At 58.7% G+C, this 57,671-nt stretch carries 48 protein-coding genes and 7 pseudogenes (1 of these 55 running past the window's edge); 31 read left to right on the top strand and 24 right to left on the bottom strand.

Annotated features, from left to right (window positions below; all coding sequences use genetic code 11):
• Nucleotides 1-593: the 5' portion of an outer membrane protein gene (locus WN73_RS16625; RefSeq protein WP_271553822.1), read on the bottom strand. It extends 133 nt beyond the left edge of the window; 593 of the gene's 726 nt are visible here — the first part of the coding sequence; it begins with the start codon at nt 591-593; the stop codon falls past the left edge of the window.
• 521 nt (nt 594-1,114) lie between these two features.
• Between WN73_RS16625 and istA the strand changes: the two genes are divergently transcribed.
• The gene (istA, locus tag WN73_RS16620; protein WP_442870110.1) at nt 1,115-2,629 is read left to right on the top strand and encodes an IS21-like element ISBj11 family transposase; all 1,515 of its coding nucleotides are present in this window, start codon (nt 1,115-1,117) and stop codon (nt 2,627-2,629) included.
• Nucleotides 2,626-3,435, top strand: a complete 810-nt coding sequence (istB, locus tag WN73_RS16615) for an IS21-like element ISBj11 family helper ATPase IstB (protein WP_271553817.1) — start codon at nt 2,626-2,628, stop codon at nt 3,433-3,435. Before istA ends, istB begins: the two co-directional genes overlap by 4 nt.
• A gap of 681 nt (nt 3,436-4,116) precedes the next feature.
• On the opposite strand, the gene WN73_RS16610 is transcribed toward istB, so the two are convergent.
• Nucleotides 4,117-4,362, bottom strand: coding sequence for a hypothetical protein (locus WN73_RS16610; protein WP_097668612.1), 246 nt, complete (start codon nt 4,360-4,362; stop codon nt 4,117-4,119).
• A 378-nt stretch (nt 4,363-4,740) separates the two neighbouring features.
• A pseudogene (locus tag WN73_RS16605) lies at nt 4,741-5,452 on the bottom strand (IS630 family transposase); the annotation flags it as partial.
• 153 nt (nt 5,453-5,605) lie between these two features.
• On the opposite strand from WN73_RS16605, the gene WN73_RS44685 reads away from it, so the two are divergent.
• The 4 genes and pseudogenes from WN73_RS44685 to WN73_RS16590 all read left to right on the top strand — a co-directional run.
• On the top strand, nt 5,606-5,878 hold the full coding sequence (locus WN73_RS44685; RefSeq protein WP_442870109.1) for a transposase: 273 nt from the start codon (nt 5,606-5,608) through the stop codon (nt 5,876-5,878).
• An 89-nt stretch (nt 5,879-5,967) separates the two neighbouring features.
• The gene (tnpB, locus tag WN73_RS16600) at nt 5,968-6,222 is read left to right on the top strand and encodes an IS66 family insertion sequence element accessory protein TnpB (protein ID WP_202633234.1); all 255 of its coding nucleotides are present in this window, start codon (nt 5,968-5,970) and stop codon (nt 6,220-6,222) included.
• Nucleotides 6,223-6,531: 309 nt separating this feature from the next.
• Nucleotides 6,532-6,642: a transposase gene (locus tag WN73_RS16595; RefSeq protein ID WP_271553816.1), complete on the top strand. Its 111-nt coding sequence runs from the start codon at nt 6,532-6,534 to the stop codon at nt 6,640-6,642.
• Nucleotides 6,643-6,768: 126 nt separating this feature from the next.
• A pseudogene (locus tag WN73_RS16590) lies at nt 6,769-6,891 on the top strand (IS66 family transposase); the annotation flags it as partial.
• Between the two features lie 179 nt (nt 6,892-7,070).
• Here the strand turns inward: WN73_RS16590 and WN73_RS16585 are convergent.
• The 8 genes from WN73_RS16585 to nodD1 form a co-directional block, all read right to left on the bottom strand.
• A complete protein-coding gene (locus tag WN73_RS16585; protein ID WP_271553815.1) occupies nt 7,071-7,805 on the bottom strand; it encodes a hypothetical protein in 735 nt (244 codons plus the stop codon).
• Nucleotides 7,806-8,690: 885 nt separating this feature from the next.
• Nucleotides 8,691-9,068 carry a NolY gene (locus WN73_RS16580; protein ID WP_097668512.1) on the bottom strand — a complete coding sequence of 126 codons (378 nt, stop codon included), beginning with the start codon at nt 9,066-9,068 and terminating at the stop codon, nt 8,691-8,693.
• 2,015 nt (nt 9,069-11,083) lie between these two features.
• On the bottom strand, nt 11,084-12,115 hold the full coding sequence (locus WN73_RS16575) for an LLM class flavin-dependent oxidoreductase (RefSeq protein WP_271553812.1): 1,032 nt from the start codon (nt 12,113-12,115) through the stop codon (nt 11,084-11,086).
• Between the two features lie 576 nt (nt 12,116-12,691).
• The gene (locus WN73_RS16570; RefSeq protein WP_271553829.1) at nt 12,692-13,267 is read right to left on the bottom strand and encodes an ABC transporter; all 576 of its coding nucleotides are present in this window, start codon (nt 13,265-13,267) and stop codon (nt 12,692-12,694) included.
• Nucleotides 13,168-13,617, bottom strand: coding sequence for an ABC transporter substrate-binding protein (locus WN73_RS16565; protein ID WP_271553826.1), 450 nt, complete (start codon nt 13,615-13,617; stop codon nt 13,168-13,170). The genes WN73_RS16570 and WN73_RS16565 overlap by 100 nt, the downstream gene beginning before the upstream one ends.
• Nucleotides 13,618-13,967: 350 nt before the next feature.
• Complete coding sequence (locus WN73_RS16560; RefSeq protein ID WP_179879918.1) at nt 13,968-14,681, bottom strand: MerR family transcriptional regulator; 714 nt, start codon at nt 14,679-14,681, stop codon at nt 13,968-13,970.
• A gap of 929 nt (nt 14,682-15,610) precedes the next feature.
• The gene (gene nodD2 / locus WN73_RS16555; protein ID WP_097668514.1) at nt 15,611-16,603 is read right to left on the bottom strand and encodes a transcriptional regulator NodD2; all 993 of its coding nucleotides are present in this window, start codon (nt 16,601-16,603) and stop codon (nt 15,611-15,613) included.
• Nucleotides 16,604-17,219: 616 nt separating this feature from the next.
• Nucleotides 17,220-18,164, bottom strand: coding sequence for a transcriptional regulator NodD1 (gene nodD1, locus WN73_RS16550; protein ID WP_097668515.1), 945 nt, complete (start codon nt 18,162-18,164; stop codon nt 17,220-17,222).
• Between the two features lie 576 nt (nt 18,165-18,740).
• On the opposite strand from nodD1, the gene WN73_RS16545 reads away from it, so the two are divergent.
• The 18 genes and pseudogenes from WN73_RS16545 to WN73_RS16460 form a co-directional block, all read left to right on the top strand.
• Complete coding sequence (locus WN73_RS16545; RefSeq protein ID WP_271553809.1) at nt 18,741-18,959, top strand: hypothetical protein; 219 nt, start codon at nt 18,741-18,743, stop codon at nt 18,957-18,959.
• Nucleotides 18,960-19,000: 41 nt separating this feature from the next.
• Entirely contained in the window at nt 19,001-19,633 is a 633-nt protein-coding gene (locus WN73_RS16540; RefSeq protein WP_097668516.1) for a NodA family N-acyltransferase, read from the top strand.
• Nucleotides 19,630-20,289 carry a chitooligosaccharide deacetylase NodB gene (gene nodB, locus WN73_RS16535; protein WP_271553807.1) on the top strand — a complete coding sequence of 220 codons (660 nt, stop codon included), beginning with the start codon at nt 19,630-19,632 and terminating at the stop codon, nt 20,287-20,289. Before WN73_RS16540 ends, nodB begins: the two co-directional genes overlap by 4 nt.
• Before the next feature lie 17 nt (nt 20,290-20,306).
• The gene (nodC, locus tag WN73_RS16530) at nt 20,307-21,683 is read left to right on the top strand and encodes a chitooligosaccharide synthase NodC (protein ID WP_143279285.1); all 1,377 of its coding nucleotides are present in this window, start codon (nt 20,307-20,309) and stop codon (nt 21,681-21,683) included.
• 11 nt (nt 21,684-21,694) lie between these two features.
• Nucleotides 21,695-22,324, top strand: a complete 630-nt coding sequence (nodS, locus tag WN73_RS16525) for a nodulation methyltransferase NodS (RefSeq protein WP_097668518.1) — start codon at nt 21,695-21,697, stop codon at nt 22,322-22,324.
• 12 nt (nt 22,325-22,336) lie between these two features.
• Nucleotides 22,337-24,046, top strand: coding sequence for a nodulation protein NodU (gene nodU / locus WN73_RS16520; RefSeq protein ID WP_271553804.1), 1,710 nt, complete (start codon nt 22,337-22,339; stop codon nt 24,044-24,046).
• A gap of 2 nt (nt 24,047-24,048) precedes the next feature.
• A complete protein-coding gene (gene nodI, locus WN73_RS16515; RefSeq protein ID WP_245448754.1) occupies nt 24,049-24,969 on the top strand; it encodes a nodulation factor ABC transporter ATP-binding protein NodI in 921 nt (306 codons plus the stop codon).
• Nucleotides 24,970-24,972: 3 nt separating this feature from the next.
• Entirely contained in the window at nt 24,973-25,761 is a 789-nt protein-coding gene (locus WN73_RS16510; RefSeq protein ID WP_271553802.1) for an ABC transporter permease, read from the top strand.
• Between the two features lie 326 nt (nt 25,762-26,087).
• Nucleotides 26,088-28,127: a carbamoyltransferase family protein gene (locus WN73_RS16505; RefSeq protein WP_161536460.1), complete on the top strand. Its 2,040-nt coding sequence runs from the start codon at nt 26,088-26,090 to the stop codon at nt 28,125-28,127.
• Nucleotides 28,128-28,284: 157 nt separating this feature from the next.
• Complete coding sequence (locus tag WN73_RS16500) at nt 28,285-29,397, top strand: nodulation protein NodZ (RefSeq protein WP_097668522.1); 1,113 nt, start codon at nt 28,285-28,287, stop codon at nt 29,395-29,397.
• Entirely contained in the window at nt 29,394-29,573 is a 180-nt protein-coding gene (locus WN73_RS16495) for a hypothetical protein (RefSeq protein WP_143279286.1), read from the top strand. The genes WN73_RS16500 and WN73_RS16495 overlap by 4 nt, the downstream gene beginning before the upstream one ends.
• A gap of 627 nt (nt 29,574-30,200) precedes the next feature.
• A complete protein-coding gene (locus WN73_RS16490) occupies nt 30,201-31,037 on the top strand; it encodes an SDR family NAD(P)-dependent oxidoreductase (RefSeq protein ID WP_097668524.1) in 837 nt (278 codons plus the stop codon).
• 182 nt (nt 31,038-31,219) lie between these two features.
• Nucleotides 31,220-33,043 carry a nif-specific transcriptional activator NifA gene (gene nifA, locus WN73_RS16485; protein ID WP_271553799.1) on the top strand — a complete coding sequence of 608 codons (1,824 nt, stop codon included), beginning with the start codon at nt 31,220-31,222 and terminating at the stop codon, nt 33,041-33,043.
• A gap of 585 nt (nt 33,044-33,628) precedes the next feature.
• Entirely contained in the window at nt 33,629-34,471 is an 843-nt protein-coding gene (locus tag WN73_RS16480; RefSeq protein ID WP_097668526.1) for an electron transfer flavoprotein subunit beta/FixA family protein, read from the top strand.
• 1,296 nt (nt 34,472-35,767) lie between these two features.
• On the top strand, nt 35,768-36,856 hold the full coding sequence (locus WN73_RS16475) for a GFA family protein (protein ID WP_271553797.1): 1,089 nt from the start codon (nt 35,768-35,770) through the stop codon (nt 36,854-36,856).
• 6 nt (nt 36,857-36,862) lie between these two features.
• Nucleotides 36,863-37,540, top strand: a complete 678-nt coding sequence (locus WN73_RS16470) for a 2OG-Fe(II) oxygenase (RefSeq protein ID WP_271553795.1) — start codon at nt 36,863-36,865, stop codon at nt 37,538-37,540.
• Nucleotides 37,541-37,968: 428 nt separating this feature from the next.
• Nucleotides 37,969-38,430 carry an IS66-like element accessory protein TnpA gene (gene tnpA, locus WN73_RS16465; RefSeq protein WP_097668604.1) on the top strand — a complete coding sequence of 154 codons (462 nt, stop codon included), beginning with the start codon at nt 37,969-37,971 and terminating at the stop codon, nt 38,428-38,430.
• Nucleotides 38,355-38,630, top strand: a pseudogene (locus tag WN73_RS16460) (IS66 family transposase); the annotation flags it as partial. The gene tnpA (WN73_RS16465) and the pseudogene WN73_RS16460, both read left to right, overlap by 76 nt.
• Here the strand turns inward: WN73_RS16460 and WN73_RS44390 are convergent.
• Together WN73_RS44390 and WN73_RS44385 are read right to left on the bottom strand one after the other, a co-directional pair.
• Complete coding sequence (locus tag WN73_RS44390) at nt 38,563-38,838, bottom strand: ATP-dependent DNA ligase (protein WP_333924391.1); 276 nt, start codon at nt 38,836-38,838, stop codon at nt 38,563-38,565. The pseudogene WN73_RS16460 and the gene WN73_RS44390 sit on opposite strands and share 68 nt — an antisense overlap.
• Nucleotides 38,813-39,031: a hypothetical protein gene (locus tag WN73_RS44385; RefSeq protein WP_333924392.1), complete on the bottom strand. Its 219-nt coding sequence runs from the start codon at nt 39,029-39,031 to the stop codon at nt 38,813-38,815. Before WN73_RS44385 ends, WN73_RS44390 begins: the two co-directional genes overlap by 26 nt.
• Here WN73_RS44385 and WN73_RS16450 point away from each other — a divergent pair.
• Nucleotides 39,030-39,170, top strand: a complete 141-nt coding sequence (locus WN73_RS16450; RefSeq protein ID WP_179879907.1) for a hypothetical protein — start codon at nt 39,030-39,032, stop codon at nt 39,168-39,170. The genes WN73_RS44385 and WN73_RS16450 overlap by 2 nt on opposite strands.
• Before the next feature lie 234 nt (nt 39,171-39,404).
• On the opposite strand, the pseudogene WN73_RS16445 reads toward WN73_RS16450, so the two are convergent.
• Both WN73_RS16445 and WN73_RS16440 read right to left on the bottom strand, forming a co-directional pair.
• A pseudogene (locus tag WN73_RS16445) lies at nt 39,405-39,874 on the bottom strand (IS630 family transposase).
• An 89-nt stretch (nt 39,875-39,963) separates the two neighbouring features.
• Nucleotides 39,964-40,347: an IS630 transposase-related protein gene (locus tag WN73_RS16440; protein ID WP_161536456.1), complete on the bottom strand. Its 384-nt coding sequence runs from the start codon at nt 40,345-40,347 to the stop codon at nt 39,964-39,966.
• Nucleotides 40,348-40,520: 173 nt separating this feature from the next.
• Here WN73_RS16440 and WN73_RS16435 point away from each other — a divergent pair.
• A pseudogene (locus WN73_RS16435) lies at nt 40,521-40,746 on the top strand (AMP-binding protein); the annotation flags it as partial.
• Between the two features lie 329 nt (nt 40,747-41,075).
• Here the strand turns inward: WN73_RS16435 and WN73_RS16430 are convergent.
• The 5 genes from WN73_RS16430 to WN73_RS16405 form a co-directional block, all read right to left on the bottom strand.
• A complete protein-coding gene (locus tag WN73_RS16430; RefSeq protein ID WP_143279287.1) occupies nt 41,076-41,339 on the bottom strand; it encodes a hypothetical protein in 264 nt (87 codons plus the stop codon).
• Nucleotides 41,340-42,149: 810 nt separating this feature from the next.
• Entirely contained in the window at nt 42,150-42,335 is a 186-nt protein-coding gene (locus WN73_RS16425; RefSeq protein WP_097668530.1) for a hypothetical protein, read from the bottom strand.
• 256 nt (nt 42,336-42,591) lie between these two features.
• Nucleotides 42,592-43,605 carry an anthranilate phosphoribosyltransferase gene (trpD, locus tag WN73_RS16420; protein ID WP_271553789.1) on the bottom strand — a complete coding sequence of 338 codons (1,014 nt, stop codon included), beginning with the start codon at nt 43,603-43,605 and terminating at the stop codon, nt 42,592-42,594.
• Between the two features lie 748 nt (nt 43,606-44,353).
• Entirely contained in the window at nt 44,354-44,662 is a 309-nt protein-coding gene (locus tag WN73_RS16410; RefSeq protein ID WP_271553787.1) for an ATP-binding protein, read from the bottom strand.
• Nucleotides 44,663-44,672: 10 nt separating this feature from the next.
• A complete protein-coding gene (locus WN73_RS16405) occupies nt 44,673-45,224 on the bottom strand; it encodes a biotin carboxylase N-terminal domain-containing protein (protein ID WP_245448760.1) in 552 nt (183 codons plus the stop codon).
• A gap of 1,301 nt (nt 45,225-46,525) precedes the next feature.
• On the opposite strand from WN73_RS16405, the gene WN73_RS16400 reads away from it, so the two are divergent.
• Nucleotides 46,526-46,858, top strand: coding sequence for a hypothetical protein (locus WN73_RS16400; RefSeq protein WP_271553786.1), 333 nt, complete (start codon nt 46,526-46,528; stop codon nt 46,856-46,858).
• Nucleotides 46,859-48,959: 2,101 nt separating this feature from the next.
• Nucleotides 48,960-49,379: a DUF7694 domain-containing protein gene (locus tag WN73_RS44680; RefSeq protein WP_097668532.1), complete on the top strand. Its 420-nt coding sequence runs from the start codon at nt 48,960-48,962 to the stop codon at nt 49,377-49,379.
• A gap of 1,038 nt (nt 49,380-50,417) precedes the next feature.
• Here the strand turns inward: WN73_RS44680 and WN73_RS16395 are convergent.
• From WN73_RS16395 to WN73_RS16380, 4 genes and pseudogenes are all read right to left on the bottom strand, one after another.
• A complete protein-coding gene (locus WN73_RS16395; protein WP_271553784.1) occupies nt 50,418-50,717 on the bottom strand; it encodes a hypothetical protein in 300 nt (99 codons plus the stop codon).
• A 16-nt stretch (nt 50,718-50,733) separates the two neighbouring features.
• The gene (locus WN73_RS16390; RefSeq protein ID WP_430649828.1) at nt 50,734-53,100 is read right to left on the bottom strand and encodes an LPS-assembly protein LptD; all 2,367 of its coding nucleotides are present in this window, start codon (nt 53,098-53,100) and stop codon (nt 50,734-50,736) included.
• A 938-nt stretch (nt 53,101-54,038) separates the two neighbouring features.
• Nucleotides 54,039-54,908: a hypothetical protein gene (locus WN73_RS16385; protein ID WP_245448764.1), complete on the bottom strand. Its 870-nt coding sequence runs from the start codon at nt 54,906-54,908 to the stop codon at nt 54,039-54,041.
• 916 nt (nt 54,909-55,824) lie between these two features.
• Nucleotides 55,825-55,980, bottom strand: a pseudogene (locus WN73_RS16380) (transposase domain-containing protein); the annotation flags it as partial.
• 81 nt (nt 55,981-56,061) lie between these two features.
• Here WN73_RS16380 and tnpA (WN73_RS16375) point away from each other — a divergent pair.
• From tnpA (WN73_RS16375) to WN73_RS16365, 3 genes and pseudogenes are all read left to right on the top strand, one after another.
• Nucleotides 56,062-56,463, top strand: coding sequence for an IS66-like element accessory protein TnpA (tnpA, locus tag WN73_RS16375; RefSeq protein ID WP_271553780.1), 402 nt, complete (start codon nt 56,062-56,064; stop codon nt 56,461-56,463).
• Nucleotides 56,460-56,807: an IS66 family insertion sequence element accessory protein TnpB gene (gene tnpB / locus WN73_RS16370; protein ID WP_271553779.1), complete on the top strand. Its 348-nt coding sequence runs from the start codon at nt 56,460-56,462 to the stop codon at nt 56,805-56,807. The genes tnpA (WN73_RS16375) and tnpB (WN73_RS16370) overlap by 4 nt, the downstream gene beginning before the upstream one ends.
• 46 nt (nt 56,808-56,853) lie before the next feature.
• A pseudogene (locus WN73_RS16365) lies at nt 56,854-57,612 on the top strand (IS66 family transposase zinc-finger binding domain-containing protein); the annotation flags it as partial.
• Between the last annotated feature and the right edge of the window lie 59 nt (nt 57,613-57,671).

Below are 57,671 nucleotides of genomic sequence, written 5' to 3'. Positions count from 1 at the left end.
TCGACGCCAGCTGACCAGTCCGGCGTGAGGCTGACTTCGGCACCGGCGCCCAGCGCGCCACCCCAACGCACATCATTGTTTTTGGCAATCTCGGTGCCAGTAGCCACCGAGTTGACGTGATAGGTGTTGCTGGTCACCGCAGCACCGCCCTTGGCGTAAAGCATCACAGCATTGAACGCGTAGCCGATATGGCCGGTGAGCAGACCGAACGCATCTGTCTTGGTGCCAATAGTATCTGCTGGGAAGGCGGTGCTGACATTGGAGCCGCTGAAGTCGGCCCAGTTGCCCTGGCCTTCGATGCCGTAGACCATTTTGAAGATGTGCCAACGATAGCCAATCTGCCCGCCAATGGTGCCGCCAGTCGAATTATGGCAACCCTCGGGAGTGACGCCATTGAAATCCCAGCAATTGCGGCTCGTTCCCCAGCCGCCATTGACACCGATATAGGAGCCGGACCAATCGATAATCGGGACTGCGACCGGCAGCGGGGGCGCCTTGATCTTGACGGGCTGGCCGGCGAAGTCCGCGCCGAATGCGGGAGCGGCCGCACTGAGTGCGCCGATGCTTGCGGTCAGAATCAGAAAAGTCTTCATTCGAGTGTCGTTCCTTTCGATGCCCCCCGGCGCCGTGCGTTTAACAATATGATCGCGAATTGCTGTAACTGCGGCACAACATGTCTTCGAAAGAAATGGGGCCAATCGCACGCCGCGTCAGATTGTGAGCCGCGCAACTTGCCATGCACTGCCTTGACCGAAATGCTGCGGCCTGACAGTGGTCGCTTAGCGCAGGTCCTTCTTTGAATGCGATCCGTTCGTGATGGCCTGTGATGCGACAAAATGCTGCGAGGTGTTTGGCGAGGCCAGTAAAGTGGAATCTAGAGCAAGTCGGCGACGAGGCTGCACAGCCGCGCTATTATTCTGCCGCGCGGCGAACAGGATGGAAGTGGAGCGTCGACCAGGATGAGAGGGCTACGCCGGGCTCGTGACGCAGGGAGGGCGTAGCCCGACCGGAGTTACGAGCCCGGCGTCGGCGCGATCCACAGCGGACCGCGCCGACTGGTGATCGCGACCGGCTGGTTATGCAAGTGGTTCTTCCGCCAAGAGGAATCACTCGCGTGCCAGGCCGACACATTACCGATCACCAAATGAGGCTCTACATGAAGTACCGTCAGACCGATAGCCCACCCGTGGCCGCCGCCAAGGCGTCGTTCAGCACCTCGACCGCTTACCGGATCGAGAAGGATCGACGCCTTCCGTCGCAGAAGAAGGCTCCCCGCGGCCGTCGCCGGCCAGATCCCTTGGCCCGCGTATTTGAGACAGAGATCATGCCGATGCTGAAGGCCGCCCCCGGTGTGCGGCCGGTCACGATCTTCGAGGAGTTGCTCCGACGCCATCCCGAGCTCGGCGCCGGCATCCGTCGCACGCTGGAGCGCCGGATCCGGGCCTGGCGGGCGATCCACGGCGAGGAGCAGGAGGTCATCTTCCGCCAGACCCACGAACCCGGTCAGCGCGGCCTGTCCGACTTCACCGACATGGGCGAATTGGGTGTCACGATCGCGGGCGTACCGCTCGACCATCGTCTCTATCACTTCCGGCTGGCCTATTCCGGGTTTGAGCACGCCCATGTCGTGCTCGGCGGTGAGAGCTTCGTCGCTCTGGCCGAAGGCCTGCAGAATGCCTTGTGGTCACTCGGTGGGGCGCCACGGGAGCATCGCACCGACAGCCTGTCGGCCGCCTTTTGCAATCTTGACCGCGACGCCAAAGACGATCTGACGCGGCGATACCAAGACCTCTGTGCCCATTACGGCACGCGGCCTTCCCGCAACAATCGTGGCATCGCCCACGAGAACGGGGCGATCGAGAGTTCGCATGGTCATCTCAAGCGAGCGATCGGCGACGCGCTGTTGCTGCGTGGCACCGCCGACTTCGACGATCTGGCTGCCTATCGTGGCTTCATCGATGAGATCGCCAGCCGCCGCAATGCCCGCAACGCCAAGCGGATCGACAGTGAACGTAGCGCACTTCAGGATCTGCCGGACCGCCGCACGTCGGACTATGAAGAGGTGATCGTCCACGTGACATCGTCCGGCGGCTTCACCTTGCGCAAGGTGTTCTACACGGTGCCGTCGCGCTTGATCGGCCATCGGCTGCGGGTGCGCCTGTATGACGATCACCTCGACGTGTTTGTCGGCGGCACGCATCTCCTCACCTTGCCGCGCGGGCGGCCGCATCCCAATGGCAAGCACGATCAGGTCGTCGATTATCGGCACGTGATCCATTCCTTGCGGCGCAAGCCGATGGCGCTCCTCAACCTGGTCTACCGCGACCAGCTGTTCCCCCGGGAAGCTTACCGCCGAGCCTTCGACGTCTTGCGCAAACGCTTGCCGGACAAGAAGGCCTGCCGGATCATGGTCGATCTCCTCGCACTCGCCCATGAGCGCGGTTGCGAGGCCGAACTCGCCAATCAGCTCACGGCCGACCTGAACGCCGGCCGGCTGCCCGACCTCAACCGGCTACGTACGCACTTCGCCCCGGATCCCGCCCAGGTGCCGAACGTCGTGGTGCGCCTCGCACCGCTCGCCGCCTATGAATGCCTCATCGGTACCGCCGAGATCGGAGGCGCCGCATGAGCACAACTAACGTAGTCGACACCGCGCGCCTCAATCTGTTGCTCAACGAGCTGCGGCTGCCCGCCATCAAGGCGCTGTGGCCGCAATTTGCCGAGCAATCCGATAAAGAAGGCTGGCCGGCGGCGCGCTTCCTCGCCACCATTGCCGAGCACGAGATCGCTGAGCGCGGCCGCCGCCGGATCGAGCGCCATCTCGTCGAGGCGCGGCTGCCTACCGGAAAGACCTTTGACAGCTTCGACTTCGAGGCCGTGCCGATGATCTCCAAGGCGCAAATGACCGCGCTCGCCGCCGGCGACGGCTGGCTCGGCAAGGGCGCCAATCTGCTGCTGTTTGGTCCGCCCGGTGGAGGCAAGAGCCACTTGGCGGCAGCAATCGGCTTGGCCCTCATCGAGAACGGATGGCGCGTCCTGTTCACCCGCACCACCGATCTCGTGCAGAAGCTCCAGGTGGCTCGCCGCGAGCTCAACCTCGAGGGCGCCATCAACCGCCTCGATCGCTTCGATCTCGTCATCTTGGACGATCTTGCCTATGTCACCAAGGACCAGGCCGAGACCAGTGTGCTGTTCGAGCTCATCAGCGCACGCTACGAGCGACGCTCTTTGCTGATCACCGCCAATCAGCCCTTTGGAGAATGGAACAAGGTCTTTCCGGACGCAGCTATGACCCTCGCGGCGATCGATCGCCTTGTTCACCACGCCACCATCGTCGAGATGAACGTCGAGAGCTATCGCAGGCGCACTGCCCTCGAGCGAAAGCGTGGTCCAGGGCGGCCACCGGAGCACGCGACACCAAAAACGCTCGCTTGATCGACGCTCCGCGACAACCAGAGCCAACAAAACGCTTGCGCGCGACAATCATCGCGGCGATCATCATCGCGCCGCGACACTGACTCGCCATCCTGATCGCCGCGCTCTTCCGACCCAGATCGTCGCGCTATAATTATTCCCTGGCGCCAGGAAAGGCATACCGTTTTCTCTCCTGACCTTGGGCTCGGCACGAGCTTGCGCAACTTCAAGGAAGAGCCTCGTCAAGCGCAGCCGCATCGGCTTCTTGACGCCCCTCGATCGAAGTAGAGATTGAGGAACATCGTGCTACACTTGTAGTAGGTCCGGAGCTACAAGCGATCGAGGTCTGTGATCGACCATCACCGCATCGCTCATGAGCTTCCTGCCGGAAGGATGAGCCTCAGCGCCCGAGACGCGTCCTCGATCAGCGGTCATTTGCCGAACTCTCTGAACCGCGAACATGCACGGAACAGGTTGGCCCAGCCTGGCTTTGGCGCTAGCTAGTTAGCGACAGAAGGAGCGGGTCGCCAGAAAAGCTGCACAGCCAACAGTCGTCCCGAACGTGCTCGTCTCCAGCGGGGCAGAACATGAGTGGAGGAAGGTCAGCTGGACCACGCTCTGACCCGGTTGTTTTCCTGCCGCATAAGATTCCCAAGAGCCTTAACGAAGCCAAACCCACCTGGCAGTAGAGGTGCAAGCGCCTTATTGCTCGCTCGACGGCGCCAGTTCAGCCCGCAACTTGCGTATCGCCTCGTTTGCAAGATTCAAAGTATTCCGTTCGCCGTTCCTTATCGAACACTCAAGGAAAGTTCGCAGTCGGCTATGAAGGACCGTCTTGAGATTATGCGCCAGCAACGGATCCTTCTCGATGAAGCGCCAAGCTTTATCAAATGCGACGCTCACGATAGCATCTCGCACCTGCACTTGCTCGGATGAGAACTGATCCATCTCAACACTCCTCGATGTCCTGATACAAGGAAGTACCTTGCAAAAAGCTAACCGAGGGTCCGTGGCTTGTCCCAGCAAGTAGGACATCAGGGCCGCAGCCCGCTTGCCTATCGAGCCGCTCTCGGCGCTTCAATGAAGTTTATAGATGTTTGTTGAAGTTCCGATGACCGTCGTATTGCCAGGCGCGATTCGAATAATTCAAAGGCGCTTTAAGCGAGCACGCGTTGTTACTGGTTGTCATGCCGCTTTTGGAATCATGTGGCGTGTTCCGAACGCTACTTGTTTTCTTTCTGCCATGCGCCCGCGGCCCGTCGTCCTGTTGTTCGACCCTGCGCATGGCCTCCTGCTCTCAGTGCGGTTTGCTCCAGGTGAGGCCCACTAGAGCGTTAGCCGGTCGGGTGGCAAATATCCTGCGGCAGCGAAGTAGTTTGAGAATTCTGCGGGCGTGTAAGTGTCGATGATGCGGTCGATAGCGTCCCAGAGACCGCACGACAGTGCATTCGGCAGCCTTTCTCAGATTTGCTTTGAGCTTTGCGAAGGCGTTCTCTAGAGTTGAACGGGGCTGTAGAGCGGAAGATAAAGGAGCGTTGCGCCGGCAGCCTCGATCATCTCGCGGACACGCGGCCCTTTGTGGCTAGAGAGGTTGTCCATGATCACGATGGCATCGGTTGGAAGCTCGGGGACGAGCACCTTTTCGACATAGGTCTCGATGGCATCGCGGTTGATGGGACCATCGAGCACCCAAGGTGCGATGATGCCGCGTGTGGTTAGAGCGGCTACGCAGGTAGTTGTTCTCCAATGGCCGTGAGGAACGCTGGCCCGCAGCCGTTCGCCGCGCTGGCAACGGCTATGCGTTCGCGCCATGTTGGTCGATGCCCAGGTCTCATCAGCCGGTTCCGATTGAGCTTGTCCTGGCTCTCACGCCAGGCCTCGCGCCGCGTCAAGACATCCGGGCGATCCCGCTCTGTGGCATGGGCGATTTTTTTTTACGCGCGATCTCGTGGCGCTCGAAGAAGCGGCGGATCGTGCCATAACCAAGGGATAGGCCTTGTTTGCTCAAGCTATCGCGCAATTCCTCGATGGTGATATCGGGCGTGGCCTACAGCAGAGGTAAGCGCGAAGCCGATACCCTGGCTTCAGAGTAGAACGTATGTGCGAAGAAGCCTCCCACTTGGAACGGAGGTTTGGATGGGATTGAACAGCAAAAAAGGACGTCCATTTGGACGGCTCGTCGGCAAGGTCGGTGAGCCGGCTGGCGGTTCTTGAAGGGCCCTCGGGACGTCGCGTGCGTTCCGATGCTGAGCGAGCTCGGACCGCCGTCGAGAGTCTGTTACCGGGTGCCCAGGTGTCCGAGGTGGCACGCAAGCACGGAGCGACGCGCTGGCAGATCTACGATTGGCGACGCGGTTTCGACAGCGGGGCATGTTGCGGCCGTGCGAGGCATTGCAGTCGACATTCGCACCGCTGGTCGTGGAAAGCGCGTTGGAGGAGCGTCACGTTCCGGCGATCAGCTTGAGATCGAGATCGGCGATGTCGTGCTGCCGACGGATACGGCCAATGATGCCAAGCAGCTGTCTCGGTGATCCGCGCAGTGCGAGCGTCACGATGATCGCGGCCGGTGCCGATCTGAAGATTTACATCGCGACGCGGCCGATCGACTTCCGCTGTGGCCACGATGGGCTTGCGGCGAAGGTTCAGGAGATGCTTCGTCTCGACCCATTCAGTGGCGCAGCCTTCGTGTTCCGATCAAAACGAGCGGGCCGGATCAAGATTTTGGTCTGGGACCAAACGGGCCTGGTGTTGGTGAACAAACGCCTTGAAGGTTGCAATTCGCTTGGCCAGCGATCGCGGACGGCGTGATGCGCATGTCGCCGGCGATGTTCGCGGCCTTATTCGAGGGTCTGGATTGGAGGTTGGTCCGCCCGGAGGAAACACGACGCCAGCAAGCGGCGGGATGACTGCGACAGAATGACTCGGAAACTATTTTGAACGTGGCATGCGCGGCGACGATGTGCTCGAAATAGCGCATGAGCATCGCGGCGCTGCGCGATGAAAACGAACGCCTGAAGGCGCTTTTGGCGCAAACGCGGGCGGCCTTGAGCGAGCATCAGGGGGGCACTGGCGGCGTCGGAGGAGGCCCGGCGTCGGCTGGAGGTCATCCTCGGCGAATTGCGACGCGAAAAGTTCGGTTCGAAGTCCGAGAAGCTGCGGCCAGATCAGTACCATTTGCCGCTCGAAGACGTGGAGATCGCGCAAGGCATCCTGGACGCGGCGCAGTAAAGAGCCGAGACGGTCATCCAGGGCCGATCGCAGAGCGATCCTGATCAAGGTTCTCATCGCAATCGCGGCTGCTTGCCTGCCCATTCCGCGAGTGGAACGGATCATCGAGCCTGCGAGCACGCTCTGCTCGCCGATAACATCCGCTACGCTCAATCATTGGCGGGACTGACCCGCTTCCTCGACGACGGTCGTCTCGAGCTCGACACCAATCCGGTCGAAAACGCCATCCGGCCGATCTGCTTGTGCCGGGCATGAGGTCGGAATCGAAGACCTCATGCCGTGGCGATTCCGCAAAGCGTCAAGCCTGCGTCCATAGGGTGACGACGCCGTCCGAAAGGACGTCGCCAAATGCTCCTGCCGTCGACGACGTCCCGAAGGTCTGCTGGCAGCACGGCTATGCCCGTGCCGCGGGCTGGGCTATGGAATACCTATTCGGTGGGCGCGTCGCCGTGCGGCTGTCCAGGCCAAGCGCCTGCGTTCAGCGACGGTTTGACACTAACAAGCCCATCTTGTCGCAATTCGGCCGTGTGGGGCATACCCAGCATGGTGAAAGTTGTGGTCGGGGAGGTATTGGTAGGCAAGAGTCCGGCCCTGCTTAATATGTTGATCTGCGCATCCGAGGCCGTATGGGGCAAGAAGACCCAGAGGTCGGCTATAAAACGTTCGTTTTCTGGAATGAAATCTGTGAGTTCCAACAGCGCAGCCCCGGCGGACGAGGACGGCCCGGCTCGCGACGGCCCGGCTTGCGATGGTCCAGCCTGCGATCGGCCGGCTTCCACATGCTGCCAAATCAGCTCAGGATCGAACTCGGGGAGTTCCGCGATGGCTTGAGCAATCGGCTGCTGCGAGCCGGGTTGCGGAGAGCTTTCCCTGTCGGCCACCAATGGCCCGGGGGAGGGCGCAGCCGGCGCATATAGATCATCGTCCCAATCCAACAGTGATGGATCGGGATGCCCCGACTCCAAGTATTGCGAATAGGGATGCCCGGCGTCCAGATATGGCGAGTAGGCTTCGCCCTGCTGCACGGGAGACCCCGCAGCACGTGGCGGAGCACTACCTTCGAACTCGCTCAGCAGGTGCTCAAAGCCCGCTGGGTCCGCGGGCGGTGATGGTGAATCGGGCTGCGGGCTCGTGTTCGTTGGGCTGATTGAGTTGAAATCCATTCTGTTCCTCCTTTGAAAGGTTGGCTCGAGCCCTAGTTCGACGGAGGCCATTTGCATTGCGACCTCCAGAGAAGCGTTTCGAAGGCTCGTGTGGAGTGCAGCCTCCGAGCTGCCGGCAAAATGGCGCCAGCCACGCTTGCCGTTATTCCGAGCATCGGGTGCTCCATTACGATGGATAGGCGGCATCGCCGTCGTCTAGACATCCGCTCTCCCATGCTAAGAGAGTGAGCTTTCGAGAAGCTGACGAGCGTCAAAAGGATTGGCAATGAGCCAATGGAGACGGCATTGACCTCCGCCGAAAGCTGCCGCGCAATCTCAATTTCATCTCTGGCCTGGCGCAGGCTCGCGCACGATGCTGTCCTGACGCGGCGCGTCTGAAGAATAGGGGGCTTCCGGTCGTCCATCGCGAATGACCGTGGGTAAGCGCGAAGCCGATACCAGCAGAGTCAGGATCGTCGTCTGATGGGCATCGATCAGATCTTGTTCCCGCTCGCGCATTCGTCTGGCCGGACGGGAGGCCGGCGGGCATGGCGAAGCCGCTGTCGATGGATCTTCGCGAACGTGTACTGACCTGTATTGCAGGGGGCATTTCTGCCGGCAGGCTGCCGACGCGCTTATAAGACACCATAGCTATCAGTTGCTCGAGGAACAGCAAGGTCTAGCTGGATCGAATGTAGCTGTGGCATCTCCGGCGCGAGGTGGTTTAATAGGGGCGCCTGCTTTCGAACATGGTAGCGAGCAGTTGCGGTATGGAAAGCCAGCGGAAGCGGCGCGCTTACGGGACGGTGAGCCCAGAAACCCCGAGCCGTCGATCCCTGATGCGTACGGCCGTAGCACGACTTTCAGCCCAGCGATAAACGTTTCGAGAAAAAGCCAAATGAAATCTCAGCCCGCTGCTGCACGTGACAGAATTAGTTTGGCGATCTTCAATTGGTTGGCGGGAGTTCGCAGCACTGCCGGTAATGCCGCCACTGCCTGATCGAGAAGACGTCCCAAAACCTGAAGGTCTTCGGGGTCGTAAACGCCACGGTCTCGCGACAGTCGCGCTGTTCGCCGGTCGCCAGCGCGGCCAGCGGTTCTCGTGTCGCCGGGCTGGCCGAGCTCCAGTTCCGCCGTAATCATTTGGTTTGTGAGTGCGTTAAGCAGTCGGATCGCTTCGAGCTCGTTGCCTTCTTCGCTTATGAGGGCAGCCACGATGTCGAGTTGAAGGTCGATGCGATTCTCGAGGTCCTGTATGCGTGAATTGGAAGGGTCAAGTTCCACGGTGTTGCTCCAGAGTAGTTAAATGCAGGGCAGGCTGGGTAACGGTTGTGTCGTGCTTCCCCGTTCGCGAGACGGCAGACGCGACGCTAGAATGAATGGCTGCTGCACCAGGCATGGTGCGCACGCACGGTCGCCGAGGAGAGAGGGTGGCAGGCATGTGCCGCTGGATCGCAAAGCCGGAATCGAGGGTATAGAGCGCTGCGAACAGCGTTGTAGATGACCCGTCATTTGATTGGACCGTCGAGCCGGTCGAGCGCGTCGGGCAATGGCAGTGACTCCAACCAGCTGGGACGCCGCTGATGACGGCAAGTCGAGAAGCGGCTGCCCAAACTGCTGCGGGATTTCTTGCCGCGTGGCACAGCGATCGAGACGTAACCAGAGAGCTCGCGAGCCGGAGTGCCATACAGAGCGCTTGGCGCTGGACGAAGCTGTTGCTGAAGATGCGCCGTTAGCTGGCCCAAAACCGGACTTCTCATCATGCCAGACATTGATGGCCCAGCCCATGCCAGGCAACCCAGAACCAACATCCGCTACATACGACTGAAGTTTGTCTCCGCGATCGTTGACTGGAGATGCCTGGCATGCTGAGCGTGCGGACGGGCTCCTGGAAGCTGTGCGCGCTGAGATCCAAGACCGGCAGATCGCGCACGTCCACCACTCGGTCCGATGGTGATGCAAGGATTGCTGACAAGGCATAACCGCGTCTTGATATGTTCCAAGAGCGGCGGCGCGTAGAATGAGATAGGGGGACGTCAGTCTGTAGGAAGCGGGTGTGGGCGCCGCCCACCGACGAAAGCTGAGCACGCGAGCAGAGTGAGAATCCACGATCACACGACGTACGGGGGCGGACAGTAAGATCGCGAGGCTGGTCTCATCACACGGATCGACATCAGTGCCTCGTCCTGGCCGGAGGATATGTGTCTTGCACTTAAGGTAGTTAGATAGCTGACTGTACTGCTTTGCTTGGAGGCCGCGACAGCGGCGGATTGTCGACGCTGCCCGCCTGGTCAGGGCAACAAGTCCAGCCCGCACCGGTGTAGAGGGCAGTTCGCCTGCCCGAGTTCTATGCAGCGCACGCATTTACCCGGCCAAACAGTGTGCGTGAGAGCCGATCTTTTTGGAGACCTTTAGTATGATGGCAAAGGGGGAGGCGACAACGCGATCGATTGCGCGCCAGACGTTGCGATTGGCCATCCGCGCATTTCAAAGATTGAGCGGTGTCGTTGGGGATGTAGCCACGAGAAGCTTGAATTGGCCTGCGACTATGCTGAAAACAAAAAGGATCCATTGTCACACGACATTCGTGAAATGTGCTTTCCGGAAACCGGCGATCGACTTATGGGTATTTGGCTGAAATCTGTAAAATTGAAAGTGTCGATGGGATGCATCCAGTTCGTGGATGGCGAACGCGAGTAATCTCATCGCCTACATCGAAAGCGCGTTAGTTAGATTTTTTCCGCCGTCTTGTTCAGTGAGCTTAAGGGCTTTCAGGCAAGCCTGCTGATTCGTTGATGACCGGCCACTTCAGTATGACGTGTACCGGGCTACCCTCAACCATGAGCGCCTGTGGCTTCCCATCTGAGAAGTTGGCAGGCCAATCGAGCGTCAGGTTCCATCTGCTGTCTGCCGGTACCTACATACCGCCGGTTGGCGCATATAGGTTGACAGTCCCCTTTATGCGACCGCATTGCTCGATGTAGGTGCCCCTATGCGAAGGTTTCCAACGTCCATCGCGACAATCTTGCCGTTGCCGACGTAGACGGCACCGCCGCCAGTTCCGCCCATGCCGACAAAGTTCATTGCGCAAAGCGCGCTCACAATGAAGAATTCCCTTCGAAAGCAGAGTTTCAGTGTCGAAAAGCACAGTCAGAAAAATTGACCGCTTGATCGCTGCCATTGAGGCTGATGATCGCCTGTGCGGTAGGGCAAACGACAACCAAAATGGCAATCAGCGTTCGGATAGAACCTCAGTGCGTCGGTCTACTTGCCAAGTATATGATTCCCCAATCTAGACACTATCCGCCAAAGCTATCGAGAATTTCAGCTTTGATTGCCGTTGCGGTGTACAGGGAAATCTCCAGCGGAAGGTTTCCGAATGCAAGCTGGCAAAGCAAGTAGTTGGCACCTGCCTCTTCCATCTGGTTAAGAAGGAGCTGTCGGACGGAAGCTGGCGTTCCGACGACGCACAATTCGCTCTCAAGTGCTGCATCGAAGGTCAGCGGAAGGGCGGGCGGTGTCGGAATGGCATTCAGCTCGTAAAGAAACTTGAAGCTCTCCAGCCATCGTCGATACGCAGTTTCGGCCGCCGCATGAGCGTCCTGGTCAGACTGCGCAATCACGACCATGCGGGCCAGCCCGAGAAATGGCTCGCGGCCGTGTGGGGTTGTAATGTGGGCTCGATGGGCGCGGTAGGCATCCGTAACGTTCCGGACAACACAGGCGCGGCCTACGCACGCCAGATTGACGCCATTTGCAGCGGCCCACTGCGCCGACTCGGCCCGATTGCTCGCGATCCAGGTCGGCGGATATGGACGTTGATGAGGCCTCAAGGTTAAGGGTACTTCGCTGAGCTCAAAGTGGTGTCCCTGATAAGATAGCGTATGTCCCTTCAGCGCAATATTCAGGATTTCGCTGGCTTCAGTATAACGGCCTGGTGCGGCTTCTGCACTAATGCCGAAATAGCCCCATTCAATCGGCTGGGAGCCGCGGCCGATCCCGAGCTCGAGCCTGCCGCCGCTCAATTGGTCAAGCATGCAGATCTCTTCGAATGCGCGCAATGGATGATAAAGGTTGAGCAACAGGACGAGCGGACCGAACCGCAATCGCCGGGTACGCTGCGCGACGCTTGACAGAAACAGGTTCGGCGAGGGCCCTCTGCCATGAGGTGTGCAGTGGTGTTCGGCGAGGTGATAAGCGTAGAAGCCGAGAGAATCGCAGACCTCCGCCAGCTTGAGACGATCTTCATATTGTCGTGCGGCATCTCGGCCGTCGTCATCCAAATGGTCGAAAATTCCGCACGTTAGTCTTGAAGGAAAGCCACTCTTCACTCGATCAATCTCCGATTATGGGATAGTTGGCGAGTCCTGGTTGCTTCATGCTCTCGCTCAAAAAGGTCTCGCTCGTCATTTGGCCGCTTAGTTCGTTCTCCTTGGGTGCGTGGATCTGTGCTTGCACGATGTGATTGGGGCACGAGAATGCGCAGATGACGGTCCGGCCCTTGCTTTGATAGAAGTTGGCTAAGCGCCTCCACACCGAGCATGTGCTTGACCGGAAGCATCGGTACCTTCGCGTTCTCCTCTTCCTGGGCCTTCACCGCCTGGCCGCAGAAACGCCCATGGCGCCAAACCTGGCACAATTGAAGATCGCTTCAGAGGTCCCGTGCCTGCGAGCCAGATCAGCTCGGCACGGCTACTATTTGTCTATCATCGGCCGTAGCATCTCCTTCAGGTCGACATCGGGTAGCTGTGCGAGCGCTCCAACGAACGCGAAAAACGCTCCAAAAGCTGCAAGTATAAGAGAGGTTGCGAGTATCGCTGCTCCAACGTCCTGAGGGCGTCTCGTCATTCGTGTCACTTTGGGCTTGGGAAGGCGGCGTTGATGCCAATCAGTTCTGCTCGACAGTTTCAACATGGTCGTGGCGCCAGCGGTAAACGAGAAAACCAGGAGCCGCATTGTCTTCTTTTGTACCGAACCAGACCGGGCCAATCACGGTATCGATCGGCCGTGAACGAAGTGCACTGGCGACGCGCGCAGCATTGAAGGAGCGCCTCTGCCCATGCTTGCACGGCTGCATAGGCGTAAAGCGTGTAGCCTTCGGACAGGTTGGAAGCTTTGAGTCGGGCTACCACGCCGAGTGCATTGGCATTCCTGGCGGGGGCTGGCATGAAGGTAAACAATGTTCTATTTCCAGCCCTGCTGGTAATGGCCCAGAATTCAGAGGTCATCAACGGATCGCTCGCCATGACGATGAGTCCGCTCCTGCTTCTGATGCCTGGCGTACAAACAATCCAATTTCGGTACGATAGCCGCCGATATAGGCGACGCGCACCCGATCCTTCTTCATTCTTAAGACCAAACGCCCTGTAATCCTTTTCACCGGCTACATAGCTTTGCCGAATGACTTGTTCTCCGAATCTCTTGAGCTGTGCCTCAACCACGTCGGCGATGCCCTTGCCCGCGGTGCTCTTGTCGTCGAACACTGCGATCTTGTCGTTAGGGTAGTTCCGGTGAATGTACTCAGCGGCAACGGTGGCCTGTTGGTCGTCGCGGCCGCAGATCCGAAAGACAGAAGGCCGCGTTCTGTTAGCTGAGGATTTGACGAGCCAGGTGACACCTGCAGGATGGCTGCTTCGGCGGAGGCCGGGATCGACGAAGAGGAACAAAAATGGCCAACGACCAACCGGACTCGCTCTGTTGTGAGCTTATTCGTGACTGCGGCAGCTTGCTTCGGGGCGTAGGCATCGTCGGCGACACTCAATATCACCCTGCTATCGGGAATTAGGCCCGAAGCGTTCAATGCCTCCAACGCCGCAGCCGCACCATCGCGCATTTGCGCGCCGAACGCATCGCTGCTTCCGCTCATTGGGCCAGCCACGGCAATACTGACCTCGGAACCGAGCACAGCGGAGGCGAGGGCGCAGAAGAGAAGCGCTGCAGGCGCAGCAGAAGCGTTACGCCCATTTAACATTGTAGAGCTCCCAATGTTCACCTGAAGTGAACCGCCAGCAGCTGTGATCAGACGTGCCGGCAAGTCGAGGTTGCCTGCCAAGCTAAGCGTGCGTTAGGTCGGCCGGATTGCAACCACGGTAGAGCCTACAATTTGACGTTACGTGCGGTTCAAGCCCCCTTTTGAAGGGAGTCACCGATCGGCAATTCTATGCGGAGCTGACCATGAGGACGTCAATACGGCTGATCCTCCAACCCGCCAAGGGCGAGATCGAGATATTGCATGAGGCTGGGATCCCAACCAGCCAGACTGCGGGGGGCGCTTAATCGTGCAAGTACCTTCAGGACCATCGAAACGCGTGAATCCGCGCCGGCGATTTCGCTGATCAGCAGGCGTGCTGCAACTGCGACAGCCTTTGCCCGCTCGCCGCAAGGGTGCTCGCCCCGATCCATACAATCACGCAGGTCGTCGCGGATCCGCCGCCACCGCTCCTCGCGATCTGCAGCTAACTTGCAGGTGCATCGGGATGTCTGACTACGCGTCTCGACCCGCGACATGGCATTCAGGGTGGCAGGCAGCTCATCCACACTTACCTGGATCTCACTGTCGATGGTCATGTTGCGCAAACGATCTCGCAACAGAGTAGTTCGAGCGACTTGAAGTTCTATCCGCTCTAGATGTTTGCGCAGCAGGTCGGTGAGTGAGGTCGTGCCCTCCATAGCTTTACGGATCTCGATAAGGGAGAAGCCAAGCTCACGTAGCGCCCGAATCTGGTGAACCCGCTGCACGCTTTCGCGGTCGTACATTCGGTGACCGCCGTCAGTACGCTCTGAGGCTGCTAGGAGGCCCGTGTGTTCATAATGATGCAGCGCGCGCACCGTTACTCCGGTCGCCTCTGCAAGTTCGCCAATGCGCCATCGACGCCTTCGTGGTGTAGCTTTGCTCATGTTGTTCATTTCAAAGCCTACAACCTGACGTCACGTATGATTCAAGCTATTTCAAAGCTCTAACTGGATCGTCTTCCATTCCAGCGCGAGAGTGGTGACTATCCTCAGAATGGCGGGGGATCAACCCTGAGCGGAAAAATGGTGATCAACAAGTTCGTCAGGCATGCCAGTTGAGCCTCGCCAGCCGCTGTACGCTCCAGGATGAGTTTGGCGATTGCCGTGCGATTCTCCGGATTTCGCATCGATGGCGGTAACGCGGTGGCCGCGCCATCATAAGGGCTTCCCAGACGGAAAGCTCTTCCGGATCGAACACCCTGCTGCATTGCTCCAACGTTCAGCCCTTGTTTGTCATTGCGTCAGGGCAGCGCACGTCGTCAAGACGTTTGGCCGCGGTAGGGCCAAAAGAAGTCAGACCGGCGGCGCAGAGCGACGAAGATGCGATGTACTCCAGGGTGATGCGACAGGGCAACACACGTGCGCGATGCTTGCTTCGAGAGCGTAAGAGGTCGTGGTCATATACATGAGAGATGACCACCACGCTCACTGTGCGCGTGGTACAGCTCCGAAGAAGCGGAATCGTCTCCGCTCATTGGGAGCCGCTACTCATTCGGAGACTTGACGACGACAGCCGCGCGCCGATCCTCCCTGTATCGAGGCAGGTGCGCCCGGACGCCGGGTTGCAACGTAAAGGCCTGGCTTGGCAGCCAGCGCGTCGCTCCGTCCCTGTCTGTAAGAGGGCCGCCAGTCTGAGCCGCCGCTTGCACGACGAGCCTGATGCCAACGTGCGAAAGAGCTTCGCAACGTCGTCATGATAGCCGTCCGCTGCGAGGATCTTTATCCAGCGACAATGAGTTCGAGCGAGGCAAGCCTGAATTGCGTGCTTTGAGACATGTGTTGGGATATGAGGCTCGCAGACTTTGCGAACGTCCTTACGACAACGGCGAGACAGATCGTGCGAAATCGCCGGCAGTATCCGCTGGTTTCGAAGTGCAGATGATGGAGGGCTCTTGTGCAGTTGCCATGAGGGTAGCCTCCTGCAACAATATCTCTCGCATCCAGATGCTTTCCGGGTCGCTGTTGTGAAACACGGGCCATTGGACCGCCTCGGTGAAGGCGGGGAATGGCTGCGGAAGCTCGGCAATCCGAAGGGGCATCGTTCTTTGGAAATGCTTTACGAGCCTTAATGGCATCGTTCCTATGCGGTTCGTGCCTACCAGCAAGGGCGGGATCATGCTGAAGCTCTGCACGAGAATGTCGATGCGCCGATTGAGGCCGAGATCGAGTAAAAAGGATTCCTCGACCGGGATCTTGCGCGCACCTCCGAGCTTAACCGCAACGTGGCCCATCGACATATACCGATCCAATGTAAGCCGCCGTAGTAGTTGGCTGTTCGTGCAGCAGCCTACGCAGACGAGGCTCTCCTCGAACAGGGCCGCCCTGGGGTGCGCGCTGGACATGAATAATTCCGGCAGGATAACAAAATCGACTTCGCCGCGGCGCAGAAGCTCATCGTGCTGATCTGTGAGTGGCACCAGTTCGAAGCTGACGGCGGGTGCTTCTCGCGCGACGCGCTCCACGACATTTCGGAAGAATACGACTGTCATAAAGTCAGAAAGGCCGATCCTGAATCGCCGATTCGATCGAGCCGGGTCGAACACGTCCCGCGCGATAATGGAGAGCTCAACGTGCATTAGAGCCTCGCGAACTGGAGCTGCGAGTCCTTCCGCGCGCGCGGTCGGGACAAGTTCCCGCCCTCTCATCGCAAACAGATCATCACGGAAATAGGTGCGCAGCCGGGCAACGGCTGCGCTCATGGCCGGCTGACTCAGGTTAATCTTGCGTGCCGCTGCGGTGAGGTTGCGCTCAGTCATTAGAGCATCCAGCGCGACGAGAAGATTTAGATCCAGGCCGTTGAAACGCATGTCTTCTTATCCAGCACAAACCATCCTTGCGGTGCATACAACGAGCGGTGACGGCTCGTCTGATGCGGTCTTATTGCGTCGTCCGAATGGACATCGGTTCCATCGTGTGATCGCGAGAAGACGCTCGCGAAATGATCGCAAGAATGGCGAGCAAGGCGGTAGGCCGACCACCAGCGGCCGAAAACCGTCAGGTGCCCCGAAGCTGATCGGTCTCGCCCCTTCCGACGAGCCACGCAACAGGACCCGGTCAGTTCGTTAATGGCAGATCAACCACAGTGTCCGGCCAGCGCCCTAAGTTCGCCAAAGCGCTCCGTCGACGGGTTCCGTAGCGCAGCGTTAGTCACGGCGGCCAATCTACAACCTGACGCAGTGTGGGGTTCAAGCGATTCTATTGGGCAAGCCAAACATTTATTGTTCTGGAAGAAGCGAGCGCAATATTGCTGGGCGTCAAACCACACCTGCGAGATCACCACGCTCACCACCCGGCAAGCCTTCGCAACTGATCGCCGCCTCCCCGCGGCCTCTAGCAGCTTCGCCCCCGAGACGGTTGAGATGATAAAGTTGCCGAGCACATCGAAGGATTTAATAGCGTATTTAGAACCGGCTTATGGTGAGCCTAGCAGCGCCTTCGAGTTGGAGGCTCCTGATGCCCAGATGCCATGTTGGATGCCTCCTCCAGCAATATCCGCCTCATCCAAATGCTCGCCGGGTCGGTATTGTGGAACGCAGGCCACTGCACAGCCTCGGTGAATGTCGGCAGGGGGAGCGGTGGTTGGACGATCCGCAGCGGCATCCGCTTTTCAAAGTGTCTGGCGAGCCGTAATGGCATCGTGCCAATACGGCCCGTGTCTAACAATATCGGCGGAATCAGGCTAAAGCCCTGCACAACGACCTCAATGCGTCTCTTGAGGCCGTGCTCAAGCAAAAACCATTCTTCTAGGTTTGGTCTCAGCGCCCGTCCGAACTTGGCCGCAACGTGCCCCATCGAAATGTATTTCTCGAACGTAAGCTGCCGCGATAGCTGCTTGTTCGCGCGGCATCCCACGCACACGAGGGTCTCGTCGAACAGCGTCGCCTTAGGGTGCGCGCTCGACATGAACAATTCTGGCAGAATGAGAAAGTCGACCTCGCCCCGGCGGAGCAGCTCATCGGGTTCATCGGAAAATGGCAGCAATTCGAAGCGTACCGCGGGGGCTTCGTGTGCAATACGGTCCACGATTCTCCGAAAAAAGACGATTGTCATGAAATCGGAGAGAATGACCCTGAAGCGTCGGCTCGAGTGAGTCGGGTCGAACCCGTCCCGTGATATGATCGAGAGTTGGATGTGCAGCAGGGCCTCGCGAATCGGACCTGCAAGCGCCTCCGCGCCAGGTGTCGGGACGAGCTCGCGACCTCTCATGGTAAATAGTTCATCGCGGAAATAGGTGCGCAGCCGCCCGATCGCAGCGCTCATAGCGGGCTGGCTCAGGTTAATTTTGCGCGCCGCCGCTGTGAGGTTGCGCTCCGTCATCAGAGCATCGAGCGCAACGAGAAGATTTAGATCGAGTCCCTTGAACCGCATGTTGTGAGTCTATCCATCGTGTGGATGTGTTCTATCGAAACAATCGATTTTACCAAATCGCGAGATGTTGGATAGCAAACATCGGTTTGGAAAAGTAATCATGGCATACCACGATGGCTGTTGGTCGTTCACGCGGGCTCAGAGAAAAACTCCTGGAGGTGCGAGCACCCGCCCCATCGGTTTCGCGGGCTGCGATGGGCGCGCCGTGCGTGCCGCATCGCTTCTTCTCGGTTGCGAAGCGCGCTCGATCGGACGCCAAGCGGGTCCCGATAAACGTTGGTATGCGTACTCCATCCGTTTCCATATTGGAGGTTTACCCACGTACACTTGAGGGCGCGTTCAGCCTCATTCTAGTGTCGCGGAATAGCGGCAGGTGCAGATTGCGCATGCCAAGTATTCCCGGCGACTGTCCAAACGGCTCGCCTGTCCACCGCATTCAGGGCGAGTCGAAGATGCATAAGAACCAGTTTGATCTAATGCCACTCCGATGCGCCCTCGAAGCGGCCCCGCGCATCGATGGCATGCCCTCAGACGTCAACACGTCGACAGCGATGCTGGACGAGGCGGAAAAGCTCCATGGTGCAGACAGGTTCTGGATGGTCCAATCGCCTCGTCGGCATTTTGCGGCATATCTCGCGCGGGGCATTGGCCGGGATGACGAGCGCGAACCATGCGATCGCTTCGTCGCGAGCGAAGGCGCACGGCACGGTGCAGGCGAGGGTGCTGAGCTCCTACGACGCATGGCAGCGCATTTCAGTATTGATCAGCGGTTCGGCGAGTAGCGACATCACGTGACCATCTCCGCTCTTAATTCGACTGGCGCAAGGAAGCCCGCCATGAACATCGCCGTATGCCGGACTGCGGAAGCTCCTTCTGCGCGCGCCAAAGTGCAGTGGAGCCGTCGCTGGGAAAACGAGCTGCGGCTCGCCGATCATGCCGAGCTCGCCGAGTTCTTCCGCAAGAGTTACGGGCCGACCGGTGCGTTCAATGCGCAGCCATTTGAGGGCAACCGAAGTTGGGCCGGTGCAAGACCTGAGGTCCGCGTAATTGGTTACGACGCCCGCGGGGTAGCTGCTCACGCCGGGTTACTACGCCGCTTCATCAAGATTGGTGGGGTCGATCTCCTCGTGGCCGAACTGGGGTTATATGCGGTGCGTCCGGATCTTGAAGGGCTGGGAATCAGCCACGCGATGCGCGTGATGTATCCCATACTGCAGGAGCTTGGGGTCCCGTTCGGCTTTGGTACAGTTCGGCCTGCGCTAGAGAAACATATGACCCGACTGGTCGAAAGGCAGGGGCTCGCCACCCTCCTGTCTGGCATTCGCGTCCGCTCCACGCATCCGGATGTCTATCCCAATTTGTCGCCGATCCGGATCGAAGACGTGATCGTGGTGGTTTTCCCGGTTGGACGCTCGATGAGCGAGTGGCCGGCCGGGACGATCATCGATCGGAACGGGCCTGAGCTGTGAACGAGCTTTTCCCCCTATCTGCTGTCCGATGCGACTACGCTGACGTGAGCGGAAGTCGCCCTGTCTATTTGACCTTTGACGATGGGCCAAATCCATTTTGCACGCCAGAGGTGCTCGATGTGCTGGCGCAACATCAGGTTCCGGCGACGTTCTTCGTGATCGGCACGTATGCGGCCGACCAACCTGAACTCATTCGACGAATGATCGCAGAAGGACACGAGGTTGCGAACCACACGATGACGCATCCGGATCTATCCAGATGCGGACCTGCGGAGGTGCACGATGAAGTGTTGACGGCGAGCGAGGCGATCCGTTCGGCGTGCCCGCAGGCCTCGCCCAGGCACATGCGAGCACCTTACGGCATATGGACACAAGAGGTGCTCGCTATGTCAGCGAGCGCTGGTCTCACAGCTCTGCACTGGTCGGTCGATCCGCGAGATTGGTCCCGCCCCGGGGTTGATAGAATTGTGAATTCAGTGCTCGCGAGCGTTCGCCCGGGTGCAATTGTGCTCCTGCACGACGGATATCCTCCTGATGAGGAGAGGCTGTGCACTGATGCTACGCAGCGTGATCAGACCACGATGGCGCTGTCATATCTGATTCCGGCATTGCAACGGCGCGGGTTTGTAATTCGTCCGCTCCCTCAACTTCACTGAACAAAAACTGGCACCCTATGGACCTGCTCGCTACAACCAGTGCTGTCGCCGTTTCGTGTTATGCACTGCTCTCCACTATCTACAAGAGCGCGCAAGCGCTTTATGCCCAACCGGCGAATAACTCATCGCTGCAGGACAACCTGGGACAATCGGACGTGGTCCTTCCCAGTGTAGACGTCATCGTGCCGTGCTTCAACGAGGATCCAAACACGCTCGCCGAATGTCTGGAGTCGCTTGCGAGTCAAGACTACGCGGGAAAGTTACAGGTCTATGTGGTCGACGACGGATCTGCAAATCGCGACGTTGTCGCGCCTGTACACAAAATCTATGCGAACGATCCGAGATTCAGCATCATCTTGCTGGCAAACAACGTTGGAAAGCGCAAGGCGCAGATCGCTGCAATACGCAGCTCATCCGGGGACCTGGTGCTCAACGTCGACTCGGATACGATACTTGCTGCTGACGTTGTCACGAAGCTTGTAGTGAAGATGCATGACCCAGAAATCGGTGCGGCCATGGGTCAGTTGATAGCGAGCAATCGCAGCGAAACCTGGCTGACCAGGCTGATCGATATGGAATACTGGTTGGCATGCAACGAAGAGCGTGCGGCACAGGCTCGTTTCGGTGCCGTCATGTGCTGCTGCGGCCCATGTGCGATGTATCGTCGCTCCGCGCTCGCTTTGCTGCTTGATCAATACGAAGCGCAATTCTTTCGCGGGAAGCCGAGCGATTTCGGCGAGGATCGCCATCTAACGATCCTCATGCTCAAGGCGGGGTTTCGAACCGAATATGTCCCGGACGCGATCGCAGCAACAGTAGTTCCGGACAGCCTTGGGCCATATCTGCGTCAGCAGCTCCGCTGGGCGCGCAGTACCTTTCGGGACACGTTTCTTGCATTACGTCTGCTGCCAGAGCTCGATGGCTATCTGACGCTAGACGTTATTGGGCAAAATCTCGGCCCGTTGCTTCTCGCCCTTTCATCACTGGCTGCGCTCGCGCAGCTTGTAATCGGCGGCTCGGTACCCTGGTGGACGGGATTGACGATTGTAGCAATGACGATGGTCCGGTGCAGTGTTGCAGCGCTTCGTGCTCGCGAAGTGCGGTTTCTCGGCTTCTCGCTCCACACACCGATCAATATCTTTCTCTTACTTCCTTTGAAGGCCTATGCACTTTGTACATTGAGCAACAGCGATTGGCTATCGCGCAAGGTCGCCAACGTGCCGGCCGAAGGGGAAAAACAGTGCGTCATCCTGCACCCGAACGCTGGACGAAGTCCTGCAAGTATAGGGGGAATGTCCGGCACAATTCATAAGGCGGGGCTTTCGCACCCTTCATCGAACCTGGCGGCGACGGAGAGTGTTTGCGCTCGCGATCGTTCGACCGCTTTCAAATAGGTGGTTGGCTCATGATCTCGGACAAAAACCATCAGCTATTAGAGCGAGAGTTGGCTGTCGACGATCCATGGCGCCTCGACAGTAGTTCGTTCGAGCAGGAGCGATACGCGCAAATGCTCCGGATGTCGCGTTGCGGTGGAGATGTTGCGTATGCCCTCGAAGTAGGATGTGCAGCCGGTGCATTCACGGACAGGCTGGCGCCGCTTTGCGAGCGACTCACGGTGGTCGATGTCATGCCGCAGGCGATCGAGCGAGCGCGACTACGGACCAGGAAGTGGTCACATATCACGTGGGTGACCTGCGACATTCAACGGTTCTCGACCACTGAGCAGTTCGATTTGATTGTCGTGGCCGAAGTTCTCTACTACCTCAAGGACATTGTCGAGATGCATGCGGCTATCCGCAACCTGGTGAGTATGCTTGCACCAAATGGAGCTCTGATTTTCGGGTCCGCACGTGATGCCACGTGTCAACGCTGGGGTCATACAGCTGGTGCCGAGACGGTGATCGGTCTCTTTAACGAGAGTCTATCGGAGGTCGAGCGTCTGCACTGCCACACCGGGTCGGTCAACGAAGACTGCTTGATCGTCCGGTTCCGGAAGCAGGGTCACCCGTCAGAACAATCAAACGTCAGTCACTAGGCAGGGGGTCGTATGCGCATCTGCGGCATCAAGTTAACACATGACGGCGCAGTTGCTGTCGTCGAGGACGGGCGGCTTCTCTTTTGCACCGAGCAAGAGAAGCGCGGCAACAGTCCACGCTATCAATCCGTCGAGAATCTCGATGCAGTCGTGCTCGCATTGGCGGAGCATGGCCTGGATCCGCGAGATATCGATCAGTTCGTCATCGACGGCTGGGATGGGGAGATCGAGTCGCATTTCCAGGTCCTCAGTGGAGCTGTGCCGATCGCGCTGAAAGGGGCGCCATACGTCGAGCGCCATGCTGAGGGGCTTCTTGATTCCGTCGACGGCTTTGGCCTGATCCTCGGCGGCAAGGTGTTTCCATATAAGAGCTACCCGCACGTCACGGGCCACGTCGCGTCAGCATATAGCACCAGTCCCTTTGCCAGCGCGGGAGAACCGGCGTTGTGTCTGGTATGGGACGGCTGCATCTTTCCACGTCTTTACTATGTCGAACCTCGGGGGGCGCGGCTCATTGGATCCCTGTTTCCGATGATCGGCCACGCCTATGCTGCCGCGGGCCTTCACTTCGGGCCTTACAGGCAGCCGAACCGCTCCAGTTGGGATTTGGGCATCGCCGGCAAGCTGATGGCATACATCGCGCTTGGCGCTGTCGACGAAAGCATCGTGGCAGTGTTTCAGGAGCTCTATGAAAAGCGCTTCGCGGCCGACACCGAGCAGGCTCGTCGCTACCGCGCGGACATAAACAATGCGGAATCGTCTCTCGCAGCTATACACGAGTTCTTTGAGGCAAGCGCATTGCGCCTGACGGCCAAGCGAGCGGAGGACGTTCTTGCGTCGTTTCATGTGTTCCTGGAACGTCTTCTTGTCAGGGAAATCGCGATGGTTCTGCTGCGGCACTCGTCGCTTCCGGGGGCGCGAAATCTATGTGTCGCCGGAGGTTGCGGTCTCAATATCAAGTGGAACAGTGCGCTTCGTATGACGGGACTGTTCGATGATGTCTGGGTGCCGCCGTTTCCGAATGACAGCGGCTCGGCAATCGGCGCTGCTTGCGGTGCGATGGCGGCGCAAAATGGCTTCGGGCCAGTGGAATGGTCAGTCTACAGTGGGCCGGCCCTGCAGGACAGCGAGCTTCCGTCGGACTGGGAGGCCGCGCCGTGCACTCTGCGGGAACTTGCGGCGATTCTCGCCGACAACAAGCCGATCATCTTCCTTTCCGGGCGCGCCGAGCTTGGGCCGCGGGCGTTGGGCGGCAGAAGCATTCTTGCAGCCCCGACCTCGCCAGCAATGAAAGATCATCTCAACGACATTAAGCGTCGCGAGCACTTCCGACCGGTGGCGCCGATTTGTCTGGAGGATCGGGCCCCAGAGATTTTCAACCCAGGTACGCCAGATCCTTACATGCTGTTCGATCACCAGACCCGCGCGGAATGGCGCGACAAGGTTCCCGCTGTCGTCCATCTGGACGGTTCGGCGCGGCTGCAGACAATCTCCCGCAACTCTCCGCACAAAATCGCCGAGCTTCTCGTCGAATTTGAACAACTCACAGGCGTTCCGCTGCTCTGCAATACGAGTGCCAACCTCCACGGACGTGGATTCTTTCCGGATGCTGCCGCGGCCTGCGAGTGGGGACGGGTTGAGCATGTGTGGTGCGACGGCCTGCTCTGGACCAAGACGGTCGTAAGGAAGTCATCATCGGCCGAACGACTTCTGTCAGCCTAAGAGTGAGCATGTCCACCGTAGCAATCGACCTTGCCGGCGTGAAAAAATCATTTGGCGACAAGATCATCGTCAATGATCTGTCGTTCTCGGTCGCGCGGGGAGAATGCTTTGGCCTTCTCGGGCCGAATGGAGCTGGCAAGAGCACGATCGCGCGCATGCTGCTTGGCATGATCTCGCCGGACGGAGGAAAGATTACGGTGCTCAATGAGCCTGTACCTGCACGCGCTCGTGTCGCACGTGTGCGTATCGGCGTGGTGCCGCAATTCGATAATCTTGAACTCGAGTTCACCGTACGAGAGAATCTGCTGGTGTTTGGCCGCTACTTCGGCATGAGCGCTCGCAAGATCGAGGCGGTCGCCCCCTCGCTGCTCGAGTTTGCACGCCTCGAAAGCAAGGCGGACACGCGCGTTGCCGAGCTGTCCGGTGGCATGAAACGGCGGCTGACGCTGGCGCGTGCGCTAATCAATGACCCGCATCTGCTCGTGATGGACGAGCCGACGACTGGTTTGGATCCGCACGCCCGCCACCTGATTTGGGAACGTCTGCGAGTTCTGCTTGCGCGGGGCAAGACGATTCTCTTGACCACTCACTTCATGGAAGAGGCCGAACGCCTGTGCGATCGGCTGTGTGTCCTCGAGGGTGGACGCAAGATCGCCGAGGGCAAGCCAGACGGCCTGATCGATGAGCATATCGGCTGTAACGTGATCGAAATCTATGGGGGTGATCCGCACCAGCTCTGCGAGCTGATTAGGCCGTATGCGCGGCACATCGAAGTGAGTGGAGAGACGCTCTTTTGTTATGCGCCATATCCGGAGCAGGTACGCGTGCAACTGCGCGGGCGAGCGGGCCTTCGTATTCTGCAGCGCCCCCCGAATCTCGAAGACGTGTTTTTGCGGCTGACCGGGCGCGAGATGGAGAAGTGAGCGATGGGTGAAAGTTATGCGGCGGTGATGCCCGCTAACGCGTACAACTGGATCGCGGTATGGCGTCGGAACTTCCTGGCATGGAAGAAAGTCGCACTTGCATCGATTCTTGGCAACCTCGCAGATCCTCTAACCAATCTGTTTGGCCTCGGCTTTGGCCTTGGACTGATCGTGGGGCGCGTTGAGGGGACGTCGTACATCGCGTTCCTGGCGGCAGGCATGGTCGCGACCAGCGCCATGACGTCCGCGACCTTTGAAACCATGTATGCAGCCTTTGCACGCATGGACGCCAGCCGCACCTGGGAAGCAATCCTCTCTACTCAGCTCACGCTTGGCGATATCGTTCTGGGTGAACTGGTGTGGGCGGCCAGTAAGTCCGTTCTGGCCGGAACAGCGATCGGGATCGTCGCTGCTACGCTGGGTTATGCATCATGGCCATCCATTTTGTATGCGATGCCAACAATCGCTCTCACTGGCCTTGTCTTCGCCAGCCTGGCGATGCTCGTCATATCTCTTGCGCCAAGTTACGATTACTTCGTGTTTTACCAGACGCTTGTCCTCACTCCTATGGTGTTTTTGTGTGGCGTGGTCTTTCCGACGAGCCAGCTGCCCGACTCGTTTCAGCACTTCGCCGGCTTGTTGCCGCTCGCACATTCGGTCGACCTTATTCGCCCAGCGATGCTTGAGCGCGGCGCCGACAGTGCTGCGCTGCACGTCGGTGCGCTCTGCGTTTACGCGGTCTTGCCCTTTTTCGCGTCGACGGCACTATTTCGGCGCCGCCTGCTGCGTTGATGTGAGTTGAGCGAAAACGGAGAATGTCAAATCGATTCAGTGTCACGATGCTTTCTGCGGTAGCTCGGGAGTGACCTGGTCTGTCACAGCAGATGCTGCAATGGCCTTAAGAGGTCGCGATCGAGTTAGGTCTACGGCCGCCTGTTCGGTCGATCGGTGTCGGACGCCAGCACCGTTATTTCTGAGCGCCTGTCGCTAGGCGCCGTGACGGACTTTGCAAAGTTGTGTTGTGCTGTCTGGCCCGCGCACCCGACGGAGCGTGACTGTACAGATTAAGTAGGTGGGACGGCAGTTGGCCTTGCCGTCATGATCAAATGGAGAACGGGATGTTGTGCCTGGGAGTGAGTGGCGGTCTTGACAGAATCTATGAAAGCTCGCCGGAGCTGCCGAATACATTTCTTCACGATGGGGCTGCGGTTCTTGTGCAGGATGGCCGCGTGATCGCTGCTGTCGAAGAGGAGCGCCTCAACCGCGTCAAGCACTCCAACAAGTTCCCGAGCAATTCGATCCGATACTGCCTTTCTACCGCAGGAGTTGAGCTCGGAGAGATCGACCGTATCGCGTTCTACGCGACTGAAGCCTACTGCAATACTATGCTCGAGCGCCTTTCTGTTTCTCAGCCCATTCCGTTGGACGCCAAACTGTTGCTGCGGCAGCTGCTGACACGGGAGTTCGGCGCCGAGATCGATCCGTCCCGAGTTTCCTTCGTGAATCACCACGAAGCGCATGCTGTGAGCGCGTTTGCCATGTCCGGGTTCGAGCAAAGTCTTGTTTTTGCGATCGACGGCGGTGGCGATTTTCTCTCCGGCTTATTGGCGGTGGGGTCTGGCACCGAAATTACGCAACTTGAAAGCTTCCCGGAACATAACTCCCTGGGGCTGTTCTATCTCGAGACGATCCGATATCTCGGCTACGGGTTGTTCGACGAGTACAAAGTGATGGGGCTTGCCCCGTATGGTGATCCCGCTCCCTATCGCGAGCTCTTCGCGCAGTTCTACGAGTTGTTGGACAACGGTGGCTATCGCGTTTACCTGGATCGAATCGGTCCGGCCCTGGTCCGCAACATCGAGGTTCGGCGAAAAGGAATGCCATTCACCCAACAGCATCGAGATGTCAGCGCTTCGCTGCAGGAAGCGCTGGAGCGGATCGTGTTTCACATCCTGCGGCACCATCGTGAAGCGACGGGCATGACACGCTTGTGCCTGGCTGGCGGGGTAGCGCATAATTGCACGCTGAACGGTAAACTGCTTTATTCCGGGCTATTTGACGACATCTTTGTTCAACCCGCGGCGCACGACGCCGGTTGCGCACTCGGCGCTGCATTGATGGTATCGAACGAGCTGGGCAGGCCAGCACCACGCGAGCGACTGCCGGACGTTTATTGGGGGCCCGATCTCGGGAGCGACCAAGCCGTAGAGCATGAGCTCAACGCATGGTCAGGCCACCTCGACATTCAACGAAGTGATGACATAGCATCCAGTGCGGCAGACTGGATGGCAAATGGCGCTGTAATCGGCTGGGTTCAGGGCCGCTCTGAGTTCGGCCCCCGTGCGCTTGGTAACCGCAGCATTCTTGCGGACCCGCGGCCTGCGGAAAACAAGGACCGCATCAACGCGATGGTCAAGAAGCGGGAGGGCTATCGCCCGTTTGCGCCATCTGTACTGGAGGAGGATGCGAGCGAGTTCTTTGAGCTCCCGGACGGCACGCAGCAGCTCCCCTTCATGAACTTCGTAGTTCGTGTGCGTGAAACCAAGTGTAACGTGCTCGGTGCGATCACGCACGTTGATGGGACCGCTCGGCTGCAGACAGTATCGCGCAAGACAAACCCCACCTATTGGGATGTAATTAATGCGTTCAAGAGGCGAACGGGCATCCCGGTTCTTTTAAATACGTCATTTAACAACAATGCCGAGCCGATCGTGGAGTCCGTGTCAGATGCGATCACCACGTTCTTGACGACTGACCTGGACGGACTTGTTGTTGGGCCTTTCCTCGTCAGGAAGCGGCCAGCATCACTGCAGGATTGGAGTGCACTGGGCGTTTCATTGCCGCCGTATGCATCCCTTCATCGTGTTCGCTCCCACACAGCGCCAGATCGTCAGGAAACGGTCTGCGAGATCCGCAAGGGACATTCCGCCCACGATAGTATGCGTATCTCACATGAGCTTTTCGAGATCTTGATGCGGATCGAGGGCGAGGCGTCGCTCGGCTGGCTTCTCGACACAACCATGCTGAGCCAGGCCCAGCGTGAAGATCTCGTGAAGGAATTGCGGCTCGTGTGGGAGCTGCGGGGCGTTCGCCTGCATCCGCCGCGCGCGGCTTGCGGCCACAATGAAGTGAAAAATAGACATAGCCGGGACTCATGAGCATGGCCATGCCTATACCTGCATGTGAGGGGGCCAGGCCATCCGACGCACACGGGGTTATCGGCCATCCGACTGAAATCGGGCACGTGGACGCGACACCGCTGAAGAAAAGACGGAAAGTGTTGAGAGAACGCGGCCCATCAAGGATAGCGCTGTTATGAAGTTCTACCGACGCAGCTCGCCGGCACTGCGATTTCAGACCATGACGTCGGACAAGATGATACGTGAGATGTCTGCAATGACGTCTCTTGTCCAACCAGGAGCCCGGGAAGAGGCGATGCAGATGCTTAGCGGTTCGAGGAAGGAGCGGTTCGTAGTTTCCCGGCGACGTACGGGGTTCGGCGACTGCCTGTGGTCACTGGCCGCTGCCTGGCGTTTTGCAAAGCAGACAGGACGGACGCTAGCCATTGATTGGCGGGGATCTTGTTATCTCGATGAGCCATTCACCAACGCCTTTCCAGTCTTCTTCGAACCGGTTCAAGACATTGCCGGCGTGCGGGTGATCTGCGACGACAGGATCAATCAGTGCTCATTTCCGGGACCATTCTTCCCGACATGGTGGAACAAGCCATCCATCGATTGCGTCTATCGTCCGGACGAGCAGATTTTCCGGGAACGCGACGAACTCGATCAATTGTTGCGAAGTCAGAAAGATAGTGACGCTAACACGGTCGTGTGTGACGCGTGCCTGATGTGGCGCTGCGATCAGGAGGCCGAACGAGAAATCTTTCGGAGCATCAAGCCACGACCTGAAATTCAGGCTCGGATTGATGCTGTCTACCGTGAGCACTTTGAGCCGTACAGCGTAATCGGCATTCATGTCCGGCATGGCAACGGCGAAGATATTATGGGGCATACTCCCTACTGGGCCGACCCGGAGCGCGCCTTGCGACAGGTCTTTGATGCCATTGATAAGGCCCGGGGGTTACCCCACGCAAAACCCGTGAGAGCTTTCCTGTGCACGGACAGCGCGCTCGTCCTTGAGAAAGTTTCGACTAGATTTCCCGATGTGTTCACGATCCCCAAACGGTTTCAGGCGCCTCAGGCCGGCCCATTGCACAACGCCGCGCTAGGAGCCGAGGGCGGCTTTTCCGCCCTGATTGATATGTATCTTCTTGCGCGCTGCGACACCGTGATCCGTTTTCCCCCGACGAGCGCCTTCACGCGCTATGCGCGTCTCCACGCACCACGCGTTATTGAATTCGATTTGAACGATCCGAGCCGCTTGGTCCTGATTGAAGAAACCTCGCAAGAGCTCGTTGCTTCATGAAAGTCGTTGCCCGCTTGATCGATCTGATTGCCGCCCGTTGCATCCAGCAGTGCTGGCACTTTTTTTCGGGGCGGCATTTGTCGCAAAGTAATGCTCTGTCGCACAACTCCACCGAATGCCTCCCGCCGAAGCTCGACGTCGACAACGATGGCCCTAACGTGCTGCCGCCACGTTAAACAGGTGGAACACGTCTTCGCCTTGCGCGGACCGCGAGTGGAAGCTAATCGGTGGTCGGTCGCGGACGAACATATCGAAAGGGTCTCCGTAGAGCCGGTGAGTTCCGTAGTTGCGGTCGGGCACGCGCTGGTGCGGAGCGGCGGTCTCGAGAGCCACTATGTTGGGCTGAACATCCAGTAAGCCAGGTCGTGGTCCAGGACCAATCCGGCGAAGTGCCAGTGCCGGACACTGCAGAGCAGAGCGCGATAAAGTCAGCATCAGTTGCCGACAAATCTGACGCACGAAGCTGGTAACGTCAGTTTTCGAGTTGACGCGGCTACTGGCCGCGGGCCGCTATCCTGATCGATCGTTGCTCCAACGAGAGGCGGTGCCCATCGGCTGGCTCCTCGGTTGCGCGATCAGGAAAGAGAGCGCGGCTGCACCCTCGTCTTGACGCAGGCGAGTGTGCTCGTGACATTACGTAGGTAATGCACCATCGTTGTCGCAGAGCACACGCACGGTGTCTTGAACCCACCAAGCATTCCGCGTGCGCGACATTAGGACGCAAAAACGGAGTTGATTTGCGTGCATCGCAGTGGCGCAAATTCTGCTACGCGTGCGCCGACGCAATAGGAGAGGAGGCGGGCGTGGGTCTCGATCTGCCGAATGACGATCTGATCAGAGGTCAGCTGCCCGAAACACACCTGGGTTGCCTCTTTCACGCCGATAATGCCCGTATTCATCGCGGAGAACAGAAGGCGATGTTGCTGACCGGGGCATCGCGCGGAATTGGCCATGCCACTGCCAAGCTGTTTTCGGAGGCGGGCTGGCGCATCATTTCTTGCGCGCGCCAACCGTTCGACAGCAAGCGATGCCCCTGGGAGGCAGGGAACGAGGATCATGTCCAGATCGACCTGAGCAATCATCGAATGCTGCCGCGCGCGATCAGCGAGGTCAAGAAGCGCTTGGCAGGTGCTCCTTTGCACGCGCTGGTGAATAATGCTGGTGTCTCGCCGAAAACGCCCACTGGCGATCGGATGACGTCGTTGACGACTTCAACCGAGACCTGGATGAGCGTGTTCCATCTCAATCTGGTGGCCCCGATCATGCTGGCGCAGGGTTTGTTTGACGAGCTAAGAGCCGCGTCAGGATCGATCGTGAATGTGACTTCGATCGCGGGCTCGCGGGTGCACCCGTTTGCCGGCAGTGCCTATGCGACCTCAAAAGCTGCGCTTGCAAGCCTCACACGCGAAATGGCCCATGATTATGCGCCGCATGGCATTCGCGTGAATGCGATCGCGCCCGGCGAAATCAGGACGGACATGTTATCGCCCGACACAGAAGCGCGTCTCGTGCCAAACATCCCCTTGCGCAGAGTGGGAACCCCGGATGAAGTTGCCAAGGTCATCTTCTTCCTGTGCTCGGATGCGGCGAGCTATGTCACGGGGGCCGAGGTGCCGATCGATGGTGGGCAACATCTGTGAATTGGCCAAGCCTTGGCGCCGCAGTGACTTGAGCTGCAGCAGCGGTACTTATGCTCTCCGCTGACGACGCGCACACATTCCGCAAAAGGAAAAAGGCACACTGTGAGTTTACCGTCGTGCCATGAAAAGGTGTTACGGTTCTGTGTCATCTCGTCAACACTTGGAACTAGATCGAGAGTGACATGCAAAACGAACCTCGCAAACCCGAACAAGGTGCTACGGAGGATCATCAAGACAACGGAGGCCGCCTCATGCTGGATATCCCTTCCTCACTCGAAAGACCTGCCTCGCAACTTGAGCCGGAGCATAAGCTCTCGGGGGAGCCGTTGCGTGAGAGTGCGTTGGCCGGCATCTTCGAAATATCGAAAATACTCACGGCTCCTTGTCCGCTCGAAGTCACATTGGCAAACGTTGTTGATCTTCTGCAATCGTTTGTGCAGATGCGACACGGCATCGTCTCACTGTTCGACGATGACGGCATGCCGGACATTACAGTGGGCGCCGGCTGGAGCGAAGGCAGCGACGAACGTTACCGGATGCGCCTGCCACGGAAGGCAATCGATCAGATCGTCGCGACAGACAGGCCTCTTGTCGCCGAGGACGTGGCCGCCGAGCCGGCATTCAGCGCTGACGACCGGGAAGTGCTCGGCGCCTCCGATAATATGCCAGTGTCGTTCATCGGGGTTCCGATTCGCATTGGTCCGAAGGTTGTGGGTACTCTGACGATCGACCGTATCCGCGACGATAGGTCAAGCCTCCGCATCGATTACGATGCGCGGCTGCTCGCCATGATCGCCAACCTCGTGGGACAAACAGTGAAGTTAGACCGCGTGTTCGCCTGCGATCGCGAACCACTGGTGGCGGAGAAAGACCGTCTACAAAAGCAGATATTTGACCTCAGGCAGCCCGCTCGAGAGCGCAAGAAGCTACACGCCCATGGGATCATCGGCGACAGCCCGGCGCTGCGCGGGCTGCTCGAGAAGATTGCGGTTGTAGCCAAATCGAAAAGCACGGTTCTGTTGCGTGGCGAATCCGGTACCGGGAAGGAACTCGTAGCCAAGGCCATTCACGAATCGTCGTCCCGCGCCAAGCGGCCGTTCGTTAAGCTGAATTGCGCGGCGCTTCCTGAGACCGTCCTGGAATCGGAATTATTTGGCCATGAGAAAGGTGCCTTTACCGGTGCGTTCAGTTCGCGCAAGGGACGCTTCGAACTTGCTGACAAAGGAACGCTATTTCTTGACGAGATCGGCGAGATTTCAGCTCCGTTCCAAGCGAAGTTGCTGCGCGTCCTGCAAGAGCAGGAGTTCGAGCGCGTCGGCAGCAACCAGACGATTAAGGTCGATGTTCGAGTCATAGCTGCGACCAACAGGAACCTTGAAGAGGCCGTGGCACGGAGTGAGTTCCGCGCGGACCTTTACTATCGCATCAGCGTAGTTCCCTTGCTGTTGCCACCGCTGCGCGAAAGAAGCAGTGATATTCCGCTGCTTGCCAGCGAGTTCCTCAGAAAGTTCAACAACGAGAACGGCCGTACGCTGACCTTGGAGGCGAGTGCGATCGATGTACTGATGAAGTGCGGCTTTCCGGGAAATGTCCGCGAACTCGAAAACTGCATCGAGCGGACAGCGACGCTGTGCGCCGGATCATCGATCGTAAGAACTGACTTTGCATGCCACCAGGCCCAGTGCCTTTCCGCGATGCTGTGGAAAAGTACATCGGACGGGAGGCCAGACCAGCCGGCACCCATCCCGCCGGTGCCCGGAAAGTCCATCATTCCGCTAGCTGAAGCGACCCCGCCGGTCCCGTCCGTCGGCAGCGAACTGACCTCACTGGCTCCTCCCGGCACAGTTCTCGTAAGCGGCGCGAAGATGGCCGATCGCGAACGGGTCATTGCGGCCATGGAAAAATCTGGCTGGGTGCAGGCAAAGGCAGCGCGCCTGCTCGGACTAACGCCACGCCAGATCGGCTACGCGCTGAGGAAATACGGAATCGAAATAAAGCGGTTCTGAACGACAAAATCGGCCGGAACCTTTACTATCACAGTTGAGCCAAATAGCTATGTGAGGACGATCTCCGGTGGCCAATCTCATTGCAATCTTAAAGGAACGGGTCCGCCCTCGGCGGCGACTTGGCCACGACCGAAACCGCTCCGCTCGCTTCCGAGACTGCTGTCGCAAGCAAACTCACCTGGTTCGGTGAGAGATGGATTTGCGCGCCACGACATACAGAGCGTCACCTTCGGTCTGCAAGCGCGAACCGTCAATTGCTCGACATCAGACGAGCTATCACGCGTATTCGTCCATCAAGCCGGACTAGCGGCAATTCTCATTGACCGTCAACCGGTCCGCCGCCCGCTCGTGATTAGCGGCGGTAGTCTGTCGCAAGCCGTCCTGGCGTCACTCGGCTGGCGTGCCCTGCGGAACAGCGCTGTCGCAGCCCCGACTTGTGTCAGCATTCGTTCGTCAGGAAGAGCGGGCTAGAGGGGCGCATTACCCGCTCTAGCCACTGTGATGGCAAGCCGATTTCAAAAGGATGGCGATGGTACAACACTTGCTGTTCTCTTCGCAGCTGTCGCAACTTTTTGGAGCAACTCCGTGCACAATGTCGTTTGCATCAAACAGGTTCCGGACTCGGCGCAGATCCGCGTGCACCCCGTGACCAATACGATCATGCGTCAGGGAGTGCCGACCATCATCAATCCATATGACCTCTTCGCACTCGAGGCCGCGCTGGAGCTTCGCGATCGGTTCGGCGGCGAAATTACCGTGCTTACAATGGGGCCGCCATCGGCGGAAGATTCCTTGCGAAAGGCGCTGACTTATGGCGCCGATCGCGCCGTACTCCTCACCGATCGCTGTTTTGCGGGCTCCGACACCCTGGCCACAACGTATGCACTTGCAACAGCCATCCGAAAAATTGGTAAGGAATACGGCCCGACCAACCTTATCTTCACGGGAAAGCAGACCATCGACGGCGATACCGCGCAGGTTGGGCCCGGCATCGCAAAGCGGCTTGGCGTACTGCAGCTAACCTACGTTGCCAAGGTCAGATCCTTAGATCTCGCCGCCCATACAATTGAAGCGGAACGACGCTCGGAAGGTGGTGTCCAGGTGCTGCACACGAGGCTGCCCTGTCTCATCACCATGCTGGAGGCAACGAATCAGATTCGGCGCGGCGCGATGGCGGATGCCTTGCGTGCCGCGCGTGCCCAAATCGTGAAATGGAGCGCGCACGATGCCGGTGTCGAAGACGTCTCCAAATGCGGCCTCAAGGGCTCGCCGACCGTCGTCAAACGAGTGTTCGCTCCCTCTGCGCGGGCTGAGAAGGCAACGTTGGTTGAGGCCGCCGAGCAACCGGCACAGGCGTTGATAGACGCTATTTTCAAGTATCAACCGAAGCTCGAAACCGATCTTGCGGCACTTGTCCGTGACGCGTGATCTGGAGAGCCCTGGCAACGATAGATCGGAAACGGTCCGAGGATGTACCAAGGGCAAGAGGCACCGTCCAGTGAGAGCGCGCAAGATGTAGTACGCATCTCAGCCCGCGACCTGCGCATTCTGGTCTATGGCGTTCTTCGATCGCTCGCGATCACCCGGGACTGCATGTTCCGTAGACCGATCGATGCCCCGAGTTGGCTGCGATCAGGCGCATCGACTAAGGGCTGCGCATGCGTCCAGACCCCCACTGTGTGGTCGTATTCGACGACTGCTTCGCGCGTAGTTGTTACGAACGAAGACGGAACACGTCAGCGACTAGGATCACCATGCTAGCGCGATGCCGCTTGAACGCCCAAAGTGCTGTCGCGCGGTTCAGGGCGCAAAGCCCACCTATGTGTCGCCTTTTGAGCAATATTCGCAATTCAACAGCCCTATACCCATTGTGAGTGGCCGCTGGCTCTTCGCTGTTTGGTTTCCGAGGGCCGTGCAAGTCCTGTCAGGTTCAATACACTTGCAATGAGGAGTCGGTCGCGAGCGTTTCGTCAAGGCACTCATAACCTTATGGGGCGAGTGCACGGTTTTGGCACGGTGATTGCTGTAAACGTGCAAGAACACAATATGGCGGCGCTCGCAACGCGAAAACTAGCGGCGGTCTCTTTGAGACGCTCGTGCCGCCCAGCAGCCGGCATTTCGCGCAGCTTGCGGCCAAAGGCGTCAAGCGCCAGGTAGATGCGGATTGATCCTTGCAATGTTGTACGTAGGTCATAGCCGTTCGATGAACTGGCACGAGCAGCAACCGCGAGGGCTTGATTCATCCACGACGGATCGCGAAAGCTGGAAGCGCCCGGGCGACTCGCGCAGTGACGTTAGCTTCCCGATGGCGTGCGCTGGCAAGATCTCAACATGACTCTACAAGCGATTGCTAGCCGTGCCGGGCATTCACGGCATCGGACTGCTCATGGTCCGGAATCCGACTGGATCGCCGCCGCTCAATTTGGTGGACATCGCGTGAGCAGGATTGAGCATGCCGCTGTCTGGTACGTGAACGTCGGCACGAGGAAGTTCGCGTCGATGGTGAACGCGATCATACGACCATCGAACCAACGAAGTTGCAGATCTCCGCGGCGGCCAATAGCCGGTCCGGACACGAAGTGGCTTCGTTCTCTCCTCATCGCCATAGGTCAAATGACATCTCAAGCGTCTCGATTTCCACCGGATCAGCCTCCGCAGATATGCTGCGAGTATTTGACTGAGCAAGCGCGAGCCCTGTTCGGCCCGCACCCGTTCGATGTGGAGATGTCCGAAGACCAGGTCGCTATCCTGATGCCTGAATACCTGGCGATGTCACAGGCGTTCTCGTACCTGCAGGCAGAGTCGCAAAGGGATCTCATATTCGATGCAATGCATCACAATCGAGATCGTGCGAGGGACATTGAACTGACCAGCATGGTCGCAAATTTTAACTGTTGGGATGAGAGGGGTGGTTATCGCCGAGTTCCCCAGGGCGGCAAGGCAGCGCTACCCGATATTCCGGTCATTGAAAACTTCCACTCAAACCTCTTTAGAAAGAATGCTTCGCGACTACTCGGCAGAGCAGTGCGGACCAACTACAGTGCCACGACGAAGCGGTGCCTGTATTCTCTCTATGCCGGATTGTCATCGAAAGACCCCCTAGTGGGTTGCGCCTACATGGTCGGTTTTGAGCTACACGCTGCGGACATGATCCAGTCGCGGCGGACCACTTTGGTAAAAACCTTTGAGGCGCGGTCTGACGATCTTGAGAATTTCCGCAGCCATGTCCGCGGAGAAGATCCCGCGGAGAAGTATCACAGAGAAATGACAAGCCGGCTGCTTGGCGAACTTGTCCTGGCAGACTTTAATGGTCGCTTTTTGAATGAATTCGATCGAGCCTATCGGCTCAGCTTACTGTGGTGCCGCGATCTGCTCCGAATCGTCTCACGTGAGGGAGATGGTCACTCGGAGATCGAACACCATGGCCGTTGTCATTGTGGTTCTGTCAAGTTCTGCGTCCGAGCGCCACGAGAGCTTCTGCAGTTCGATGCAATTGCTCAATCTGCCAAATGTCTGGATTTCTGCACTTGCTCGTACCTGGCGATAGGCTCGGCATTAAGTGCGGCGAAGAATTCCTCACTGCGTACCAGTTCAACAAGAACATCGCTCGGCACACGTTTTGCCGGCTTTGTGGCCCAAAGCCATTCTGTAGGCCGCAGTCGAACCCTTCCGGATTCAGCCGTAAATATTCGATGCCTGGATAATCGAATGCATAAGAATAAACGAGTTCGATGGCGAGCATTGGGAGCAAGCATTCCGCTATATGCGCCAGGACCCGGTAGCCCTGCCTCGAAGATTGAAGCCCTGGAGTGAACTAGAATGGCGCGCGCAATGAATGATAAATCCCGTCTGCTTTCAGAAGAAGCTCTGACAAAATACCGCATAGAGCTGTTGGTGAAGGGGACGGTCGTGATCGGCCCCCAGATACTGTTCACCCAAGATGACTTGGCCAGGATCGATCAGCTGCAGGCTGAGATTCCCGAAGAAGAAGTGCGGGAAGGAGATGCCGGCGACTCGCACCATGTCTTTGTCAAACGCGTGAGGGTAGACCCGCCCGGCCGCGCTCCTAGCAACGCGACTGGTGCAGCTCCAGGGCAGATCATGGAACTACTTGAAAGGAAAGACCGCAGAGTCGCGGTAAGAAAGATCTTGGGGGCATCGTCAGATTACGTGATTCGCCGATGCCAAATGCATCGTATGCCACCTGGTTCCTTTGTTGGCATGCATCGGGATGCGGCGAGCGACCCGGATTTCGAGTACTCGGTGATTGTGCAGCTCGCGAGAGACTTCGATGGGGGGGAGTTCGTGGTATATCCAAGCGGATACGAACAGCAGGTATTCCGACCGCCCTTTGGCGCCGTGCTTGTCACCACATGTAGGCTCCGACATGAGGTGAAGCCTGTGCTGACCGGGGAGCGCCGATCGTTGGTCTACTTCTGTTCAAAACGCACCGGCGCGAACCGCCGGGTCGTCGGAAGCCCTACCGGTGGCCTGTGATTGAGGTGGTTGAAATGGCCTTTGAATGAGTTGGGTATCGGGTGAGCTCATCAGAAGATGAGGTTGGTAGCTCGGCCATCTTGTGAAAGAACAGGTTGGGTCTTTGTCGCTGTGGGACATAGACTTTTCTTTTAAAGCCCAACGAAAGGTCGCCGGCTAAAGCCGCTCGGAAGAGTAACTCCGCTGGGTCTCGCAACAGCGCCGTCCAGCTCGCCGCCCGTCTCGGTTCCCGCGTGCAACCGCCCCGCATAGCCCGGCAGCAGAACGGCCATGATTGCGGAGTTGTTTTGGTAGACTTGACACGAGCGCTGATTAGAGGCCGGGGAGGCCGTCTTGCGCGTTGCGCTGCCTTACGCCGTTGGCGCAGGGTAAGCCTCCGAGGAAAGACGCCTTGCGACGGGCTGGCTTGATGGTTGAGAACTGTACGTATGGACAGCCATACGATCAGTGCGCTGAATCGACTGGAAGTGGTGGAGACGGGCCGGCGGCGGCGTTGGTCTGAGGAGGAGAAGGCGCGGATTGTTTTGGAGAGCCTGTCCGAGCCGCGGCTGGTTGCGGCGACAGCGCGGCGATACGGCTTGTCGCGTTCTCTGCTGGTGACTTGGCGAAGAGCCTTCGCGGCGGAGCGGACCAAATCCGAGGCTGGCTTTGTCAGGGCAGTTGTGGCCGAGGATGGGCCTGTGGCGTCGGTGGCGGCTTCATCGGAGAGCGCGACAGCACACTCGACGGAGCGTCGGATCGAGATCGAGCTGGCTGGCGGGCGGCGCGTCATTGTCGATGCGGGCGTCGACGTTGAGGCGCTTCGGCGGCGGCGATCTCGCCCATTGCGCTGGAAGCGGTGCCTCGAATTGACCAGCTGTTCGAGATCGAGCGCGAGATCCATGGGTTGAATGCCGAGGAGCGGCTGCGGGTCCGCCAAGACAGAAGCGCGCCGCTGCTGAGCGATTTTGAGGCTTGGCTACGGGCGGAAGCCGCCCGGCTCTCGCGTTCGTCAAACGTGATCAAGCCGATCAATTATCTGCTCAACCGATGGGATGGCTTTGCTCGTTTTGTCCATGACGGAAGGATTTGCCTGACCACGGATGGCGCTGTGGATCCTTTTCGAGCTGCGCCAGGGTGGTCTTGCGCATGAACAGGGGCAGGCGGGACAGGCCATCGCCGCCGAGCGCGAGGCAGTCGAAGGCGTAGAGCTGAACCTCGTCATCGTGCCGGCGCGACTGGAGCGCGTCGAAGTCCGATAACCCGTCGACTCCGAGCACGACGGCCTCGCCGTCAAGGATGAATTGCTGCTGGCGCATCTTCCGCGCCGTCTCGACGATCCAGGGATACCGGCTGGTCCAGTCGAGCCCACTCTTCAAGCGCCAGCCGCACGCGGTCGCCGTCCCGCTCGACGCGGAGCCGGTAGCCGTCGTACTTCACTTCGTGGATCCAATCAGGGCCAGCCGGCACCACGTTCCGGGCCGTTGGTAAGCAGAACAAATCCTTCGGCATGGCCGGGATCTATGCACGCTCGTCGGATTTGCGTGTCCGGTCTCCGATGCCGCTGTGCGCCGCCTGGACGTGCCGGCTGACGCTATTGTTGGTGATCGGCTCGCCGCAGAAGCAGTGCGCCTGGCCGCTGGTCGGCTAGGTCGGGAGCGGTAGCTTCTCGTCGTGCATCCGGTCCTTCCACGCATGGAAGTCTCGAGACTGGCGCCACATCTCGAAGTGCGCTTCGGTCCGGCTCGCCAGGAGCGGCGCAGGGCGAGCGGCAAGACGATGAACCGCTGCACCTCGAGCACCTAATCGCCGATCGGCCGGCACTTCAGGAGCGACTTAAAGGTGGTCGCGATTGGGGCTGACAGAGCTCTAGAGCATTTTCCAATCACGTTGCGTCGTAACCAGCCGCGACGAGATAATTGTGACATTCCTCGGGTGAGAAGCGTTTGAGAGCGTCGGCGATTGCTTGCCAGAGATCGGGCATGGTGCGCGCTGCCGCGGCCCGCAACAGCGTCTTCAATCTAGAGAAGGCCATTTCGATGGGGTTGAAGTCTGGACTATAGGGCGGAAGATAGAGCAGGCTTGCTCCGACCGCCTGGATGGCCTCTCGAACGCCATGGACCTTGTGAGCGGTCAAGTTGTCCATGATAACGGTATCGCCCGGCCGCAGCGAGTGAGCAATTGCTCGACGTAGGCCAGGAAAGCGTCGCCATCCATTGGGCCGTCCAGAACAAGCGGCGCGATCAGACCGTCGGAGCGCAATCCAGCGGTGAATGTCGTCGTCTTCCAATGTCCGTGTGGGATAGCTGCACGACATCGCTCGCCGCGTGGCGAGCGCCCGTGAAGCCGCGCCATTTTGGTGTTGGCGCTGGTTTCGTCGATGAAAACGAGACGCTCAGGGTCAAGATCGATTTGCCCTTCGAACCACTCCTCGCGCGCGGCATTTATATCGCCGCGCCGTTGCTCGGCGGCGTGCGCTGTCTTTTTTTAAGTGTGATCTTTCTGCGCTGGAAAAAACGCCAGAGCGACGCGATGCCAGTCGATATTCCACGACGTTTCAACAGTTCTCGCAACTCGGCGAGCGTGATATCCGGCTTCGCGTTCACCGCCTCCAGAATCAATTGCGAATGCGCTTCGATGCGCTGCGATTTTCGGTCACCGCCCTGGCGTTTAGGAACGATGTCGCCAACTTCCTTGAGGCGACCGCGCCAGCGGATCGCGCTGGCCGCGCTGACACCAAAGCGCTCGGCAGCCTGTCGACAGGACATGCCACCGTCAATCGCTGCTACCACCCTTTGGCGAAGATCAACCGAAAGCGCCCTGGCCATACATGCTGGCCTCCCTCGCCAGCATGCAGCTTGAATCTGACGCCGCTTTGGGAATCCCCACCCGATTCATTCCGGTCGGAAAATGCTCTAGCGAGACGAAGCAGACATTCACCTCACGTCCTCAGGGTACCGCTTTCCAGCGCGCGATCGAAAGCTTGGGCAAGTTCGGATGAATTGAGCGATTTAAATATAGTCAGGGGCAGACTCTTAGCTGCGCCAGCCTCAATCGACAGATCGAGCGGATCGCCCGCGCCTTCAAGAGCCAGCTCGGCGTCCAGAGGGGAGACCGGATCGCGATCGTCAGCCTCAACAGACCTGATTATCTGGCGTTGCTCTATGCCTGCTGCGAGGCTCGGCGCAATCCTCGTATCATTGAATTGGCGCCGTGCGGCCGCCGAGCACTTTTCATTTTGTCAAAGCGCTCGACAAGGTGCTCCACACCCGCTTTATGCCGGAGACCACGCTTAATGCATTCGAGCGGGGCCGGTCGACGCTGGCAGCCCTGGTGCCAGCCATGATGCAAGCCCAGGCCAGCAATGACGCGCTCGATCAGTATGCAGCGATCCAACTTGTTATCCATGCGCATCAGGTCCGCACAGCACGATTGTCCCGATGCGCTTCAGTCGCAACCCCGAAATGCTTGTTCGAGCTCCCGCTCGTATGCTTCGGTTGGCCTTCGTACAGGCTATGATCACACCGCCTTGGCAGGACTTGGTTCTGGATGGTTGTCATTGGTTGCGAACAATGGATATTGCTTGAGGGATCTCGGGCGATTGATCGCTCACTCTGTTCTGCTCGGCGACGGTCGTGTGCATCTGTCGGTAGTGATAGGCACACCACGAAGATAGTTTCTTGCCGCGTCCTTGATATACAGGCTCGCCGCACATATAGGCCGCTCTGGCATCTCCATCTTTGAAGCCGATGATGCAACGGCATTGGCCTTCAATATGGTCGATTAACAGGACCTTCTTGACGCCGTCGGGCTCTTTCAACTTGGATGCTCCATAATGCCAAGCAATATCTTCCGATGCCGCGGGATCACGCGGAGCGGCACTCGCAGCTCAGGATCTTAGGAAACCTGCGGAGGCCCGCCGTCAGCCGCACCTTTGCGCCATGGAAATGCCTAGCCAGCCACGGGAAAGTAGTTTGAACAGAGCGCAAAACCGGTTCGGCGAACTGATTTTGGCGCGGTGTCGCGCGGCTCTCTGGTGGCTCGGCTCAGGTTAGCCCCATAGTTTCGGTTCCTGAATGCCTAAGCATTCAAAGCTACGAGCGAGCCGTAGCGCCATCGGGTCGTGGATCTGACCTGCTGAGACATTCGCAATCCTTCATAATCCCGGCGGCAGACCAAGATAGGTGCCAACCTCAAGACCGTACAATTTAACGTTACGTCAGATTCAAGCTTTTTTTGGCAGCCTGTGAGAACATGGCCAAGCTCTCGGGCTGCCGGATCGGCCGGTCTGGTGTCGCAAGCATTCAGCGCTGCAATTTGCGTCAAGAGAGTTCGTCATCTCGTTGGTGTCCGCTGGATTAGCTACCATCATGACCCGACGGACGTGCAATATTTCGCCGTGTAGGCCGGATCAGCGATCCAGCGGCCAACTGAGAATTGCCGCACAATAGGACCCTTCTCAAGCAGGAAACCACGCTGAGCGGCCGGCGAAGTGCACATGGAGTCGTGGTCGCGATCCGACCGGCTGGGCTGGAGCCTCGCTGGGCCCCCGTGCGGATGGGATGATGCCGATTGCGGTACCGGTGCGCGCCTGCCAGAGTTTCTTCGCACGTAGACGGCAGCGGCGCACCTAAGGCACTTTTAGGAGAACACGCTTTTTTGCCTCGAGAAGATGCTTATCGAGCGTCGCGTGCAGCGCACCCCGCAGCTCCGGCGGGATCGAGCTATCTGTATCGATCAATTCCCGAAACTTCCGAATGATGTGTTCTATCATTGCAATAGATCCGAGTGCTTCAATATTCTGCCGGGACATCATCGATTTTCTCCTTCGGAGCGCAGCGCGCGCTTCGTCGGGGGGCTCACCTCGGCAACCCCGGCTGCAACAGGCTCTTCGATAAAAAAAATTGGCTCTCGGGCCGCGTGCTCAGCGCGAATTGCTTTGGTCATGGCGAGTGCAGGCGGCGCACGCTCCTTGAAATCCCACAGACGTGAGCGCATTCGCGGCTGCAATATCGTCGCGCTCGTGAGCCGCAGTCTTGGTCGGAATACTGGGACATCGGCCAGCCTAGCTGTCACGCGTTCGAAACCGCGATCAGGCGCTTCAGTCGAGCGGCTGCGGCGCCGCGATCAAGTGATTCTTGTCCAAGTGCTACGCCTTCCTGCAGGGTCGAGGCCCGCCCGGCCACGACCAATGCCGCCGCTGCGTTCAAAAGCGCAGCGTCGCGAAATCGACCTGGTGCGCCATCAAGCGCATTTTGCAGTGCAACGGCATTAGCCTCGGCATCGCTGCTCTCCAGCGCGTCGTTGCGGCAGCGGGGGAGCCCGGCTTCTTCCGGCGTCACTTCGAAGGTGCGGACTATACCCGCCTCAAGCGCAGCAACAAAGGTTGGACCGGTGAGGGTCATTTCATCGAGCCCGTCCGAGCCATGAACAACCCATACCGACTGGGCCCCAAGGTTCTTCAAAACGTGCGCCAGGGGCTTGACCCATTCGGCAGAGAACACCCCAACGATCTGCCGCTTTACCCTGGCCGGATTGGACAGAGGCTCGATCAGATTAAAGATCGTGTGGGTTCCAAGTGCGTTCCGGATCTGGCCGACGCGCTGCATCGCCGGATAATGGGCTGCCGCAAACATGAAGCCGACGTCGGCTTCCTGCACACAACGTGCAATGGCCTCAGGCTTGAGATCGACCTTCACGCCGAGCCGCACCAACAAGTCTGCGGTGCTTGATCCCGAAGACGCAGCGCGGCTGGCATACTTGGCGACAGGAATGCCGGCCCCGGCGACGATAAAGGAAGCACACGTCGACACGTTGACCGAATACATAAGGGTGTCGCTCGCGCCAGCGATACCGAAGGGGTCGCATGCCGCCTCGACACGCGGCATCCTATTCCGCATCGCGGAGGCGGCGCCGGTGACTTCTTCGACCGTCTCGCCCCGGACCCGCATCCCCATCAACAAGCCACCGATTTGCGAGGGAGTCGCGTACCCCGACATCATGCTTTCGAAGGCTGACGCAGTTTCCTCACGCGTCAGAGTGGCGCCGGTGGCAACTTTGCCGATGATTGATCTAAGCGCTTCCATCGAACTTTACACGTTCCTTGTCCAAGCCTCGCGCTCTTCCGTTCAACGAAGCATCGTTGAAGAGACCTGGCACCGGTTGCCTTGATGCAGCTGCCCGCCCCACGGGGCATGGTCTCATTGACGCTTGAGGCGGCAGTCGGTTGAGTGTGCGCACCTTGGCGAGGCTACAACCTGACGCTACGTGAGGGGCAAGCTTCATTTTATGGTGCCATCGATAGGAGATCGCCGCCTAGTTGGAACTTGCAGTTTGCTTGACGCCGGGACCAATGGCACTGTCTAGGGACCGCTTGCCGCGTCCGCAGCGCCCTCTTGACCGCGGTGTTCCGGCCGGATCACCGCATCCTTCAAAGCCTTATGGCTTTCCGGCGCCGCCGTCGTGGAGCGTTGAAGCGGCTTCCTCTACCTGCTTCGAGGCTATCGGTGCTGGGTAGATCGAGCCCGCTCTACAAAAGAACCCCAGCCGATTGCAAATGAAGGTGCGCAGGACAGCCTTCGTAGAGCGATGGACGTGTTCCGTTGATCCGCCCACATGAGGCGGTGAGCCGCCGGTCTTCGGTCCCGCCTTACAGTCGGACTACACCGTACTGCGGCGCGTCGAAAAGCGCATGGATCAAACGCGCGTCCCGACATAGCGTAAGTTCCTGCGCCGTGCGAGCTATTACAAATGATCGCAAACGTCGGCACGGACGCGCCATGATCAGCTTTGCGTCCTTGGTGATCCCACGCCGTTCATATTCGCGGCCAACCATCAAGCCCGTTGCATTCTGCAGGAAGAGCAGGAGCGTTCTCGCAAACCGGGGTCCGCAATTCCGGCGATAGCGCCAGCGTGGGCGTTTCCTCGATGATCTCTTGGAAACGGCGCTGCACCCGAACATTCGCGCTCGAAGAGAGGGATCAGGTTACCGAAGTAGTCACCGAGCACCTGTACTTCAATATGTCGAGGGCTTTCGACATATCGTTCAACATCAAGTCGGACATCTCCAAAGCAGCGACGCGTTTCACTGCTCGATTGCTCAATGGCTGCCTCCAACGTAGCATGGTCGCGTACAATCAGCATTCCCTTGCCGTCACCGTCCCCTGATGGCCTTGACGAGCAAAGGAACTCCAACAGCCCGCGCTCTCGAAACGAATGTTGGCGGATCATCTTCCTCGATGGCGCAGGGTGCGTAGCCGTTGCCCTGAACGAAATTACGGGCGCGGATCTTATCGCCCATTAGTTCGATAGTTTCTGAAACCGGCCCAATGAACGCAATTCCGGCCTTTAACACTGTCCTCGCGAATTCCGCACTCTCAGAAAGCACTCCATAACCCGGATGTATCGCGCCGGCGTTCGCCTTGTGGGCGGCAGCGATAATCTGCGCGATGTTTAGATAGCTTGCGATCGGCGGGCGGCCGCTGATCGGAATGGCCAAGCCGGCCATTGAGACGGCCGGGGTCCCTTCGTCAACCTCATGCTGGGCAATTGCAGAACGACGTCCAAGCTTGTGCAACGTTTTGATGATACGTGCGGCTATCTCCCCGTATTCGCGATCAGACCGGTATTGAAGGGTAATTTGCGCATTCGCCGATCCAGACAAGCGCGATTGAACCAGAGCGTCGGTCAATTGTAGGCGAGCCATGCTCGTCACCGGACCTTGGGCGACGGTCCTGCTGGTCAGGCTGAGTCCACTTCTGAGGATGAGGCAAACGAACAGTCCGCCATATCTTCACTTCGAGTCCTTGCTTTTCTTGCCAGTGTCACGCACGGAGATCACGTAGCGACATTGCTGACTGAGGCTCGCTTGTCTGGATCTGAGGCAGGTAGTGATAGCGGTGCGATCTGGTATGTGGCTGCTACAAAGGCGAAACACGTCCTCCATGCAAGCCTCTTTCTCCTCTGCGGTCGGCGCTTGATCGCGCGCGTCGACTGGCCCGGGCATCACAGCTGTCATTGCGACCGCAAGAGCGATGGCGCAGTAGTAAATTGTGAGGCTGGAAGCCAATTGAGCTCGTTGATTTTGAGTCATGATATCCCTTCAAATCGGTGAGGCTGCGGTATTGTTCTTTGCGCGAAGCGCAACATGACCTGTCAACCGGGGGGAAACAGGCCGGAACTGCTTAAGCGCGGTGCCGCAAGCTCGTTCTTCCACTTTTGCGGTCTTGACTGTACGGTGCTGGTCATCGGTCCGGCACGACAGAAACGACACCTGCCGAAGTGGCGGAGCCAGCCGAAGAGGGGAAGTACTGGCGGCTGAACTGGTCCAGCAAGGGATCATTTTGGAGCTTCCGGTCGATTGTGCGGTCGGTGCCTGCCTGGAGTCGCGAGGCATTGCTTGGGCGTGACAGGTGCTTAGGTACTCTGGCTCAGCGTACCCGCCAGCCGACTAATGACCCCGTAGCCGGCGCGAGGGGCCCGGGCCAGTTATCGCGAGGCAGAGAGATCAGGCAAAAGCCAGGTGCGCTCAAGGCATTGTTGATGATGCATTCGATTGTGCAGAGCGAACCATGATGGCGCGCGCCGAGACTATCTTTGGTGTAATCGCGCGCCTGTGTTCCACGTTATGTGAAGACGTGGGTGGGGTATCTGGGATGGAGAATTCGTCTTGCGTCAGTTCCGGTGAGGCTACGGTGGTGGGAGCGCCTGCCGTGCAGATCTCGAAACGCGCGATTCGTCCAGCTGCGACAGGAACACCTCCGATGAAGCGCGGACAAGCGGGCATCTGGAGGATCTTGTGGTCTTATGCGGTCGTGGCAGGTGAGTTTAGATGTTTGAGACATTTGCAATTCTCATGACCTGTCAGGAAGCGTCTGGATTGTCAGAGGTCGTTCCCACGTGTCCAGGATCGTACAATCTAACGCTAAGTGCGATTCAAGCCCCTTCGTGCGTCCGATCGTCTGAAGATGTTGGAGCTGTGCAATCTTCGTACGAGCTTCGGCTGCAATGCGCACTTTGGCGTTTCTGAATAGCGGCTTTGCAGGGCGACTGTCCGCTTCGGCAGCCGGGCAACGAGCGTCGCTGTTACGTTATTATACGGAGGGCCCGTGTCGCATTTCTTTGATCTACGAATTGCATGCTCTCGGCATGAATCCGAAAAGTAAACTCTACCAGCCCGACCACTGGCGAGGCCGTGCGGAAGCAACGCGAAAGAAGGCGGAAGCGCTCGCCGACGGCAAACCGAGAGACAGGCTGCTTAAGATTGCCATGGAATATGACAAGCTGGCTCTCCGTGCCCAGGTGTGGCAGACGCGCAGCGGCGAGGATGATGTGGCCTGAGCAAGAGCTGTAAAGCGTCGCTGCGGTTCCATAAAAACGCCCCGGCCTGTTGATCGCTACCCGATCCAATAAAATGTCGCTCAGCAGGCGAGTCAGTGCGCTTGCACGGGACGTTGAGGCGGCACCGTAGGGCGAGGCATCCCGACGGTCCTTTGCCGCAACACGTAAGTGAGAAGGCGGAGGAGGCAGCCTGCCTAACGGTCACTTCAGTCTACTCGTTTAGTCAGCTTCTCGAAAGCTAATCCTCTTATCATGAAGATGCCGAACCTAGACCTCCGCCTGCAGTCAATGCGTCGCGCTGAACGTAGAAGGCCGGATGCCATCCTCGCGTGGCCGTGTTGAGCTGTTACAGGTCAGTGTTTGGCACTTCATCGCCGCTGCAATCCACGCGGGCAAGCTGGCCGCATATCAGTTTCGCCAATTCGAGACATCTGCGTCATGCCTCAATATTTCGTTTGCGTTGGTCGGAGGTGCGGATTTTATATCCAGGTAGCCGCGCCAAGTCTGGGCTTGACCAAGTCTGTGAAGAGGTCTCCACGTCCGATTGATGGTGTGCATACGTTGCGGCCGCGGCATGTGAGGGGCGTCGGAAAGCCCCTCGCGCCTTTGCCAGCCGCGAGATTATTTCAGAAGAACGCTGCGATGATCCAGTAGATACCAGCCCAAAGCAGCGCATTTATGAGGAGTGCGGCCAGAGGCCACAGGTTCCACCTCCTCTGCGCCTGCCAGGAGCGACAATCGGCGCCATAATGGTTGATCGTTGAGTGCTTTGGTGCGCGCCAATGTGTCATTTCATCACCTGCCGCGCTGGTCCGCGGAAAAAGTCCAGGCCTTACATGCCTCGTATCACTCATAAGTTCGCAGTCCTCTTTCAAAGCGCGAGTATCAGAATCCCTGTTTGTTGCGCGGCTAGCATCCGGCCGATGACATGCTCGCGCATCGTCGGTACAGGGAGGTCGCGTTCCGTCACCACAGCAACCTACATGCCACGACGGAGGAGTGCCTGCACGGCTTTGATGCAAAAAAGCAAGCGCGCTATCGGCGTTGGCGACACGGAGTCGCCGCCCGTTGTCGGATTCGCGACGTCGACGTCTGAAAGACAACGCCCGTATTAGCGGCAAAAAGGTGAGCGCTTCGCGTGCGCGATACCGGAAACAATGCGTTAGGAGTTGCATCGTAGTGACGCGGGAAGATCGGCCGCCGGTCGCATTTGCAGTCAATGAGATCGATTAATCATTGTTCCTGATCGCCGACTTACAAGGAGCACCGAGATGGTAGGCGATCCGCTGGCTGTTATCGGCTCGAAGTCAGTTCATGCCAGGCGTCCGCGGCTCTGGTGTGAGCCGGTTCGATTTGACCCCCATACAACTCAATCGTGGTCACATAGATGGCTCAATGGCACTGTTTCAGACTCGGCGAGAAAGCAGCGAATGATCAAGTACGACCTCACGAAGCAGCAACATCGCCGCGAAGCGTCACCTGGTGCCGCACTGGTTTGAGAACCATCATGGAATTTAGATGCAAAAGGCCATTATTGAGAGCATTGCCATGATGACGAGCGATTCCTTGAGGGCGAGGCGATGAGCCAAGAGCCGCCGATTTCATGGACTTAAGCAAGTCGCCATGAGACATGAATTAGCAGGGGCACGAACGCTTGCTGGACGCACGAAAGCTCGATGGCGGATATTACAATTGCTGGTGCGGGAGCTCTGTTCGGCGATGTGCGGCCAGCACCGGCGGGCATGGATGACAAGATGCTTCGCATGAGAGGCTTGATGACGGAGTTGTCCCGTGAGCGAACCCCGTCGGGCCACCATGAGCGGGAATGTGCGATCTGCGGGCTTATTCGCCATCGCGCAGAAGCTGCGCGGCTCGTAGTCAGGCAATCAGCGAGCTTCGAGAGCGTTCGTCAGCCACGATGCCAGCGTTAGAAAACTAATAACAGGAGAAGAGTGACGATGGACATCTGCAGCTTTATCGGCAGATGGTTCGCTGAAGAGCGATGTAGCAACGCCGCGCAGAGGACCCAGCCGGTTAATGAGTTGCGAGACAACGTCATCTACGTCGAGTTCAAGGCCATCCGAGAGGCAAAGGAGGGGGCGTGCGAGCGCAGATCATAGAGAAGTTGGAGGCCGGCCGCGTGCAAAACGGCCAGTTCGCTACCGTTCCGGGATCAGGCCCTTGCGGTCTGTTCTTTGTGCAGGGGCCTTGCGGGTGTGAACTCAAGATAAGTGGATTTGTCCGTCCTGGCTGGGAACATGTCGCTGTCTCGACGCCGCGGCGTTGTCCGAATTGGGAGGAGATGTGCTTTGTCAAAGACCTGTTCTGGGATGAAGAGGAGTGCGTCATGCAGCTGCATCCGCCACATTCGCAGTATGTGAATAACAGCCGATACTGCCTGCACCTGTGGAGACCCACTCATCGGGGCATCCCAATGCCGCCGCCGAGCTTTGTAGGCATCGTTGGGCTAGGGCCATCGGAAGCGGCAATGTTGTTCGCGCGGATGAGCGCGACAGCATGATGAGCTGAGTAAACGATATCGGAGCGAAAGATGAGGCTAGTGGATGCAGAAGAACTGGTTCGGCGCCACCGGAATGAGGCGTCACAAGCGGATATATATGTCAAGACCGATCGCCTGAAGGAGCCCGCTGACAGTGCACTAATCCGGTTCAAGAGATGTCTCGTACGCGCTTGGACCAGTTATTGTCGGGAGAACGATAGATTGGAGTTAGGATCTTGGCGGCATTGAAACCAGTGTTTGCGGAATCGTGATGAACGCCGGCTCGGCAGCAACAACAAAGTCTCACCTGGCCGACGACGGGTCACAAGGCAATCACTGGACGATCCGACGACGCGAATTGCGCACTCTTTGGAGCGAAAAGCATGTTCCTACCAAACGGCATAACGCGAATTTGTAGAACTGATGGCAAGGTTTGAACTGGCAGGGAATTGAAGTGGACCCTTTGCTGAGGACCACCGGGTCCGGTTCTTAAGTGGAGCTGCTGCCGTTCGTTCTTCCCATACGCTACTCTTGCGTGCCGCTGTTGTGGCTGCGGGATGTGGGCAACGCGCAGCGCTGTCCAAGCTTCTCGCTTGCGGGAAGCGACATATCCACAGCCTCTTCGCCGAATGCGCCGGTTACAGCGGTCCGCCAGACCGCCATCGGCGCGCAGTTTTCCAGGCGCCTGATGCCTCCTCGATGTCTTGGTTCGTGCATGCAGGATTGTCGTATGCCGTTACGGAGCTGTTGGATATAAGTTGATGCGCCAAACGCACGCGCGCACGAGAGATCATCGAACCCGGCAATCCGATCGAACCGAGACACGACGCCGTCGGGCTCCGCTGGGTGCGGAGCGCCGCCGCCGCTCAATCCGAAGCCCGCCAATGCACAAAATCGATTCCGACAGGGGAAGCAAAATGACCTGATTATGTCTCTTGACGTGAGATTGCTCATACAAATCGCGCTCGACTGTCATTGTCCGATCTTGGCTTGCAGCTACTCGCGTTCGCGCGCTTCCTCGCTCTCGCGCCCGACACCCGCGTCAAACGCTCCGGCCGCCTAGTCCAGCAGGTGCTTCTTCCATGCGTAGATCTGGTTCGGGTGAACCTCATAGCGCTGGGCCAGAACGGCCGCCGTCGCCTGCTCCAGCACCGCTTCCAATGCGCGGCCCTTAACTTCGCCCCTGGTCCCAAAACCGGGATCCATTTCAGTCTCAGCGGTCCCTCGGATAAGCGACATGGATGAAGTGGACAAGTTCTGCGCGTTCGTTGAACTCGAGCTTTCCCAGCACAGCCGTGACCGCTGCCCGCCATCGCGCGCCTCGGTCGTGGTGGTGACGTCGCCCGACGTGACCCGCATCCGCACTATCCGTGCCTCAGAAGCCGATTGCGATCGTCCCGAATGTTCGTAGACCTATACTTAGCATGTAGGTTTCATTCAAGACGGGGGGCACGCCGCCTACTGTAAAATTGTAGGATTTCAGATAGTTCAATCCCAGCACCAAGCAATCGTCGACATAGCCGGCGCCGACCACGTATTGGTTGATCTTGTTGGCTTCGAGGTCCCAGCGGGCGGAGCCCTGCATGAGCCAGTTGGAGGCGACTTTCACCGATGCGGAGGTGAGAATGCCTTCGCGTCGCGTCAGGTAGCCGAGCTCCGGCTGCGGCGCGTAATTGCCGTACATCATGCTGAGCGACCAGCGGTCGAAATTGGCGCGGCCTTCAGCCTCGAAGCGCTGGACGTTCCAGGTTTTCTCGTCGAACCGGCCGCGGACACTGAAGGTGTAGGTTCGGTTCGGGGAGTAGTCGACGCTCGCGACATAGTCGGATCGCGGCTTGTCGAGACCTGAATCGAGGCCAGTATTGGTGGAATCCCGGACGGCGAAGGAGTTCATGCCAAACAGCTGGTAGGACTGCCCGAACAGCACCTTGACGGCGCCGCCCCTGTCGAACTGGGTGGTGGCCTGCACGCCGACATTGGCCCGGCCGCCGCCTTCGACGCGATCGTAGCCGGAGAACTTGTCGACGCTGAACAGTTTCGACGTTTCGAATACAAAGCTTTGCGCGTCCTCGTTCGGAAGCTTGCCGGCATAGGTCTCGTTCGGACGGATGATGACCTGCGCGATCGGCTCGATGGTGGTCGAGCCCCAGGGCTGAACGTTGATGAAGGGATAGCGGTATTCGAGGCCGACGGTCGGCATCAGGCGGAACGCCTGGGTGTCGCCGACGGGCAGGAAGTTCGACACGCCCGGCTGGTTCGAGACGTCGGCGTTGATCGCGTCAGCGCGCAGGATCGCGAAGGGCGTCCAGATCTCGCCGAACGGATCGGTGTAGGACTTGCGCCATTGCGCCTCCGCCGACAAGCGGGTGTAGGTGCCGGGGAAGCCGCGCAACAGGCACTGCGAAGGCGTGCGCGCGAGCGGATCGGCCGACGCCGTCGTGCACAGGCTGTTGGTGTTGGCGAGCGTCGTGATCGGATCGAACACGGCGGTATCACGCGACAGGTTCACGAAATTGGTCTTGTAGGAGACCTCGCCGCCGAAGATCGGATAGTTGAGCACGTTCGAGTAGTCGATCACGGGATAGATGACCGGAACCTGCTGCTGGTTACCCGAGAAGCTCAGGAAGTACATCGTGCGGGCATCGAAGAAGCTGCGATTGCCGACGCCGGTCAGATAGAGCTGCGAGATGGCTTCCGTCGGCAGATTCAGGAACGATCCAAGCGGATCGCGATACGCCGCCAGGCGATAGTCCGACATGAAATAGTAATCGGACAGCAGAACGCCGTCCCAGCCCCACACCCATTTGTCATTCAGTGCGAACTGGCCCTTGGTCTCGACGCCGCCACGGATCTGGCGGTCGCCGGGCTGGCCGGGGAAATTGCCGCGATTAAGCTGATGGATCCCGTAGGCGCGGATCTGGTAAGCGCCGTCCAGCAGGCGCTGGCGGAATTCGGTCTGCAATAGCACGCCCTGCTTGGAGGTGATGCGCGGGTTGAAGGTCGCGTCCATATCGGGCGCGATCGCCCAGTAGAACGGGACTTCGATGCCGTAGCCGAACGCCGTATAGGAGGTGAAGCCCGGCATCAGGAAGCCGGTCTTGCGCTTCACGGTCGGGTCGGGTGTCGAGAAATAGGGCATGTAGGCGAGCGGAACGCCGATGAATTCGAGCTGCGCCGTCTCGAAATACAGCATCTTCTCCTGCTGGTCGTGGATGATGCGGGCACCCTTGACCTGCCAGAGCGGCGGCTTCTTCGGATCGTCCCTGCAGGGTGCGCAGGCCGTGTAGACGCCGTTCTCGAACACGGTGTAGTTGCCGCTGGAGCGGTCGGCGCGGGTCGCAGCCATCCGCGTCTGGTCGGCGGTGTCGACCCGGAGCGAATCAACGAAGCCATCGCGATAGTCGTCGGACAGATCCAGAATCTCGGCATAGGTGATCTTACCCTCCGTATCCGTCATGCGGGTGTTGCCCTCGGCATGCAGCCGCTTGGTCTTCTGGTCGTAGATGACCTTGTCGGCCTCGAAGCTGGTGCCGTTGTAGAACAGCTGCACGTTGCCGACCGCCGAGATCCGCGAATTGTTGTAATCGTAGACGACCTCGGTCGCCTGAACCAGCATCTGGTTGTCGTTGGCGACCTTCGGCGGCTTCGGACGCGGCGGCAGCGGATTGTAGGTGAAGCTCTGGGCGGAGGCCTTAACGACGGGGCCGAAACCAGTCGCGATGACAAGGGCTATGGCAAGCAAGCAGTGGCAGACTAGCGACGTGAAGAGCCACGGATCGCGCCCCGGCGCGACCGCAATCAGTTTGTGACGATGCGCAGCCACAGCCACTAACCTTTCCGTCGGGTCAGCAAGGCCAACAATCTGATAAAGCGGCCAACCAGTACTGGCGGCCAGACGGAAGTCACCAGATGCATGAACGCACATTTTCTTGACGTCCAGATGCAACTAGCCACAACCAGTGAACACAAAGATGGTGAACACGGTACCTCAACTGCATGGGAAGGCTCAGACCGAAGCCGCAAATAACGCAACCGGCCAGAGCCCAATGCTGTGTTCTGCTCCCCGTTTGCGGATTGGCACCAGGGCTTCACTGCTGGCCCAAAGTCGGCCCAGCCGGCCTGCCGCCGGCTAGAAGCGCAATGGTGGTGGCTACTCAAAGAAGAACTCCAAATCGCATCATGCACTCTGTCCAATACCGAGCGCCTGCGCAAACGAAGCAAGCTGCATGCCGCTCGAAGATAGAGCCTCAAGCGGGTTCGTTCATGGGACGTGCGTCCGGTTGTCGACATTGGTCCGAACCAGACAATCGAGCCCTTGGCAGGGTATCGGTAGTTGGTGAAACGCACGATTTCATTAGTGCGTGTAAGCGGTCGTCAGCCCAGATGGCGATTGATGAGGGCGCGCCGCCTGTGTTCGATGAGGGACCAGATCGTCGATCGTCGACGCCCAAGTTATGAAGACTGCCTGCCAGTTGTCTGCTAACCCGCACCCCGACGCGCCCACACGATTATCAAGCGACGGCATGCACCGCACTTTTCAATTCGGCACGCTTCACGGCCAGAGGGCGGGTGCTCGACGACATGGAATGGCTGGGCGACGAGCATATCGGGCGGATTACGCTCAATCCGGATCTGGCGACCCGGACTCGTTCGTGGAGTTCGCGAAGCCCACGTGCTGCGCTACACTATCGCTCCCCTTCCATTATTATTTCCGAGCAGGCAACCGCCCATAATGCCATTTGTTGCATTAGCAGCCCAGTTGTTCGCGAACAAATCATCGACATCCTTGCTCGGGAGTCCCCCGCCGGGATTCGCCGCTTGTTGAACAAAGGCTTGCGCCAGCGAGTGCCGAAACGCAGAGATGCTTTCCGCATCCGTGGGCGAGATCGCGCAGACCAAAGCTTTACTGTCGGCATCCATAAAGACCTTTGGACCAAAAGCAGTACCGCTCGGGTTTAACGCCATGATCAACGTGAAGCTAATTGTGACCCCGGCTGAGGTCGTAAAACTATGAGGTGCCAAAGAGACTGGCCTCTGCATCAGCATCGGACCGGCAGGCGCCTCCGCACGGTGAGCCGGACTATTCTGCCGGAACGATCCTGCAAGCGCGAACGACGCCACTCGGCACCCTTTGTCTGCTCTCCTCTTTAGAACGTCTTCGTCGGGACAATATGACGGCTCGTCACTGCTCAGCGTCATCGATCGACAGCGCAGACGGGAGGGCGCTGGAAGAATCACAGGAGCCGATACAGCGTTGCACGGTGCCTTCGCATTAGCCCCATTGACGCTGAACAGATCCGCACCCCCCTCAAAGATCTTTCTTCGTGCGGGCTGGTTGTCACCGAAAAGAAGGAGAGCGCGGCATTCCGACTGAAAATTATCAACAAGTAGCATAGAAGAAACAATCAGCATCCCGGCGCAATCACTCCGATAGCCGGGGTGTTTTTCGATGGCTCCGCGAATGCTCGCCACCAGCAAAAGCAAGGCCGCGAGCACGCTCACGAAGTACAAAAACACCAACCTGGTGAACTCAATCGATACGGTCCTCATCAAAGAGGTTCCTTCACCCCAATGTTATGGGCCATCACGTGCGAACCGATGTCCGCGTTGGCACTGAGTTCTGATGCCACATTCGTGCCAAAGGCCACTGTTGTTCGCGGAAGCTTGTCACTTGCGTTCGCCGACCGACGCCTGGGTATAAACCCCTTGCTGAGCAGAGCGACAATCTCGATGTCCATAAGAACAAATGGCCGTCGGCATCACGTCTGATACGTCCGACGCGATATGAGGGCGGAGGCGCCAAGCCAACGCGACCTTATCGCTTGAGCCTAGTGTTTTGTTGCCTCAGAGCAAGCTGACGACCACGGCGCTCGTGGCGACACGCAAGAAGGCAACCTTCAGCTTCACCCACTCTGTGACAGCGATCCGAGATCTTCGTAGATGAACCAAGCATGGACGTGCCGATGAAAATCGCAGCTTGCTCTGCGTCTTCTACGAATGTTTGTAGCGTCGACAATCAGACATTGTTTCAGAGCTGACAATCGACGCTGTTAGAGTCTGACAGCACGCTGCGCAAGAAGGGGTGGCATCCCGGTCCATAGTCTATATCTCGTCATCAGGACTTTAGAGATGATCAGAGTTACGGCTGTGACGCTATGTAACCGTCCACGCAGCCTCACTGATCGTCAGACCTGCCTGCGGTCGTAATCATGTCCCCCCCATACTCACAGGCAGTGGCGGGCTCGCCGCCCGCTCGGTTGGGTGTCGCCGGGCGTTGAATACCCTCAATTGTGGGCTTCGAAATTCCCTAGCTGGCATCCCAGCATCAAGGGGCCGCGGCGCGTTGGCCTCACTTTCAATCCGCCCTTTAATTGCGGGTAGGTACGCATACGACGAAGACGACGAAGACCGCCTGATTGACGCATGCGCGCGGGCGTGGCGAGCTCTATGATGGGCTGCGCGAAGGTCAGGCGACCTGCTGATCGGTGGCCTTGTCGGCTTGGCGCAGGAACTTCCATTCCCAGGGCAGCAGCACGCGCAGACGCGATGGGGGAAGATCGGCGATACGGGCCAGGACGTCGGCGAGCCAGCCCTTGGGATCGACGTCGTTGAGACGAGCAGATCCGTATTCCTCCGTTGAGGGCCGCCTTGTTTGATGGACGCGAACGCTGCAGGTCCTAGGAGTAATCCTAGGAGAAGCGCTATGACGATTTCGCGGGCAGAGGTTATCACATCGGTCGAGCGGCGGCGCCGGTGGTCGCAGGATGAGAAGGAACGGCTTGTTGCAGCATCGCTCGAGCCCGGAGCCAGTGTTTCCGAGGTGGCTCGCATGGCCGGCCTTCATGTAAGCCAGCTGTTCAGGTGGCGCAAAGAGCTTTGCAAGCACGGTGAAGCGAGCATAGCGCCGTTCGTGCCGGTCGAGATTGGGCCGTCTGCGCCGTCGCGGGAGGTGGCCGAAGCGCCATTGACGAGGACGGCGGCGCGTCGACGGAAGAGCCAGGGCATCATCGAGATTGATCTTGGTAGCGGGCACCGCATCCGGGTCGATGGCGACGTTGATGGAGACGCGCTACGTCGCGTTCTCGATGCTCTGGTACGCCGATGATCCCGGTTCCGACGGGCGCGCGAGTGTGGCTGGCGACAGGCTACACGGACATGCGCCGAGGCTTTCCGTCGTTGGCACTCCAAGTGCAGGAGTTGCTGCGCAAGGACCCGCTTAGCGGTCATCTGTTCGTGTTCCGCGGTCGCCGAAGCGATCTTGTGAAGGTGATCTGGCACGATGGCCAGGGAGCATGCCTGTTCACCAAAAGACTCGAGAGAGGAAGGTTCATCTGGCCATCGGTTGCGGGCGAAGCGGTGACGATCTCACCGGCGCAGATGAGCTATCTGTTGTCCGGAATCGATTGGCGAAACCCTCAAGAAACGCTGCGACCAACGCGGGTCGGATAGCCGTTTTACGGTTTGAATCTGCAACGAGATCTGATTCAATGGCTTCATGATATCGAAGCCGGACGACCTTCCATTGGACCTCGTGAGTGCCCTGGCGGCGCTGCAGGCCGAGCGTGAGGCGCGGCTGCAAGCCGAGGCGGTAGCTGCCAGTGCGCGGGCCGAGCTGTCGGCCAACGAGGCGCTGATCGTGCACCTTGAGCTGCGGATCGAGAAGCTCAAGCGCGAACTGTACGGGCAGCGCTCCGAGCGCACGGCGCGGCTGATCGAGCAATTGGAATTGGAGCTCGAAGAACTCGTCACCACGGCGAGCGAGGATGAGCTTGCCGCACGTACCGCCGCGGCGAAAACCCAGGCCGTGCGCGCCTTCACACGCAAGCGGCCAGTGCGCAAGCCGTGGCCGGACGACATCGAACGCGAGCGCGTGGTTATCGAGGCCCCGACGAGCTGTGCATGCTGCGGCGGATCGCGCCTGGCGAAGCTGGGCGAGGATGTGACCGAGACGCTGGAGGAGATCCCGCGCCGGTTCAAGCTGATCGAGACGGTGCGGGAAAAGTTCACCTGCCGCGATTGCGAGAAGATCAGCCAGCCGCCGGCACCGTTCCATGTCACGCCGCGCGGCTTCATCGGTCCGCAATTGCTGGCGACAATCCTGTTCGACAAGTTCGGCATGCATATCCCGCTCAACCGCCAGAGTGTGCGCTTTAGGGCCGAGAGGATCGACCTCCCGTTGTCGACGCTGGCCGACCAGGTCGGCCACGGGACCTTCGCCGTCATGCCGCTGTTCCAACTGATCGAGCGGCATGTGTGTAAAAGAAGGGACTTGAGCTGACAGTGAGTGCTTTGTCGCGGCAGGTGTCCGACAAA

The sequence above is a fragment of the Bradyrhizobium sp. CCBAU 45394 genome, from assembly GCF_028128655.1.
Lineage (GTDB): Bacteria > Pseudomonadota > Alphaproteobacteria > Rhizobiales > Xanthobacteraceae > Bradyrhizobium > Bradyrhizobium diazoefficiens.
Note: the sequence above shows the minus strand (reverse complement) of the source record. Positions and strands in the feature narration are given on the sequence as shown.

Bases quoted from the DNA above. Each gene is read 5' to 3' on its own strand.
- istB (WP_271553817.1), top strand. From the start codon at position 2,626: ATGAGCACAACTAACGTAGTCGACACCGCGCGCCTCAATCTGTTGCTC.
- WN73_RS16610 (WP_097668612.1), bottom strand. From the start codon at position 4,362: ATGGATCAGTTCTCATCCGAGCAAGTGCAGGTGCGAGATGCTATCGTG.
- tnpB (WP_202633234.1), top strand. From the start codon at position 5,968: ATGATCGCGGCCGGTGCCGATCTGAAGATTTACATCGCGACGCGGCCG.
- WN73_RS16585 (WP_271553815.1), bottom strand. From the start codon at position 7,805: ATGGATTTCAACTCAATCAGCCCAACGAACACGAGCCCGCAGCCCGAT.
- WN73_RS16565 (WP_271553826.1), bottom strand. From the start codon at position 13,617: ATGCGCGATGGTGCGGCTGCGGCGTTGGAGGCATTGAACGCTTCGGGC.
- WN73_RS16560 (WP_179879918.1), bottom strand. From the start codon at position 14,681: ATGAGCAAAGCTACACCACGAAGGCGTCGATGGCGCATTGGCGAACTT.
- nodD2 (WP_097668514.1), bottom strand. From the start codon at position 16,603: ATGCGTTTCAACGGCCTGGATCTAAATCTTCTCGTCGCGCTGGATGCT.
- nodD1 (WP_097668515.1), bottom strand. From the start codon at position 18,164: ATGCGGTTCAAGGGACTCGATCTAAATCTTCTCGTTGCGCTCGATGCT.
- WN73_RS16545 (WP_271553809.1), top strand. From the start codon at position 18,741: ATGGTGCAGACAGGTTCTGGATGGTCCAATCGCCTCGTCGGCATTTTG.
- WN73_RS16540 (WP_097668516.1), top strand. From the start codon at position 19,001: ATGAACATCGCCGTATGCCGGACTGCGGAAGCTCCTTCTGCGCGCGCC.
- nodC (WP_143279285.1), top strand. From the start codon at position 20,307: ATGGACCTGCTCGCTACAACCAGTGCTGTCGCCGTTTCGTGTTATGCA.
- nodS (WP_097668518.1), top strand. From the start codon at position 21,695: ATGATCTCGGACAAAAACCATCAGCTATTAGAGCGAGAGTTGGCTGTC.
- nodU (WP_271553804.1), top strand. From the start codon at position 22,337: ATGCGCATCTGCGGCATCAAGTTAACACATGACGGCGCAGTTGCTGTC.
- WN73_RS16510 (WP_271553802.1), top strand. From the start codon at position 24,973: ATGGGTGAAAGTTATGCGGCGGTGATGCCCGCTAACGCGTACAACTGG.
- WN73_RS16505 (WP_161536460.1), top strand. From the start codon at position 26,088: ATGTTGTGCCTGGGAGTGAGTGGCGGTCTTGACAGAATCTATGAAAGC.
- WN73_RS16500 (WP_097668522.1), top strand. From the start codon at position 28,285: ATGAAGTTCTACCGACGCAGCTCGCCGGCACTGCGATTTCAGACCATG.
- WN73_RS16495 (WP_143279286.1), top strand. From the start codon at position 29,394: ATGAAAGTCGTTGCCCGCTTGATCGATCTGATTGCCGCCCGTTGCATC.
- nifA (WP_271553799.1), top strand. From the start codon at position 31,220: ATGCAAAACGAACCTCGCAAACCCGAACAAGGTGCTACGGAGGATCAT.
- WN73_RS16475 (WP_271553797.1), top strand. From the start codon at position 35,768: ATGTCCGAAGACCAGGTCGCTATCCTGATGCCTGAATACCTGGCGATG.
- WN73_RS16470 (WP_271553795.1), top strand. From the start codon at position 36,863: ATGGCGCGCGCAATGAATGATAAATCCCGTCTGCTTTCAGAAGAAGCT.
- tnpA (WP_097668604.1), top strand. From the start codon at position 37,969: ATGGACAGCCATACGATCAGTGCGCTGAATCGACTGGAAGTGGTGGAG.
- WN73_RS44390 (WP_333924391.1), bottom strand. From the start codon at position 38,838: ATGCGCCAGCAGCAATTCATCCTTGACGGCGAGGCCGTCGTGCTCGGA.
- WN73_RS16450 (WP_179879907.1), top strand. From the start codon at position 39,030: ATGGCCGGGATCTATGCACGCTCGTCGGATTTGCGTGTCCGGTCTCCG.
- WN73_RS44385 (WP_333924392.1), bottom strand. From the start codon at position 39,031: ATGCCGAAGGATTTGTTCTGCTTACCAACGGCCCGGAACGTGGTGCCG.
- WN73_RS16440 (WP_161536456.1), bottom strand. From the start codon at position 40,347: ATGGCCAGGGCGCTTTCGGTTGATCTTCGCCAAAGGGTGGTAGCAGCG.
- WN73_RS16425 (WP_097668530.1), bottom strand. From the start codon at position 42,335: ATGATGTCCCGGCAGAATATTGAAGCACTCGGATCTATTGCAATGATA.
- trpD (WP_271553789.1), bottom strand. From the start codon at position 43,605: ATGGAAGCGCTTAGATCAATCATCGGCAAAGTTGCCACCGGCGCCACT.
- WN73_RS16410 (WP_271553787.1), bottom strand. From the start codon at position 44,662: ATGCTGATTGTACGCGACCATGCTACGTTGGAGGCAGCCATTGAGCAA.
- WN73_RS16405 (WP_245448760.1), bottom strand. From the start codon at position 45,224: ATGGCTCGCCTACAATTGACCGACGCTCTGGTTCAATCGCGCTTGTCT.
- WN73_RS16400 (WP_271553786.1), top strand. From the start codon at position 46,526: ATGCGCACTTTGGCGTTTCTGAATAGCGGCTTTGCAGGGCGACTGTCC.
- WN73_RS16395 (WP_271553784.1), bottom strand. From the start codon at position 50,717: ATGCGGGTCACGTCGGGCGACGTCACCACCACGACCGAGGCGCGCGAT.
- WN73_RS16385 (WP_245448764.1), bottom strand. From the start codon at position 54,908: ATGAGGACCGTATCGATTGAGTTCACCAGGTTGGTGTTTTTGTACTTC.
- tnpA (WP_271553780.1), top strand. From the start codon at position 56,062: ATGACGATTTCGCGGGCAGAGGTTATCACATCGGTCGAGCGGCGGCGC.
- tnpB (WP_271553779.1), top strand. From the start codon at position 56,460: ATGATCCCGGTTCCGACGGGCGCGCGAGTGTGGCTGGCGACAGGCTAC.